The 54189-nt window shown below is 64.3% G+C and carries 59 protein-coding genes (2 of these 59 cut by a window edge); 29 read left to right on the forward strand and 30 right to left on the reverse strand.

Annotation, left to right across the window (positions count from 1 at the left end; translation table 11 throughout):
- The 5 genes from EWM63_RS04305 to EWM63_RS04325 all read right to left on the reverse strand — a co-directional run.
- On the reverse strand, nucleotides 1-531 hold the 5' portion of the coding sequence (locus EWM63_RS04305; protein ID WP_130185439.1) for a TetR/AcrR family transcriptional regulator. 138 nt of this gene lie to the left of the window's left edge; only the first 531 of its 669 coding nucleotides appear in the window; its start codon is at nucleotides 529-531; the stop codon falls past the left edge of the window.
- Nucleotides 532-604: 73 nt separating this feature from the next.
- Entirely contained in the window at nucleotides 605-871 is a 267-nt protein-coding gene (locus EWM63_RS04310) for a hypothetical protein (protein WP_130185440.1), read from the reverse strand.
- A 14-nt stretch (nucleotides 872-885) separates the two neighbouring features.
- Nucleotides 886-4509: an EAL domain-containing protein gene (locus EWM63_RS04315; RefSeq protein ID WP_130185441.1), complete on the reverse strand. Its 3624-nt coding sequence runs from the start codon at nucleotides 4507-4509 to the stop codon at nucleotides 886-888.
- 230 nt (nucleotides 4510-4739) lie between these two features.
- Nucleotides 4740-5702: an esterase/lipase family protein gene (locus tag EWM63_RS04320; protein WP_229487722.1), complete on the reverse strand. Its 963-nt coding sequence runs from the start codon at nucleotides 5700-5702 to the stop codon at nucleotides 4740-4742.
- Between the two features lie 81 nt (nucleotides 5703-5783).
- Nucleotides 5784-6596, reverse strand: a complete 813-nt coding sequence (locus EWM63_RS04325; protein WP_259772510.1) for an RNA methyltransferase — start codon at nucleotides 6594-6596, stop codon at nucleotides 5784-5786.
- Between the two features lie 227 nt (nucleotides 6597-6823).
- Here EWM63_RS04325 and EWM63_RS04330 point away from each other — a divergent pair, with 227 nt between their 5' ends.
- The 7 genes from EWM63_RS04330 to EWM63_RS04360 all read left to right on the forward strand — a co-directional run bounded on the left by EWM63_RS04330 (nucleotide 6824) and on the right by EWM63_RS04360 (nucleotide 13117).
- Complete coding sequence (locus EWM63_RS04330; protein ID WP_130190180.1) at nucleotides 6824-7606, forward strand: inositol monophosphatase family protein; 783 nt, start codon at nucleotides 6824-6826, stop codon at nucleotides 7604-7606.
- A 184-nt stretch (nucleotides 7607-7790) separates the two neighbouring features.
- On the forward strand, nucleotides 7791-9320 hold the full coding sequence (locus EWM63_RS04335; RefSeq protein WP_130185443.1) for a DEAD/DEAH box helicase: 1530 nt from the start codon (nucleotides 7791-7793) through the stop codon (nucleotides 9318-9320).
- 108 nt (nucleotides 9321-9428) lie between these two features.
- Nucleotides 9429-10247: a hydroxypyruvate isomerase gene (gene hyi, locus EWM63_RS04340; RefSeq protein ID WP_130185444.1), complete on the forward strand. Its 819-nt coding sequence runs from the start codon at nucleotides 9429-9431 to the stop codon at nucleotides 10245-10247.
- A 93-nt stretch (nucleotides 10248-10340) separates the two neighbouring features.
- On the forward strand, nucleotides 10341-11207 hold the full coding sequence (locus EWM63_RS04345) for a hypothetical protein (RefSeq protein WP_229487724.1): 867 nt from the start codon (nucleotides 10341-10343) through the stop codon (nucleotides 11205-11207).
- On the forward strand, nucleotides 11204-11737 hold the full coding sequence (locus EWM63_RS04350; protein WP_207221241.1) for a hypothetical protein: 534 nt from the start codon (nucleotides 11204-11206) through the stop codon (nucleotides 11735-11737). The genes EWM63_RS04345 and EWM63_RS04350 overlap by 4 nt, the downstream gene beginning before the upstream one ends.
- A complete protein-coding gene (locus EWM63_RS04355; RefSeq protein ID WP_130185445.1) occupies nucleotides 11734-12123 on the forward strand; it encodes a TraR/DksA family transcriptional regulator in 390 nt (129 codons plus the stop codon). The genes EWM63_RS04350 and EWM63_RS04355 overlap by 4 nt, the downstream gene beginning before the upstream one ends.
- An 85-nt stretch (nucleotides 12124-12208) precedes the next feature.
- Nucleotides 12209-13117 (forward strand): universal stress protein, encoded by a 909-nt coding sequence (locus EWM63_RS04360; RefSeq protein WP_130185446.1) that lies wholly within the window; start codon nucleotides 12209-12211, stop codon nucleotides 13115-13117.
- A 99-nt stretch (nucleotides 13118-13216) separates the two neighbouring features.
- On the opposite strand, the gene EWM63_RS04365 is transcribed toward EWM63_RS04360, so the two are convergent.
- The 5 genes from EWM63_RS04365 to EWM63_RS04385 form a co-directional block, all read right to left on the reverse strand.
- Nucleotides 13217-13570: a hypothetical protein gene (locus tag EWM63_RS04365; RefSeq protein WP_130185447.1), complete on the reverse strand. Its 354-nt coding sequence runs from the start codon at nucleotides 13568-13570 to the stop codon at nucleotides 13217-13219.
- Nucleotides 13571-13612: 42 nt separating this feature from the next.
- The gene (locus EWM63_RS04370; protein WP_130185448.1) at nucleotides 13613-14164 is read right to left on the reverse strand and encodes a glycine zipper domain-containing protein; all 552 of its coding nucleotides are present in this window, start codon (nucleotides 14162-14164) and stop codon (nucleotides 13613-13615) included.
- A 162-nt stretch (nucleotides 14165-14326) separates the two neighbouring features.
- Nucleotides 14327-15652 (reverse strand): ATP-binding protein, encoded by a 1326-nt coding sequence (locus EWM63_RS04375; protein ID WP_130185449.1) that lies wholly within the window; start codon nucleotides 15650-15652, stop codon nucleotides 14327-14329.
- A complete protein-coding gene (locus EWM63_RS04380; RefSeq protein WP_130185450.1) occupies nucleotides 15652-16560 on the reverse strand; it encodes a M90 family metallopeptidase in 909 nt (302 codons plus the stop codon). Before EWM63_RS04380 ends, EWM63_RS04375 begins: the two co-directional genes overlap by 1 nt.
- Before the next feature lie 116 nt (nucleotides 16561-16676).
- Nucleotides 16677-17249: a winged helix-turn-helix domain-containing protein gene (locus EWM63_RS04385; RefSeq protein ID WP_165391023.1), complete on the reverse strand. Its 573-nt coding sequence runs from the start codon at nucleotides 17247-17249 to the stop codon at nucleotides 16677-16679.
- A gap of 330 nt (nucleotides 17250-17579) precedes the next feature.
- Between EWM63_RS04385 and EWM63_RS31690 the strand changes: the two genes are divergently transcribed.
- The 3 genes from EWM63_RS31690 (at nucleotide 17580) to EWM63_RS04400 (ending at nucleotide 20211) form a co-directional block, all read left to right on the forward strand.
- A complete protein-coding gene (locus EWM63_RS31690; RefSeq protein ID WP_165390749.1) occupies nucleotides 17580-17855 on the forward strand; it encodes a hypothetical protein in 276 nt (91 codons plus the stop codon).
- A 338-nt stretch (nucleotides 17856-18193) separates the two neighbouring features.
- On the forward strand, nucleotides 18194-19228 hold the full coding sequence (locus EWM63_RS04395; protein ID WP_130185452.1) for an OmpA family protein: 1035 nt from the start codon (nucleotides 18194-18196) through the stop codon (nucleotides 19226-19228).
- A gap of 77 nt (nucleotides 19229-19305) precedes the next feature.
- Nucleotides 19306-20211 (forward strand): YihY/virulence factor BrkB family protein, encoded by a 906-nt coding sequence (locus tag EWM63_RS04400; protein WP_130185453.1) that lies wholly within the window; start codon nucleotides 19306-19308, stop codon nucleotides 20209-20211.
- 151 nt (nucleotides 20212-20362) lie between these two features.
- Here EWM63_RS04400 and EWM63_RS04405 read toward each other — a convergent pair whose 3' ends face one another.
- The 3 genes from EWM63_RS04405 to EWM63_RS04415 form a co-directional block, all read right to left on the reverse strand.
- Nucleotides 20363-21628 (reverse strand): AI-2E family transporter, encoded by a 1266-nt coding sequence (locus tag EWM63_RS04405; protein WP_371861190.1) that lies wholly within the window; start codon nucleotides 21626-21628, stop codon nucleotides 20363-20365.
- 130 nt (nucleotides 21629-21758) lie between these two features.
- Nucleotides 21759-22073, reverse strand: coding sequence for a BON domain-containing protein (locus tag EWM63_RS04410; RefSeq protein WP_130185454.1), 315 nt, complete (start codon nucleotides 22071-22073; stop codon nucleotides 21759-21761).
- Between the two features lie 66 nt (nucleotides 22074-22139).
- Nucleotides 22140-22733, reverse strand: a complete 594-nt coding sequence (locus EWM63_RS04415) for a hypothetical protein (RefSeq protein ID WP_229487725.1) — start codon at nucleotides 22731-22733, stop codon at nucleotides 22140-22142.
- A gap of 233 nt (nucleotides 22734-22966) precedes the next feature.
- Here EWM63_RS04415 and EWM63_RS04420 point away from each other — a divergent pair, with 233 nt between their 5' ends.
- From EWM63_RS04420 to EWM63_RS04430, 3 genes are all read left to right on the forward strand, one after another.
- Nucleotides 22967-23410 (forward strand): outer membrane lipoprotein, encoded by a 444-nt coding sequence (locus tag EWM63_RS04420; RefSeq protein ID WP_130185455.1) that lies wholly within the window; start codon nucleotides 22967-22969, stop codon nucleotides 23408-23410.
- A 122-nt stretch (nucleotides 23411-23532) separates the two neighbouring features.
- A complete protein-coding gene (locus EWM63_RS04425; RefSeq protein ID WP_130185456.1) occupies nucleotides 23533-23685 on the forward strand; it encodes a DUF3309 domain-containing protein in 153 nt (50 codons plus the stop codon).
- 49 nt (nucleotides 23686-23734) lie between these two features.
- Nucleotides 23735-24100: a hypothetical protein gene (locus EWM63_RS04430; RefSeq protein WP_130185457.1), complete on the forward strand. Its 366-nt coding sequence runs from the start codon at nucleotides 23735-23737 to the stop codon at nucleotides 24098-24100.
- Between the two features lie 28 nt (nucleotides 24101-24128).
- Here the strand turns inward: EWM63_RS04430 and EWM63_RS04435 are convergent, their stop codons facing one another.
- The 7 genes from EWM63_RS04435 to EWM63_RS04465 form a co-directional block, all read right to left on the reverse strand.
- Nucleotides 24129-25328, reverse strand: a complete 1200-nt coding sequence (locus EWM63_RS04435; protein WP_229487726.1) for a patatin-like phospholipase family protein — start codon at nucleotides 25326-25328, stop codon at nucleotides 24129-24131.
- Nucleotides 25329-25424: 96 nt separating this feature from the next.
- Nucleotides 25425-25808, reverse strand: coding sequence for a hypothetical protein (locus EWM63_RS04440; RefSeq protein WP_130185458.1), 384 nt, complete (start codon nucleotides 25806-25808; stop codon nucleotides 25425-25427).
- Nucleotides 25809-25818: 10 nt separating this feature from the next.
- Entirely contained in the window at nucleotides 25819-26208 is a 390-nt protein-coding gene (locus tag EWM63_RS04445) for a phage holin family protein (protein ID WP_130185459.1), read from the reverse strand.
- A gap of 22 nt (nucleotides 26209-26230) precedes the next feature.
- On the reverse strand, nucleotides 26231-26533 hold the full coding sequence (locus EWM63_RS04450) for an ElaB/YgaM/YqjD family protein (protein ID WP_130185460.1): 303 nt from the start codon (nucleotides 26531-26533) through the stop codon (nucleotides 26231-26233).
- 50 nt (nucleotides 26534-26583) lie between these two features.
- Nucleotides 26584-27120: a ferritin-like domain-containing protein gene (locus tag EWM63_RS04455; RefSeq protein ID WP_130185461.1), complete on the reverse strand. Its 537-nt coding sequence runs from the start codon at nucleotides 27118-27120 to the stop codon at nucleotides 26584-26586.
- 19 nt (nucleotides 27121-27139) lie between these two features.
- A complete protein-coding gene (locus EWM63_RS04460; protein ID WP_130185462.1) occupies nucleotides 27140-28069 on the reverse strand; it encodes an OmpA family protein in 930 nt (309 codons plus the stop codon).
- 12 nt (nucleotides 28070-28081) lie between these two features.
- Nucleotides 28082-28459 (reverse strand): DUF4398 domain-containing protein, encoded by a 378-nt coding sequence (locus EWM63_RS04465; RefSeq protein ID WP_165390750.1) that lies wholly within the window; start codon nucleotides 28457-28459, stop codon nucleotides 28082-28084.
- A 299-nt stretch (nucleotides 28460-28758) separates the two neighbouring features.
- Between EWM63_RS04465 and EWM63_RS04470 the strand changes: the two genes are divergently transcribed.
- Nucleotides 28759-29070 carry a BON domain-containing protein gene (locus tag EWM63_RS04470; protein ID WP_165390751.1) on the forward strand — a complete coding sequence of 104 codons (312 nt, stop codon included), beginning with the start codon at nucleotides 28759-28761 and terminating at the stop codon, nucleotides 29068-29070.
- 72 nt (nucleotides 29071-29142) lie between these two features.
- Entirely contained in the window at nucleotides 29143-29367 is a 225-nt protein-coding gene (locus tag EWM63_RS04475) for a YMGG-like glycine zipper-containing protein (RefSeq protein ID WP_207221310.1), read from the forward strand.
- Between the two features lie 249 nt (nucleotides 29368-29616).
- Here the strand turns inward: EWM63_RS04475 and EWM63_RS04480 are convergent, their stop codons facing one another.
- Nucleotides 29617-30384 carry a Crp/Fnr family transcriptional regulator gene (locus EWM63_RS04480; RefSeq protein ID WP_371861191.1) on the reverse strand — a complete coding sequence of 256 codons (768 nt, stop codon included), beginning with the start codon at nucleotides 30382-30384 and terminating at the stop codon, nucleotides 29617-29619.
- 135 nt (nucleotides 30385-30519) lie between these two features.
- Here EWM63_RS04480 and EWM63_RS04485 point away from each other — a divergent pair, with 135 nt between their 5' ends.
- The 5 genes from EWM63_RS04485 to EWM63_RS04505 all read left to right on the forward strand — a co-directional run bounded on the left by EWM63_RS04485 (nucleotide 30520) and on the right by EWM63_RS04505 (nucleotide 33088).
- Nucleotides 30520-31113, forward strand: coding sequence for a hypothetical protein (locus EWM63_RS04485; RefSeq protein ID WP_130185465.1), 594 nt, complete (start codon nucleotides 30520-30522; stop codon nucleotides 31111-31113).
- A gap of 140 nt (nucleotides 31114-31253) precedes the next feature.
- A complete protein-coding gene (locus EWM63_RS04490; RefSeq protein WP_130185466.1) occupies nucleotides 31254-31472 on the forward strand; it encodes a hypothetical protein in 219 nt (72 codons plus the stop codon).
- Between the two features lie 114 nt (nucleotides 31473-31586).
- The gene (locus tag EWM63_RS04495; RefSeq protein ID WP_121670992.1) at nucleotides 31587-31733 is read left to right on the forward strand and encodes a lmo0937 family membrane protein; all 147 of its coding nucleotides are present in this window, start codon (nucleotides 31587-31589) and stop codon (nucleotides 31731-31733) included.
- Between the two features lie 102 nt (nucleotides 31734-31835).
- Entirely contained in the window at nucleotides 31836-32531 is a 696-nt protein-coding gene (locus tag EWM63_RS04500) for a YiaD family glycine zipper/OmpA-like lipoprotein (RefSeq protein ID WP_130185467.1), read from the forward strand.
- Between the two features lie 14 nt (nucleotides 32532-32545).
- Nucleotides 32546-33088 carry a DUF3617 domain-containing protein gene (locus tag EWM63_RS04505; protein WP_130185468.1) on the forward strand — a complete coding sequence of 181 codons (543 nt, stop codon included), beginning with the start codon at nucleotides 32546-32548 and terminating at the stop codon, nucleotides 33086-33088.
- Between the two features lie 145 nt (nucleotides 33089-33233).
- Here the strand turns inward: EWM63_RS04505 and EWM63_RS04510 are convergent, their stop codons facing one another.
- On the reverse strand, nucleotides 33234-34316 hold the full coding sequence (locus EWM63_RS04510) for a porin (protein WP_130185469.1): 1083 nt from the start codon (nucleotides 34314-34316) through the stop codon (nucleotides 33234-33236).
- A gap of 308 nt (nucleotides 34317-34624) precedes the next feature.
- Between EWM63_RS04510 and EWM63_RS04515 the strand changes: the two genes are divergently transcribed.
- Together EWM63_RS04515 and cls are read left to right on the forward strand one after the other, a co-directional pair.
- The gene (locus EWM63_RS04515; protein ID WP_130185470.1) at nucleotides 34625-36664 is read left to right on the forward strand and encodes a site-specific recombinase; all 2040 of its coding nucleotides are present in this window, start codon (nucleotides 34625-34627) and stop codon (nucleotides 36662-36664) included.
- Nucleotides 36661-38064: a cardiolipin synthase gene (gene cls, locus EWM63_RS04520; RefSeq protein WP_130185471.1), complete on the forward strand. Its 1404-nt coding sequence runs from the start codon at nucleotides 36661-36663 to the stop codon at nucleotides 38062-38064. The genes EWM63_RS04515 and cls overlap by 4 nt, the downstream gene beginning before the upstream one ends.
- 243 nt (nucleotides 38065-38307) lie before the next feature.
- On the opposite strand, the gene EWM63_RS04525 is transcribed toward cls, so the two are convergent.
- From EWM63_RS04525 to EWM63_RS04535, 3 genes are read right to left on the reverse strand one after another with little or no spacing between them, the layout of a single operon-like run.
- Nucleotides 38308-39186, reverse strand: a complete 879-nt coding sequence (locus EWM63_RS04525; protein ID WP_130185472.1) for a metallophosphoesterase family protein — start codon at nucleotides 39184-39186, stop codon at nucleotides 38308-38310.
- An 8-nt stretch (nucleotides 39187-39194) separates the two neighbouring features.
- A complete protein-coding gene (locus tag EWM63_RS04530; RefSeq protein WP_130185473.1) occupies nucleotides 39195-40082 on the reverse strand; it encodes a diacylglycerol/lipid kinase family protein in 888 nt (295 codons plus the stop codon).
- Complete coding sequence (locus tag EWM63_RS04535; RefSeq protein ID WP_130185474.1) at nucleotides 40082-40798, reverse strand: phosphatase PAP2 family protein; 717 nt, start codon at nucleotides 40796-40798, stop codon at nucleotides 40082-40084. Before EWM63_RS04535 ends, EWM63_RS04530 begins: the two co-directional genes overlap by 1 nt.
- Before the next feature lie 204 nt (nucleotides 40799-41002).
- Here EWM63_RS04535 and EWM63_RS04540 point away from each other — a divergent pair, with 204 nt between their 5' ends.
- Nucleotides 41003-41248, forward strand: a complete 246-nt coding sequence (locus EWM63_RS04540) for a hypothetical protein (RefSeq protein WP_229487727.1) — start codon at nucleotides 41003-41005, stop codon at nucleotides 41246-41248.
- A gap of 362 nt (nucleotides 41249-41610) precedes the next feature.
- On the opposite strand, the gene EWM63_RS04545 is transcribed toward EWM63_RS04540, so the two are convergent.
- Entirely contained in the window at nucleotides 41611-42225 is a 615-nt protein-coding gene (locus EWM63_RS04545; RefSeq protein ID WP_130185475.1) for a hypothetical protein, read from the reverse strand.
- Nucleotides 42226-42476: 251 nt separating this feature from the next.
- Entirely contained in the window at nucleotides 42477-43097 is a 621-nt protein-coding gene (locus EWM63_RS04550) for a hypothetical protein (protein WP_130185476.1), read from the reverse strand.
- Between the two features lie 117 nt (nucleotides 43098-43214).
- Between EWM63_RS04550 and EWM63_RS04555 the strand changes: the two genes are divergently transcribed.
- The 3 genes from EWM63_RS04555 to EWM63_RS04565 all read left to right on the forward strand — a co-directional run bounded on the left by EWM63_RS04555 (nucleotide 43215) and on the right by EWM63_RS04565 (nucleotide 45583).
- Entirely contained in the window at nucleotides 43215-44606 is a 1392-nt protein-coding gene (locus tag EWM63_RS04555) for an MgtC/SapB family protein (protein ID WP_130185477.1), read from the forward strand.
- Nucleotides 44607-44710: 104 nt separating this feature from the next.
- Nucleotides 44711-45316 (forward strand): hypothetical protein, encoded by a 606-nt coding sequence (locus EWM63_RS04560; protein ID WP_130185478.1) that lies wholly within the window; start codon nucleotides 44711-44713, stop codon nucleotides 45314-45316.
- Between the two features lie 21 nt (nucleotides 45317-45337).
- Nucleotides 45338-45583: a hypothetical protein gene (locus EWM63_RS04565; RefSeq protein WP_130185479.1), complete on the forward strand. Its 246-nt coding sequence runs from the start codon at nucleotides 45338-45340 to the stop codon at nucleotides 45581-45583.
- A gap of 189 nt (nucleotides 45584-45772) precedes the next feature.
- Here EWM63_RS04565 and EWM63_RS04570 read toward each other — a convergent pair whose 3' ends face one another.
- Nucleotides 45773-48148: a calcium-binding protein gene (locus tag EWM63_RS04570; RefSeq protein WP_130185480.1), complete on the reverse strand. Its 2376-nt coding sequence runs from the start codon at nucleotides 48146-48148 to the stop codon at nucleotides 45773-45775.
- Between the two features lie 109 nt (nucleotides 48149-48257).
- Nucleotides 48258-48881 (reverse strand): exopolysaccharide biosynthesis protein, encoded by a 624-nt coding sequence (locus EWM63_RS04575; protein WP_130185481.1) that lies wholly within the window; start codon nucleotides 48879-48881, stop codon nucleotides 48258-48260.
- A 207-nt stretch (nucleotides 48882-49088) separates the two neighbouring features.
- Between EWM63_RS04575 and EWM63_RS04580 the strand changes: the two genes are divergently transcribed.
- The 3 genes from EWM63_RS04580 (at nucleotide 49089) to EWM63_RS04590 (ending at nucleotide 53037) form a co-directional block, all read left to right on the forward strand.
- On the forward strand, nucleotides 49089-49724 hold the full coding sequence (locus EWM63_RS04580) for a class I SAM-dependent rRNA methyltransferase (protein WP_130185482.1): 636 nt from the start codon (nucleotides 49089-49091) through the stop codon (nucleotides 49722-49724).
- 76 nt (nucleotides 49725-49800) lie between these two features.
- Nucleotides 49801-50439: a PEP-CTERM sorting domain-containing protein gene (locus tag EWM63_RS32265; RefSeq protein WP_229487728.1), complete on the forward strand. Its 639-nt coding sequence runs from the start codon at nucleotides 49801-49803 to the stop codon at nucleotides 50437-50439.
- 147 nt (nucleotides 50440-50586) lie between these two features.
- The gene (locus EWM63_RS04590; protein ID WP_165390752.1) at nucleotides 50587-53037 is read left to right on the forward strand and encodes a 3'-5' exonuclease; all 2451 of its coding nucleotides are present in this window, start codon (nucleotides 50587-50589) and stop codon (nucleotides 53035-53037) included.
- Nucleotides 53038-53091: 54 nt separating this feature from the next.
- Here the strand turns inward: EWM63_RS04590 and EWM63_RS04595 are convergent, their stop codons facing one another.
- A protein-coding gene (locus EWM63_RS04595; RefSeq protein WP_207221311.1) for an NCS2 family permease crosses the window boundary here: on the reverse strand, nucleotides 53092-54189 show its 3' portion. Its footprint extends 273 nt past the window's final position; 1098 of the gene's 1371 nt are visible here — the last part of the coding sequence; its start codon lies off the right edge, out of view; it ends in the stop codon at nucleotides 53092-53094.

Consider the following 54189-nt stretch of genomic DNA (forward strand, 5'->3'; position numbering starts at 1 on the left):
GGTGTACTTGCGCGGGTTGCGCACATATTCATACGACAGCCAGTACGTGGCCACCACCACCATGTTCGTTGCCATCGCATCGATCTTCAGGTCGTTCGCTTCCAGCGAGCCTTCGGTGCGCAAATCTTCGCACAGCTGCTTGGCCACCTTGATCTTGTGCGCCAGGATCTGCTTGAAGTGCAGTTCCAGCTTGCGGTTGCGTGACAGCAGGTCGTTCAGGTCGCGGTAGAAGAAGCGGTAGCGCCAGATGAGCTCGAACATCAGGTGCAGGTACTGCCACACGTCCTCGATATTGGAACGGCGGCCGGCGGGCACGTGCAGGATGCGCTCGATCTCCTGCTCGAACTCGATGAATATCGAGTTGACGATGTCATCCTTGTTGCGGAAGTGGTAGTACAGGTTTCCTGGCGAGATGTTCAGCTCTTCGGCGATCACGGTCGTCGTGATGTTCGGTTCACCGAACTCGTTGAACAGGCGCAGCGACAATTCCTGGATGCGTTCGCGCGTTCTTCTGGGAGCTTTCTGTAACATGGCCGGGGTGCTGTTGTTTTGGTCGCAAGCATAACACCGATGGAACGGCCGTGCGGAATCTGCTCGCGCGCGGCTACTTGCCCTTCTTCAGCCGGATCACCTGCCCCTTCAGTTCATTCACCTCGTGCTTCAGCGAGTCCACCTCCTGCCGCAGCGGCGCCGTGGCGGCGATCACGGCGCGCTGCACCTGCTCCTCCATCGCCCGGTCGCGCAGCTGCCGCTTTGGCGAGGCGGCCGATTCGTGCCGGACCACGGCGCGCAAGGCCTCGGCGCGCTCGCGGCGCACCGTGAAGTCTTCGAGGCCGGCCTGCCAGATCGCCTGGATGCGTTTTTTCACCATGGTGTTTTTCCTTCCTACGCGGCCTGGGCCCGCCGTGACTGCGCATACAGGCGGAAGCCTTCGCGGATGTTTTCGCGCAGTACCGCCCCCTTCCACGGTTTCGTGTAGAAGCGGTCGATCGCGCCCTGGTTGATCGCGGCCATGATCGGCGTGAGATCGGCGTAGGCCGACAGCATGATGCGGAACGTATCCGGCGCCAGGTTCTTCACCCGCTCCATGAATTCCGTGCCGCTCATCGACGGCATGCACTGGTCGCACAGGATCACCTGCACATTGTGGCGCGCCAGGATGTCGAAGCCTTCATGCGCCGTCTGCGCCGTCAGGATGCGGTAGCCGTCCTGGGCCAGGAAATCGGACAGCACGTCGAGCATGAACGCATCGTCGTCGACAATCAGCAGCGTGGGCTTGCCGTCGTCGCGCGCCTCATCGGCCGGCGCGGGCAGGTAGCGCTTCTCGCGCAGCATCGTCTCGAAGTCGGCGGCGGGCACGGGCCGCGAAAAAAAATAGCCCTGCATCTCGTCGCAGTCGTGCCGGCGCAGGTAAGCCAGCTGGGCATCCTTTTCCACGCCCTCGGCAATGACCTTCAGCTTCATGCTGTGCGCCATGTTGATAATGGCCAGCACGATGGCCGCGTCGTCCGGGTTCGACGTGACTTCGCGCACGAACGCGATGTCGATCTTCAGCTTGTCGATCGGGAAGCGCTTCAGGTAGGCCAGCGACGAATAGCCGGTGCCGAAGTCGTCGATCGAGATCTTGATGCCCAGTTCCTTCAGGTTCTGCAGCATCGTGATGGTTTCCTCGGCATTGCTCATCAGCGAGCTTTCCGTCAGCTCCAGTTCCAGCAGCTCGGGCGGAATGTCGTGTTCGCGCAGCGCGCGCAGCACTTCCTCTTCCAGCCCGCCGACGAAGAACTGGATGCCCGAGACGTTGACGGAAACCTGCACGGCGCCGGCACCCGAATTCTTCCAGTGCGCGATCTGGCGGCAGGCATCGTGGATCACCCAGGCGCCGACCCGCACGATCAGGCCGGTTTCTTCCAGCAGCGGCACGAAGAGTGCCGGCGACACCATGCCGTGGCCGGGCCGGTTCCAGCGGATCAGCGCCTCGGCACCGCTGATGCGGCCGGTGCCGATGTCGATCTTCGGCTGGAAGTGCAGCACGAATTCCTCGTTGTCGATGGCCCGGCGCAGCGCGTTCTCCATGTCCAGGCGCGCCAGCGACTGGGCGTTCATCTCGGCCGTGAAGAAGCGGAACGCGTCGCGCCCCGCTTCCTTGGCGCGGTACATGGCCGTGTCGGCATACTTGATCAGCGTATCGGCATCCTGGCCGTCATCGGGATAGACCGAGATGCCGATCGACGCGGTCACGGTGACTTCGTGCCCCTTCAGGTCGAATGGCTTGCGCATCGCCTCGCGGATCTTCTCAATGACCGGCAAGGCCCCCTGCATGCCCTCGGGCAGCATCAGGATCGCCGCGAATTCGTCGCCCCCGAAGCGGCCGATCGTGTCGCGCACGCGCAGGCAGTCGACCAGGCGGCTGGAGAACTCCTTCAGGAGTTCGTCGCCGATCGTGTGGCCCAGCGTGTCGTTGATGTTCTTGAAGCGGTCCATGTCGAGGAACAGCACGGCCAGTGCCCAGCGGTGCTCGGCGGCCTGCTTCAGCGAATGGGTCAGCGATTCATACAGCTGGCTGCGGTTCGGCAAGCCCGTCAGCGTGTCGAAGTGCGCCAGCTTCAGCAGGCGGCGCTCGGCTTCCTTGCGCTCCGTGATATCGCGGGCCACCGCCACCAGGATCCAGTTCTGCCCCGAGCGCAGCGTGCGGCGCTGCACCTCGACCGAGATCAGCGAACCGTCGCGCCGGTGCAGCAGCAGTTCGGCCATCGCGCCTCCCTGGTCGCCGGCCAGCAGCTTGTCGTACAAATCCACCAGTTGCATCGGCGCGTTGCCGCGATCGCCCACCAGCAGGAAATCCTCGCGTTCGAAGCCGAGCATGCGGCACGCCGTCACGTTGACGTCGACGAAGCACGTGTTGGCGCGGTCGACGAGGAAGATGGCGTCGGCCGTCGCGTCCATCGCCAGCCGGAAGCGGCGCAGGTCTTCCGTGAGCCGGCTGCGCGCGGCCATGTCCTGCTGCAGCTGCTCGTGGTTGCGGCGCACTTCCTCGTACAGCCTGAGGTTTTCATACGAGACGGCGATCTGCGAGGCGACGGTGACGGCGATCCGCTCGTCGATCTCGGAAAAACCGTTGTCCCCCAACTTGTCGGCCAGGTACAGCCAGCCATGCACCCGCGTGGCCGAAGCGATCGGCACACCGAGGAAGGAATGCACGGGCGGATGGTCGTCCGGCAGGCCAAGGTGCGCGGGGTCGCCCGGCAGCGCGTGCTCGCGCACCGGCTGGCGTTCCTGGAGAATGCGTTTCAGGATGCCCGCATCGGGCGCGCCGCACAGCACGCGCGCCGGTTCGGCGCTGCCGCAATGGCTGAACCAGCCGAGCGCGTCGCCTTCCTCGTTCAGCACGCCGATGCACGCATACTTCGCCACGCAGATGTTTTGCGCGACGTTGCAGCCGATGTCCACCAGCGCCTGCGGTTCCCGTTCGGCGGACAGGTCGATGCCCAGTTCGATCAGCGCCGTCAGCCGCAGGCTCACGGCCTGCAGGCTGGACAGGCTTTTCGACAGCCGCTGCGTCATCGAGCGCAGCCGCTCGGCTTCGCCATCGGGCGTTTCATGGTGCGCCAGCTCGGAGATGACCTGGCTGCTGGTTTCCACTTCATCGAGGTACTCGGCCATCTTGTGGCCGATGCCGCCCAGGTTCGTGTCGCCCTGCGGGGCCTCGGCCAGGCCCGTGGCGAAGTCCGGCACGCTGGCGTGCGCCGCGGGCACGCCCAGCGCTTCCTGCACGGTGGCCATGATCACATCGGGATCGGAGGGCTTCGGCAGCACCCAGCGCACGCCGCACGATTGCGCCACGGCGACCGCCTCGCGTTCGCGGTAGGTCGCCGTGTAGAAGATGATCGGCACGTCGGCCGTGTCCGGATTGTCGCGCACGCGGGCCACGAATTCGTAGCCATCCATGTTCGGCATGAGGATGTCCGAAATGATCAGGTCCGGCCGGTCGCGCTCCATCAGCTTCAGCGCCTCCGCGCCGCTGGCCGCTTCCATGAGACGGTGGCCGGAAAAGCCCAGCAGGGTCATCAGGAACTGCCGGTTCAGCACGTGATCGTCGACGATCAGGATCGTTGCGATGTCGTCATTCTGACGGGGCGACATCTCCCCTGGTAAAAAAGATTCGATTTGCGTGACGAAACTGTCCGGTTCGATCGGCTTGCCGATGTAGCCGTCGAATCCCGCGGCAAGCAGTCGTTCGCGATCGCCCACCATCGCCAGCGCCGTGACGGCCAGCGCGGGTATGCGCCGCGTGACAGGATCGGCCTTCAGCGCGGTAACGACGCCGTAGCCATCGAGCTTGGGCAGGTGCACGTCGCAGATGATCAGGTCCGGCTGTTCGCGCAGCGCGGCGGCCACGCCTTCCTCGCCATCACTCGCCGTGAGCGGGGTGTAGCCGAAGGCGCGCAGCAGATACACCATCAACTCCATGTTGGTGGGATTGTCTTCGATGATGAGGATGCGTGCAGACACGTCGTCCCTCCATTCTATTGTCACGAGCCGGTTTCCCCAGGCCAGGCCGGCCATGGGGCTTGTATCAGCGGCTCTAATTATCGTTGCCGGGCAACAGCCCTCCCCGTGGTGTCAGTATCCCTTATTCCGTACGGAGGCGAAGCACGGCAGGCGTGCACGTCGGCCGTGCCGGAAATGCTGCCGGCACGCTGGACAGAGAATGAACGAAAATTAATCTCTATTGCCGTACGTCAACTAATTGTAGCGGCTGGAAGCGGCCGCGTCAAAGGGCCGGCGCCAAGGATCTCATCGAGGATGCGGCACAGCACGCGCGGATCGCTGCCCAGGGCGACATGGCCGATACCGGAAAAGGCCACGTTCCGGGCGCCGGCCAGACGGGAGGAAGTTTGCGGGGCAACAATATTGTCGTGCCACGACCACACCGACGTGATCAGCGCGCGATGCGCGGCATCGTCCTGCGCCAGCTGGGAGAGCCATTCGGCATCCTGGCGCATCTGCCGGGCGTTCTCGCCGAAGCCCAGGGACGCGAGCCCGGTGCCCTGGTGCGGTGTGCCGATGGTGACGATGCGCGCCACGCGGGCCGCGCCGTGGCGCCGCAGCCAGGCGCGCGCCACCAGGCCGCCCATGCTGTGGCCGACGATGACGATGCGTGGCGCGCCGGTGGCGGCCAGCAGGCGCTGGGCCGCGCACTCGACCTGTTCCACGTAATCGTCCAGCGGCGCGGCGACCGGTTCGAGGTCGACGGTGGCGTGGCTGATGCGCTCGCGCCGCAGCAGCGCGCGCAGCGGTGTCCAGTAGCCGCCATTGCAACCGTAGCCATGCACCAGCAGGACAGGCAGCGCATGGGCATCGGGCGCGAAATACGGCTCGGGCCGATGGCGCAGCATGAACCAGGAAGAGGCCAGCATCGAGGCGCGGAACTCGCCGCAGAACAGGCAGATGCGGCCGCCCAGGTCGAGCCGGTGCTCGGCCGGCACGTCGCAGGCGAACTTGCGCGCCATCCTGAAATTGTTGGCATTGATCGCGCCGCGCACCAGCACCACGGCCAGCAGCGCCAGCAGCAGGGCCAGGTCGAGCGGCACATAGCGGGCGGCCGCATACCAGATCGCCAGCGCCGCCGCGATTTGTACCGCCATGATTGCCAGCAGGATGCGCACCACCATGTTGTCGCCCTTATCGTGAAGACCCGGCATATCGGAGCAACCGGTATCCTGCACATTCTCCTTCAAATCGGCTTCGGCAGCGAAATTCCGGCGCGAATCCGGAGCGAAAATTCACTTCTCCGGTTTGCGGCCCTGCGCCATCATCTGCCGGGCGATGCCGCGCAGGATGTTCACCTCTTCCGTCTCCAGGCCGGTGCGGGCGAACAGGCGCTTCAGGCGCGGCATCAGCTTGCGCGGGTTGTCCGCATCGAGGAAGCCGATCGCCACCAGCGCTTCCTCGATGTGCGTGTACATGCCCTCGATCTGCGCCTGGCTGGCGGCATCGCCATGGAAACCGATGGGCGTGGCGGCCGGCGCGGCGGGGTCGAGCGCCGCCATGCGGCATTCGTACAGCAGCACCTGCGCAGCCTGCGCCAGGTTCAGCGAGGAATAATCAGGATTGGCCGGGATATTGATCAGCACGTTGCAGCGCTCGACGATCTCGTTGGGCAGGCCGAAGCGCTCGTTGCCGAACACCAGGGCGGGATACAGGTCCTGCCCTGCCGCCGCGTGTGCCGCTGCCGCCGCCACGTGCGTGGCCACTTCGCGCGGCGTTTGCACCGGCGGCGAGAATTCGCGCAGCCGGGCCGATACGGCGGCGGCATGGTTGATGCCATCGAGCGCCTCGGCCATCGTGGCGACGATGCGCGCCCCGGCGAGGATATCCTGCGCGCCACTGGCGAAGGCCACGGCTTCCTCGTGCTGCAGCGCACCCTCGAAGCGGGGATTGACGAGTACCAGCTCGGAAAAACCCATGGTCTTCATGGCGCGAGCGACGGACCCGATGTTGCCCGGACGACTCGTCTCCACCAGGATGACCCGCAGGGGGAAAATCGGCAGTCGACCGAAAAGAGCCGGTGTGTTCAGTGTTTTTTCCGTCGGCATCATTTAAAATAGCGGTTTTCGCGAAACGGCAGATTTTACAACGCCCTGCGTTGATCCAGTGCCTGCCCTGCATTTGCCATGGATTTGCCAGGGAGTTGCCAGGATTGCCATTGATCCGCCACTTCGCGCCGCTCTTTTACTTTACTAATTCGCTCCTGTTTACACGGCCCCGGCACCATGCGTCCGGCAGGCTGTTCATTTTTTATTACGGAATCGCCATGCATCCAATGCTCAACACGGCCGTGAAGGCCGCACGCCGCGCCGCCGCCGTCATCAACCGCGCCTCGTTCGACCTCGACCGGGTCAGCTTCGCCGAGAAAAACCCGAACGATTTCGTTACCGACGTGGACCGCGCCGCCGAGGAAGCCGTCATCGAGGTGCTGCAGAAGGCCTACCCCACCCACGCGTTCCTCGGCGAGGAATCCGGTACCACGGGCAACGTGAACGACGAGAGCGAATTCGTGTGGATCATCGATCCGCTGGACGGCACCACCAACTTCATCCACGGTTTTCCGCAGTATGCGGTCTCGATCGCGCTGCAGCAGCGCGGCGTGATCACGCTGGGCGTGGTGTACGACCCGGTGCGCAACGAACTGTTCACGGCCGAAAAAGGCGCCGGTGCGTTCATGAACGACAAGCGCATCCGCGTGCGCAAGCTGGACCGCATCAGCGGCGCGCTGCTGGGCACCGGCTACAAGAACGGCAGTCCGAAGGCGCTGGAAGAGTACCTCAAGATGTACGGCATCATGGGCGAGCGTTGCCACGGCGTGCGCCGCGTCGGCTCCGCCGCGCTGGACCTGGCCTATGTGGCTTGCGGCCGCCTGGACGGTTACTATGAAAAGAGCCTGCAACCCTGGGATATCGCCGCCGGCACACTGCTGGTGACGGAAGCGGGCGGCATCGCGGGCGAATTCAATGGCGAATCCGGCTACATGCGGACCGGCCATGTGATCGCCGGCAGCCCGCGGGTTTTCGGCCAAATGGTCGGTTTACTGGCAGAATTTGCCTGATATCAACACTTAGTGTAGCTTTGATACAAAAAAAGGCCCATTTGGGCCTTTTTTATTGCCTTGACGAAATTTAGTTTACGTGGATACTGATATACTTCCTGAGAGAAATTGCCGACCAGTCCGGCCTCGCTAAATTTTGACCCTGCCTGTGACTGGCGTGGGGCCGTTTTCTTTCAGAGCAACTATGTCCTTCACTCAACTTGGCTTGTCCGACGCTATCATCCGCGCCGTGACCGAAGCGGGCTATACCACGCCCACGCCCATCCAGACCCAGGCGATCCCTGCCGTACTGAACGGCGGCGACCTGCTGGCCGGCGCCCAGACCGGCACGGGCAAGACGGCAGGGTTCACCCTGCCGCTGCTGCACCGCCTGTCCACCGATGCCGCCGGCAGCAAGCTGGCCAACAATACCTCGGCGCGCCCGATCCGCGCCCTGATCCTCACGCCGACCCGCGAACTGGCTGCCCAGGTCGAGGAAAGCGTGCGCGTCTACGGCAAATATACAAAGCTCAACTCGGCCGTGATCTTCGGCGGCGTGTCGATCAATCCGCAGATCAAGCAGCTCAAGCATGGCGTCGACATCCTTGTCGCCACGCCGGGCCGCCTGCTCGACCACATGCAGCAGGGTACCGTCAGTCTCGACAAGATCGAGATCCTGGTGCTGGACGAAGCGGACCGCATGCTCGACATGGGCTTCATCCGCGATATCCGCAAGGTGCTGGCCGCCCTGCCGGCGAAGCGGCAGAACCTGCTGTTCTCGGCCACGTTCTCCGACGAGATCAAGGCGCTGGCCGATGGCCTGCTGGACAAGCCCGCCACGATCGAAGTGGCACGTCGCAATTCGACGGTGGAAATCATCGCGCAAAAGATCCACCCGGTCGACCGCGACAAGAAGCACCCGATGCTGTCGCACTTGATCCGCACGCACAAGTGGACGCAGGTGCTGGTGTTCACCCGCACCAAGCACGGCGCCAACAAGCTCGTCGAACAACTGGGTTCGGATGGCATCAAGGCCATGGCGATCCATGGCAACAAGAGCCAGTCGGCACGCACCCGCGCGCTGGCCGAGTTCAAGGACAACACGCTGCAGGTACTGGTGGCCACCGACATCGCGGCACGCGGGATCGACATCGACCAGCTGCCGCACGTGGTCAACTATGACCTGCCGAACGTGCCGGAGGATTACGTGCACCGGATCGGCCGCACCGGCCGCGCCGGCGCGACGGGCGAAGCCGTATCGCTGGTCTGCGTGGACGAGCACGACATGCTGAAAGACATCGAAAAGCTGATCAAGCAGACGTTGCCGCGTGAAGTCATTGCCGGCTTCGAGCCGGACCCGACCGCCCGCCCGCAGCCGATCCAGCTGCGCAGCGGCAATGGCCAGCACCGCAATCCCCGCGCGGGAGGCAATGGCGGCAATGGCGGCGGCCGCGGCAAGCCCAACGCGCCGCGCAGCGGCAGCAGTGCCGGCGCGGGTGCCGGTGGTGCCGGTGGTGGACGTTCCGGCGGTGCCGGCAATACGGGTGGTGGACGTTCCGGCGGTGCCGGCAATGCGGGTGGTGGACGTCCCGCCGCTACCGGCAACGCAGGCGGCAGCCGCCCGGCCGGTGCCCAGCCGGCGCGCAATGGCAATTCGCGCGGCGGCCAGCGCCCGGCCGGCACGGCTCCGGCACGTTCCGGCGGCAACGGTGGCAATGGCGGCCGCGGCCGCTGATCAATCCTCCGCCTGGCCGCCGCGTTGGCGGCCAGGCGCAAAATCGTGCATAATTGCTAACCCCGCCCGCAGTTGTTACCATAGTGGCTTTCAACCGAGTAGCCGCACATGCCCAAGTTCGCCGCCAACCTGACCCTGCTGTTCACGGAATTACCGTTCCTGGACCGGTTTGCCGCTGCCCGCGCAGCCGGCTTCGATGCCGTCGAATGCCAGTTCCCCTACGATCACAACGCCGCTGACATCCGCCGCAGGCTCGATGACAACGATTTGCGCATGGTGCTGCTCAACCTGCCCGCGGGCGACTGGCAAGCCGGCGACCGTGGCCTGGCGTGCGATCCGCGCCGCCATCGCGAATTCCGCGACAGCGTGCACATGGCGCTGGAATATGCCACGCTGCTCGACGTGCCGCGGGTGCACTGCCTGGCCGGCATCATGCCGCCGGGCATGGATCTGCGCCGCGCCCGTGAAACCTACCTCTTCAATGTGGAGCATGCGGCCAGGCTATGCGGTCCGCGTGGCATCCGCCTGTTGATCGAGCCGATCAACACGATCGACATGCCGGGCTATTTCCTGTCGCGCACCGAGCAGGCGCTGGATATCATCGCGGCCTGCGACAACGACAACGTGTTCCTGCAAGCCGATATTTACCACATGCATTGCATGGGCGAAGACGTGCCGGCCATGCTGCGGCGCGCGCTGCCCCGCATCGGCCACGTGCAGCTGGCCGACGCGCCCGGCCGCCACGAGCCCGGCACCGGCGTCATCGACTATCCCGGCATATTCGCGCTGCTCGATGAACTGGATTACCAGGGCTGGATCGGTTGCGAATACCGGCCGCGCGGCGATACCGCGGCTGGCCTGCGGTGGCGCGATGGGCCATCCATGGCCGCCATGCCGGACATCGCCTGCCTGGACCCGGCCGCCTGACATTCCCCGCCGTAGTCGGCGGTTTGCGTTGCCGCAAACAGCCGCATTTTTGCAAGCGCAAGATGTTAATTCCGATCACGACACGGGAACATCATGCGCCCTTCTTTCCTGCCCCATCCCTGGTCACGGCGCCTGCCGCCAGCCGGCCGCTGTCTCCTTCACGCCCTGATGCTCCTGTTCCTGGCCGCGGTGCTGGCCGGGTGCGCCGGCAATGCCCGCCTGAAAGAAGTGCGCGCACTGGCCGCCGAGGCGCCGAAACTGAACGGTTATATCGAACTGAGCCAGCGTTACCGCGACACCTATGAGCGCGAGAAACCCTATCTGGCCCCGGCTGCGGACAAGCGCGAGCAAGCCATCGACGCCGAGCGCCGCGCCGCCTATCCCGACCTGGTAGCGATCCACGAGGCCGTTACCGCCTACCTGCGCACGCTGGGCAAGCTTGCCGGCGGCGACCAGTTCGACCCGGGCGACGCAATCAAGGATGTGGCGAAAGGCATCAAGGCCTGGCCGGACACCGGCCTGACCGACCGCCATGTGAATGCCGTGTCCGGCCTGGCGCGGGCGATCGCCCGGGTGGCGACGGGGCGGGCGCAGGACCAGGCGGTGCAGGAAATGCTGCGCGACGGCGACGAGCCGCTGCGCGATTCCCTCGACGCGATGAGCACGGTGCTGCGCTATTACGACAAGCACCATGACAACGAACAGGCCATCGTGATCGGCATGCTGGAAACGGAAATCCCGTTTGCCGACAAGCCGCAGGACCGCCTGCTGGCGGCGCTGGCGAAAGCGCACCGTCATGAAAAACTCAATGAGTACCGGCTGCTGGGCCGGCGCCACACGCTGGTCCGGCAGAACGTGCAGGCGATCCGCGAACGCCACGAGGCGCTGGTGCGCAGCCTCGAGCCCGCCAGTCCGCAACCCGCGGCGCGCGTCGCCGCCAACCAGGGAGCCCAGCCATGAAGCCGACCACCAGTGCCGATACCGCCGTTACCTCCGCTGCCGCGCTGTCGCCCGCCGACATCGAGGCGCTGGCCGACAGCCTGTCCGACAACGCCGATGCGCTGCACAAACGCATCATGGCGGCGATCCGCAAGAACGCATCCACTGCCGGCGCAGCGATTTCCCATGCCGAGGCGCAGGAATTGTTCGAGCAGGAAATCGCGCTGCGCCAGCAGGCAAACAGCCTGTATGCGGATGCGACCGGTTTTGCCGCCCGGGGCGCGGCGTTGCCGGTACGGGAACTGCTCGACCTGGCGGTGCGCGCCCGCGAACGGATCCGGCGCATCGACCGTGCAAAGGAACTGGCCGGTATCGCCTCGGCATTGTTCAATGCCGCCGCCGCCATTGCGGCGCTGAAGCCCGAGGCCCTGGTGCCCGCGCTGGAAGACCTGAAGGAGCATGTCCAGGCCCTGCCCGATACCGACGCCGCCAGCGACACCGACAAGTTGACCACCCCCTCTTCCGGCAGCGGGCATAGAATGGAGACATGAACATCCTGACACCCGACCAGCGCGCGGCGCTGCAAGCTTCGCTCGAGCAGCGCAAGTTCGCGCTGCTGCGGCAGTTCGCCACCCGGCCGAACAGCGAGTTCAACCGCACGCCAGCTGTCGAGGAAGTGGAAACCTCCCCGGCCGACAGCGCCAGCAACCGCACGCTGAACCAGCTCGAGGCGGAAGCGGACGAGCTGCGGATCGCGCAACTGTCGTCGATCCGCCACGCACTGGCCAAGTTCGACGGCGCCGACAATGGCGACAGCGGCGACTACGGCGACTGCGAGAATTGTGGCGAGCCGATCGGCTATTCGCGCCTGGAGGCGCGCCCCGAGGCGCGCTTCTGCATCGCCTGCCAGACCCGGCTAGAGCAACAGCGGCGCTGATCGCCGCTGCGCGTGCCCTTCATTTAGTTGCAACCCGATCCATCCTGTGCGCGGCGCTGCGCGCGCACCGGCCTATAATTCCCGCATGGGCTACAAGACGATACTGGTACACGTGGATGAGGCACCGCACTCGGCTGCGCGGGTGCTGATGGCGGCCGAACTGGCGCTCCAGCATGGCGCGCACGTGATCGGCGTGGCGCTGACGGGCGTGTCCCGCTTCCTGTACCAGAACGAAATGGTCGACGACGAGGATCCGAACCTCGCGCAGCACCTCGACGTGCTGCGTGAACGGGCAAGCCGCGCGCTGGCCGACTTTGCGCCGCAGTTGCGCGCACTGGGCGTGCACGGCTTCGAGGAACGCGTGCTGGACGACGAACCGGGCACCGGCCTGGCGCTCGTGGCGCGGCATGCCGACCTGGTGATCGTCGGGCAGGCGCTGCCGGACGCGCGCAGCTCCAGCCCGGCGGCGTTCCCCGCCGAGGTGCTGACCGAATCGGGTTGCCCGGTGCTGGTGGTGCCCAACACGGCGCGACCGCGCGGGTCGATTTCGGTCACCCCGGCCGGCGTGGCGAGCGCGGGATCCCCGACGCCGGGCCGGCACGTGCTGGTGGCCTGGAATGCCAGCAAGGAAGCGGCGCGCGCGGTGCGCGAGGCATTGCCGCTGCTGGCCGGGGCTGAAAAGGTGACGGTGGCGATCATCGATGCCGACCTGAGGCCCGCGGCGTTTGGCGACACGCCGGGTGCGGAAGTGCTGGCATGGCTGGCCCGCCACGGCATCGCGGCCGACGTGCAGGTGCGGCAAGCTGCCCGCCAGGGTTTGCTGAAGCGCCCTGGCGACGTGGGCGAGGTCCTCATGGGGCTGGCAGGCGAAACAGGCTGCGATCTCGTCGTGCTGGGCGCCTACGGCCATTCGCGCTTCCGCGAAACGCTGCTGGGCGGCGTCACGCGCACGGTGCTGGAATCGATGACGGTGCCGGTGCTGATGGCGCATTGAAAAGGAAGAGCGTGCGAGCTGGCTGGCTCGCACTGTTCGGCAGGCGCGGAGCGGTGCTCCACGCAGGCGCAGCCTCGCTCCCGGCCTTGCCCTTTGCTATCACTCCTGCCAGTCCTGGTCGCGGATTTTTGCCACCTGGCGCAGCGTCATCCATTTGCACAATTGCAGCGCGTCTTCCTTGCCGGCGGACATCTGGCGCGGGCTGGCCAGGGCGATCTCGCAATCGCGATCGGACCATTCCTCGAACCGGATCGCGCCACCGCGCGCCACTTCCAGCTGGTACATCAAACCGTCGTCGTAGCCAAAGCGCAGCACGGCCGATGGCGCGATCCCGTCCAGCGCGGCCCCGTTGCCCTCGTAGATTTCCGACAGCGCGGCCGCCAGTTGCGCCTCGGTTGGCGCCTGCACATTGTGGCCGTCCGGCCCGGTGAGCTCTACCCATGCGTGTGTCATGCACGCCTCCAGAAATGTGGCGCGACGGGGCCGGCGGCGCCGTCAGCCGATTCGTCGCGGCAGCGACAGCGGATCGAAATCCTTCCAGTCGCCCCCGGCGATCGTGCCCTCGGCGCGCTCGATATCGTTGGCGCCGAGCTTGCGCAGCAGTTGCACGGCGCGGTCCTCGTCACCGTCCGGAAGCGCAACGGCGATCAGCATGCCGGACTTGCGCGGCGCGATGGCGTTCTCGCCGCCCGCTTCTGGCTCGCCCTTTTCCTTCATGTGCGAGAAGCTGTACAGCGAGCCCACGTGCGCACCGACGAGGCCGCCAACCACCGGGCCGACGGGCCCGGTCAGCGGCACCGTTGCGGCACCGATGGCCGCGCCGATCGCGCCGCCCGTGGCGGCGCCTTTTGCCAAGCCCTCCGGCGAATCCTTCGCACCGGGGGACAGGGTGCGGTCGCCGCCGAGCGCATGCATGTCATGCTGGCCGGGCTGGTTGACATAGAACGTGCTGATGCGGTCGTCGGGATACCCTTCGGCCTGCAGCGCCTGGCGGGCGCCGTCGACTTGTTCCTGCAACTGGAAATGACCGGCGATGATGGTTGTCATGATTTTTATCTCCTGCATGAATTGGACGCACTCAGCTTGCCGCGCCCCCCGCCGTGTTTCCGTACGTTGACGCACATAGCCTGGCGCAAGCATCCCGGCAGCGGGCATGGTAGCGAAATCACCGACGGTGGCCAGTCAAAAGAGACGAAAAGTGCTGCCTTATCAGGCAGCGGCGGCGCCGCCTGCCGGGTGCGGCGAACGCTGTGGCAGCCAGACGGTGAATGTGGTGGTGAACGTGCTGCCCTCGCCCTGCAGCGAGCGCACGTCGATGCGCCCGCCATGGCGGGTGACGATGCCATAGGACAGCGAAAGCCCGAGACCGGTACCGCTGCCGACTGGCTTGGTGGTGAAGAATGGCTCGAAGATGCGCGTCAGGTGCTCCGGCGCGATGCCGCCGCCGGTATCGGCGATCTCGATCCACACCCAGCCGTCCTGGGCGCCGGTACGGAGTCGGATTTTCCCCTTGCCGGCGATGGCTTGGCTGGCATTGACGATCAGGTTCATGAACACCTGGTTCAGCTGCGAGGCCCGGCATTCGACAAGCGGCAGGTTGCCATACTCCGTGATCACCGACACCTTGTACCTCAGCTCGTTGGCAACGATGTTCAACGTACTGTCCAGCCCCCGGTGCAGGTCGGCCAGTTGCCATTCCGTTTCTCCCACGTGCGAGAACTCGCGCAGTGAGTGCACGATTTCCTTTACCCGCCGCAGGCCTTCGATCGACTCGTGGATCAGGGAGATCACGTCGCCGCGCACGAACGCCAGGTCGGCGACCTGGCGCATCGGCGCCATCCGCTCCACCAGGCTGGCGTCACCGGCGATCGCGCGGTCGTATGCATCGATCAGGTCAAGCAGCGCGCCGACATAGCCTTGCAGCGTGCCCATGTTGGAATTGACGAAACCGATCGGATTGTTGATCTCGTGGGCGATCCCGGCCGCCAGTTGCCCGATCGACGCCATCTTTTCCGATTGCAGCAACTGTTCATGGGCCTCGCGCAACTTGCCGATCAGCTGCTGCTGTTCGACACCCTTGGCCGTCAGCGCTTCCTCCATGGCCTTCCGGTCCGTGATGTCGGTCAGCGCGCCGATGACTTCCAGCGGCCGGCCCGTTTCATCGCGGATCAGCCGCAGTGTGTCGTGCATCCACAGGTAGCGGCCATCGGCCGCACGGAACCGGTACTCGTACACGCGCTGGCCTTCGGTGAAGACTTCCGCCAGGCTGGCCACGATGCGCGGCTTGTCTTCCGGGTGGATGTGATCGAACCAGAAATTCGGATCGGCCAGCATTTCGTCCGGCCGGTAACCCAGCATGTTGAACGCGTTATTGCTGACGAACGTCATCTTGAAGTCGCCGCTGGGTACCGTGCAGTAGATCAGCGCCGGCGTGTTGTCGATCAAATATTGCAGGCGGGTGGATCGCACGGGACCGGACGACGCGGCGCCGGCTGGCGCAGCGGCCGGGGAAGCATCGAAATCCTCGAAATGCATTACCAGCTGGCCCAGGCAAACGAACGATTCGACGGCAATGCCGGCATGACGACGGGTTCCGGTGCGGATTCCGGTGAATCCGCGGCTGGCGGCTCGTCGAGCCACAGGCGCGGGTCGACCCGATAATACTTCGACAGCTCGTCATACAGTGCCGGGTGGCGCTGCGCCAGTTGCCACGGCTTGCCGAAAAAGGCCTCGGTCGCCACGGCAAAGAATTCGGCGGGGCTGGTGGCGCCATAGTGATCGAGCACGCTGTCGGCGTTGCCCAGCCAGGCCGCACGCTGCAGGTGCGCGTAATCGCGCGACAGCACTTCGGACCAGTTGCGGTAGTTTTCCTGGCTGCCCAGGTAAGGCGCGCCATTGGTCTGGCCCGATTCGCTGTCGAGCTGGTGGGCAAACTCGTGCAGCACCACATTGTGCCCGTCCCAGGCCAACGCGCCGCGCTCGGTATCATCCCAGGACAGCACGACGCGCCCGTCCTGCCAGGATTCGCCCAGCATCGTCTGGCGGAAATGGGTGACGACACCGCCCGGCCCCACGTCCTGCCGCGCCGCCGCGAACGCGCCCGGATACACGAGGATCGTACGCAGCGATGGATAGACACCGGTGGCGCGATTCAGCAGCAGCAGGCACGCCTGGCCGGCAATCGCGACGCGCATGGTATCGGTCACCTCGAGGCCGGCACAGCCGACGAACTTCTTTTCGTGGAGGAATTGCTTCACGCGCCGCTGCAACTGCTCCTGCAAGGCGGGGTCGAGGCGGTCAAGGATGGGAACGTAACGGCGCAGCGCATCGAGCGCAGCCGGGGCCAGCGGCCGGGACAGGGCCCGGCGCAATGTCAGGCGGGGATACAGGAATGGCGCGGCGACTGCCAGCGCCAGGAGCGTCAAACCAAGCAATGCGTCCATATTGGCCGTCCATAACGATATATGTCGCCACAGATGGGGAGCGTTGCCGACAATTCAATGAAGCGGGCGCCGTTGCCGGCGCCCTGTCTGCATACTTGCCTGCGCAGTGGCCAGTTTTACTGCTGTGCCTTCTGCAGCGATTGCGGGGCGCCGAACAACGCTGCCACCAGCGGGTCGCGGGTCACCGGACCGCGGTTGACGCGGATCGCATAATGCGTGTCGTCGGCGAGGATATGGAAGTGGCGGCCGCTGCCGGCCATGCTCTGCTCGCGCAGGCTCGGGCGCTCCTTGCGCGGCGGCGTGCCTTCGCGCTTCGGCTGGGCGATCGCCGCCAGGAAGGCCTGCACGCGTTCCGCATCCGGGGTAAGGCGATACACAGCCTTGCCCAGGTACGTGGCGGTGCCTTCGATATAGCGGGCCAGTTCGATCACGCCCGCTTCGCGCAGGTCGCGGATATATTTGCGGGCACCGGACGGCGAGAATTTCAGGAACCAGGCGATTTCGTCGGCCAGCATCTCGTGCTGCTGCAACTCGCCGATCAGTTTTTGCATGTTCTCGATGCGGCGCAGGGTTGCCGAAGTGGACCGTACGCGCTCGATCGGCGCCAGCGACAATGCCTTGCGCTCGGTCCCCGGACCCGGGCGCTCCACCAGCGCCAGGCGCGGCTTCGCGGCGGGCTGGGAGGCCATCACATCGCTGTTCGACAGGTCGTGAGAATCTCTGATTGCGTGCATTTGAACACTCCTTATAACGGTAGCCGGTTTGCGCGGTGCGGGGTCACTGCGCATTCATTCATTCATTGGGTTCCAGATTGCCGTTATGCGTTGTACAAGTCTGTGCGGCAACGAACACAAAATGGTTCAAAGCTTAAAGTTACGTTGTTGCTACGAAGAACTGTTTTCTGTGGCTGCCGTTGTCTTACATCCACCACTTCGCCGCTGAATGTGCGCTCGCGAACAGATCGGCGATGACCTGTTGTTTAAAGTGCATGCAGGACCAACCCTTAGAGAGGACACACCATGAAATACTCCATCCTGCTGGCAGCCATCACGGCCCTGAGCCTTTCCGCTTGCAACAAGACCGAGAACACGGTGCCTGCAACCGATACCACGACGGCGCCGGCCACGGCACCGGCAACGACCGAACCGGCAGCGCCGGCTGCGGCACCTGCCGATACCATGACGCCGCCACCGGCCGATACGACGACGCCGCCAGCCGACGCCACGGCACCTGCAGGCACGGGCACCACGCCGGCCGGCACCACCCCGCCTGCTGGCGGCACGACCACGCAATAAGCGCGGTAACGAGTGCGGCAGGAAGCGACGCGCAATGCGCAGCTCTTACCGCACCGCTGTACCGAACGCGCCGGCTAACGGCGCGTTTTTTCATTCTTCCCTCCCGTTGGACGGAAAGACGAGTGTTCAATTCCTGTTGTAAGATCACCACACATTTGATATAACGCAAGCTCATTGTGCGCTAGCGCACCGATGTTTTCGTTGCTTGCGCCATAAACTTGACGTAACAGCAATGCAAAAGCTGCAAAATTGAAAGAAGAGCGGGGAGTTTATAAACGTCCGCTCCGTCAATATTGCTGTAGTTACAAACATTTCTTCCAACGCATCAGGAGTTATCCGTGAATAAATCCAAGAAGATCGCAATTGCCGCAGCCCTGCTGTGTGCTTCCGTCGCCGCTTCGGCGCAGGATGCCGTCATCAATCCGAACTGGTACATCCAGCCAAGCGTAAACGCGATGAAGCCTGACTCCGACTGGGCCACCGACAAGACCGGCTATGGCGGCGGCTTGAAGTTCGGTAAGCCGATCTCGGAAAACTGGGATATCCAGTTGGGTTACACGTATGCCCGCTCGAGCGAGAACGGCGCACGCTACCAGCAGGAAACGCTGGGTGTCGACTTCCTGTACCTGTTCTCGCGCAAGACCTTCCGTCCGTTCGTGCTGGTGGGCCTGGGTGCCCAGCGTGACAAGGAAAATCCATTCCGCAGCCTGGCCGAACCGCACCGCACGTCGCCTTACATCTCGGCCGGCCTGGGCTTCCAGTCCGTCATCAACGACCGCTGGTCGTTCCAGGCTGACGTGCGCAGCGTCTATGGCTTCATCGGCAGCGATGACTTCCGCCATGACCGTTCCAATAACGTCTACGCCACCGTGGGCTTCAACTATGCCCTGGGCCCGGCACCGCAGCCGCCGGCACCACCTGCGCCGCCGGCACCGGTCGCAGAGCCGCCAGCACCGGTAGCTCCGCCGCCGCCGCCGCCACCACCGGCACGCTTCGAGAAAGTGACGATGTCGGCCACCGAACTGTTCGAGTTCAACAGCGCCAAGCTGCGTGGCGACCAGGCCAAGCTGGATGACGTGGCACGCGTGCTGAACGAAAACCCGAGCCTGACGGGCATCACGATCACCGGTCACACCGACCGCATCGGTTCCGACAAGTACAACCAGACGCTGTCCGAAAAGCGTGCCGCCGCCGCCAAGGAATACCTGGTGAGCAAGGGTATCGCCGCGGACCGCCTGACCACCGAGGGCAAGGGCGAGTCCCAGCCGCTGGTGCAGTGCAACGACAAGAAGCGTTCGGACCTGATCAAGTGCCTGGAGCCGAACCGTCGCGTCGAAGTGGAACAGATCACGATCGAACGTAAAGTGAACTAATCGCCCGAAGGCATTTGCCTTCAGGTGCATTACGCAGAAAGGGGCTTAGGCCCCTTTTTGTTTATACGGAGCTGAAAATGAACTGGAGAAAGTTTCCCCATATCGCCAAGAAAATTCCCAACCTGCTGTACTGCGCCGTGATGGAATGGTTCGACCACCGGGGCAGCAGCAAGGGTGCGGCGCTGGCCTTCTACACACTGTTCTCGCTCGCTCCGATCCTGGTGCTCGTCATCGCGATCGCCGGCATTTTCTACGGCAAGGAAGCGGCACAGGGCGAACTGTTTACGCAGCTGCGCGGCATGGTCGGCGCGCAAGGGGCGGAAGCGATCCAGCTGATCCTGGCCGGTGCGCGCAATGAAGAGGAAGGCAAGATCGCCACGGTGATCGCCGGCGCCCTGCTGCTGTTCGGTGCCACCAGCGTGTTCGCCGAGCTGAAGGCGAGCCTGGATGAAATCTGGCAGCTGCCGCCCGTTACGGAGAACACGGTGTGGGACACGATCCGCACCCGCCTGCTGTCGTTCGGGCTCGTGCTGGCACTGGGCTTCCTGCTGATGACGTCGCTCGTGGTCAGCGCCGCGCTGGAACTCTTCCAGCGTTTCTGGAACCGCTACTGGCCGGACGCGACCGTGTTCATCACGGTGCTGAACCACACGATCAGCTTCCTCGTGATCGCCGCCATGTTCGGCGTGATCTACAAGCTGCTGCCGCGCATCAAGCTGGATTGGCCCGATGTGATCATCGGTGCGATCGGCACCGCCATCCTGTTCATGATCGGCAAGTTCGGCATCGGCGCCTATATCGGCAACAGCGGCGTGGCCAGCAGCTTCGGCGCCGCCGGCTCCACGATCGCGCTGCTGCTGTGGGTGTACTACTCGGCCCAGATCTTCTTCCTGGGTGCCGAATTCGCCCGTCAGTACGCGCTGCGGATCGGCAGCCTGAAGCATCATCCGCGCGATGAGCAAGGCAAGCTGAAGATGAAGTAGCAAAATGGCTGAAAACCGGTGACAGACACCGGTTCTTTTGGAACGAATGTTCTGGGAAAAACGGTGACAGACACCGGTTCTTTGGAACGAATGTTCGAGGAGAACCGGTGACAGACACCGGTTTTACTTCAGCGGCTGTTTGCCAGGCGCCCTACTCCCCCAGCAGCTCGGCAACGATCTCCATGCCTTCCACGCGCTCGGCCACGACCTTGACGATCACGATCACCGGCACGCCGAGCAGCAGGCCCCACACACCCCACAACCAGCCCCAGAACAGCAGGCTGACGAACACGGCGGCCGCGTTCATGCGGGCGATGCGGCCCGTCATCCACGTGGTGACGAAGGTGCCGACCAGCGTGGCGATGCCGAGCGAGGCGCCGGTGACGAGCAGCACCATCTGCAGCGATTCGAACTGGAGAAAGGCGACGAGCCCGGTCGCGCTGGTGATCAGCAGCGGGCCGAAATACGGCATGATGTGCAGCAGGCCGGCCACGATGGCCCACGCCCCCGCATTTTCCAGCCCGATGGCGCGCAGCGCGATCCACATCAGCAGCGCCAGCAGCACGTTGGTCACCAGCAGCATGAACATGTAGGCCTGGATCGACGTGTTGATGTCTTCCAGGATGTGCACGGTGATCTTCTTTTTCGACAGCGACGGGCCGGTCAGCTTGACGAGCTTGCGCTTGAACGTATCGCCCGACAGCAGCAGGAAGAACACGAGGAAGATCACCATCGTGGCCTGCGAGAGGAACCCCATCAGGCCACGCGCGCTGACCCACACCCAGTCCATCACCCGGATGCCGCCGGTGGCGGCGCTGGCGGTGCTGGCAGGCGGCGGGCTTGTCGCCTCCTGCTGGCGCTTCGCCGCACGGCGCGCACTGCTGCCGGCGGTGGCCTGCTCGATCTCGTTGGCGACGGCCTGGATGCGTGAAATGGTGCTGGTGCTGGAACCGGTGGTGGAGGCGAGCAGCCGGGAAAGCTTGTGGGTGATCGTCGGCAGTTCCTCGACGATGTTCTGGAATTCGCCATGCACCTTGTCGATGACGACGACGGAGCCGCCAAAGATGGCGCCCGTTACAAGCGTGGCACCGATGATGCGCTTGATGCGCAGCCGTTCGAGCCAGTTGACGAGGGGATTGAGTGTATAGGCAATGAAGATGCCCAATAACAGGGGAACGAGGAAATTCCTGCCCCACTGCAGCGCATACAGGAAGGCGACAGTGGCAATGACACCCAGTGCGAGACCTTTCGCATGCACATGCAGTGGCAATTGCAGCTTCGACGCATCGTCGCCCCCTTCCGGAGGCGGCTCGTCGGGAATGATATGCGGACGGTCCATCCATGCATCGCGGCCGGAGCCGCCCTGGTCGGCCGCCTGGCAACTGATCGTGGATTGAAAGCGTGTATTCGGCGCCATTCAGCGTTGAAATTCCCCGGGATAGCCAGCTATCCCGGGGAATTCACGCCTGGCCTGGCACGCAAATCGCGTTTCTACCACGCCCATGCCAAGTAACCCACTTGTGCTGGACGGTCCGGCCGCGTTCCGATTACTTGACGCGGATGTCGTTCTTCACCGACTTCACGCCCTTGACGCCGCGGGCGATCTCGCCGGCTTTGGTGATGTCGCCAGGCTGGGCCACGAAGCCGGACAGCTGCACGGTGCCCTTGAAGGTTTCCACGTTGATCTCGGTGGTCTTCAGGGTCGGCTCGTTGAAGATGGACGACTTCACCTTGGTGGTGATCACGGCGTCGTCGACGTATTCGCCAGTGCCTTCCTTCGTGGCCGAACCGGCGCAGCCAACCACGGTGAATACGGTGGCGGCGGTGAATACTGCGGTTGCGATTTTCTGAGCGATTTTCATGATGTGACTCCTTCTTGGTGTTGTAAAAATGCCCGGGAACGAGCTTGTATCCAGTAGCGACCGACTTCAATAGCCGAACTGGGATTTCGCAGCCGCGACACACTGGTCTTTGGCCGTGCCGGCCAGGGCGTCGCATTTTTCCGCGGCGACCTTGTACTCGGCGATTCTTTTGTCCTCGCGCGCATCGCTGCGCGCCTCGATTACTTTCTTGTCCGCCCGCGCATCGGCCAGCGCCGCGGTGCGGCTGGCCTTGGCTCTTTCCACGCACACGTCGCGCTCGTTGCCGGCCAGCGCGGCGCAACGCGTGCGGTCCAGCGCGAAATCGGCATTGGCGATATCGATGCGCGCCTTCGTGTAGGCCCGCAGCGTGTTGCGGTAATGGGCCGTGGCATCGGCTTCGGCACGAACCCGCGCAGCCTTCGCCTCGGCGATACAGACATCCTTCGGGTTGCCCTCGCTGGCGTTACACTGGTCGCGGGCTGCCTTGTATTGCGCCGCTGCGGCGGCCTTGGCCTGCTCGAACAGTGCTTTCGCTTCCGGCGTTGCCGCGCTGGCGGCGCCGGCACACAGGAGCAGTGCGGCGGCCTGGCCCGCAAGCGCCATCAGCTTCATCGCCTGCGCCATCGTCCGACTGACACTCCGCTTTACAGCCCAGTCCATGCTAAGGGCTCCATGCTTGTTTCCATGGATGACAGTGTCTCTTTATCACGCCCATCCTTCTGTACGCTGGCGTACAGAAGGTGCAAGTTTTACAACAATCGTTCGCCGAGTGGTACACCATCCACCTGCGACACGATGATCGGCCCCTGCTCGGCAGGACAGGGTGCGGCATCGCACAGACCTCCACGGCGCGACAGGACTAATCTGGCGCCACATCATCAAGGAGGACGAACATGAAACCTACTCACGCCTTGAGCGCGGCGATGGTCGCGGTCTCCCTGCTGGCCGCTGGCTGCGCCAGCAATGCTCCGACCAGCACCAATTACTCGACGCAGGCCGACGCTTCCACCTACGGCACGATCGAGAATATCCAGGTCGTACGTGTGGATCCCGCCACCAGTGGTGCAGGGGCGGTCGCGGGCGGCCTGGTCGGCGCACTGGTCGGCAACCAGATCGGATCGGGCGGTGGTCGCACCGCGGCCACGGCTGCGGGCGCCATCGGTGGTGCGGTCGTCGGCAACCAGATCGAATCGAACCGCAACGCCCCGCACGACATGTACCAGATCAGTATCCGCCTGGATAACGGCGACTACCGCACCGTGAACCAGGACAGCGCCTACGACCTGCGCGCTGGCAGCCGCGTGCGCCTGGTGGACGGCCGGGTCTATCGCTACTGATGCCGATGAGCGCCATCGTGGAGGTCACGATGGCGGAGCGCGCGCCCGACCCGGCGCGCGCGACAAGCCCGGATCATCCGACATACATAAGACATAACTACACAGACACATAAGGAGCAAGCATGGGCACCATTCTCTTGATCATCCTCGTACTCGTCCTGATCGGCGCACTGCCGACCTGGCCACACAGCAGGAACTGGGGCTATGCCCCGAGCGGCATCGCCGGCCTGATCGTCGTGGTCCTGCTGATCATGCTGTTGACAGGCAGGTTGTAACGCAAACGCGGGGCGCGGCAAGCGCCCCGCTGCATCGATGGAGGTCGTCATGAAACGAATCATCGTGGGTGCCGCGCTGGCCACCGGTCTTGCCGGACTGTGCGGCGCCGCATGGGCGCAGAGCACACCGGCTGCCGTGGCGCAGCATCAGCAAAGAGAACTCGCGCGCGGCGAACCGGCGCGCTGGATGAAAGGCGATGGGACCATGCAGGCCCAGGTCGCCACGAAGCGCAAGGAAATCGCCGCGGCACTGAACGAAGCGCTCAACGATTGCAAGCAGGCCGGCGGCGAGCGCCAGGCCTGCGTGCGGGAGGCGCGTGAAACCTACCGGCGCGACATGGCCAACGTGAAAGAACTCGTGGCGCAATCCAACACGATGGGCGGCGTGTACGACACGGCCGGGCCGTCGGAGTAGCCGTGCACCGGGCGCGGGCGCGGCACCTTCAGCGTGCCGGCGCCTTGTCGCCAAGGGGAAGCTGGCGCGTGCCGGTGGCCGGCGAGTCCGGCAGCGGCGGCAGCTCGTGCACGACGAGCGGCGTGTCTTCGGAGACGAACGCGAGCCAGCCGGCCGCACCGATCGCACGCTGGGCATCGGCATAGCCCTGGTTCCAGCGCCACTCCACGGAGCCCCGTGAAAAATTGATGTCCTTCAGCGGCATGTGCCAGTCGTGACCCGCATACGGAATGCGGACCACGTGCAGGGTCGTATCGCAGCCGAGTTCAGCAAGGTCACGTCCGTGCTGCGCACTGCGCTGTTGCGGCGGCATCGTTGCATACAGCTCGCGCAGCTTTTGCTGCAGGCGGCGCGTCTTCACGTAATCCTCGAGGTGGCGCTGCGAGCGGGAAGCAAACGTCACATCCTTCAAGCGGGTCTGCACTTCCTCGAGCGTATCGGGTTCCGGACCTTGCGCACTCCACAGGTCGACCATGAAGCACAGCGTGTCGACCGGGCGGTGCGTATCGTCGAGCACGGTTTGCAGCGGCGTGTTCGAGTACAGGCCGCCATCCCAGTACAGCTCCCCGTCGATGCGCACGGCCGCGAAACCGGGCGGCAAGGCACCGCTGGCGCGGATGTGGTCGGCCGTGATGCGGCCCGTGTCCAGGCTGTCGAAACTGACCAGGCTGCCCGTCGACACGCGCAGCGCATTCACGGTCAGGCGCATGCCTTCCGGGCTGTTCAGCACGTCGAAATCAACGAGTTCCTCGAGCGTGGCGCCCAGTTCCGCCGTGTCGTAGAAGCTGGCCTGCTCGGCCGGCACCTGCAGCCCCAGGCTGAACGGGCTGAATGGTCGCGGCCGGAAGAAGCCGCGCACGCCCGCCACCATCGCCTGCATCGTCGACAGCCGGATGTTCTGGCGGCGCTGCGCCTCGCTCATCCACATCGGGTCGTAGGGATCGCGCTGTGACATGCGGTCCCAGAACTGCCTGATCCGCTGCAGCCGGTGTTCGTGGTGATTCCCCGCCAGCAGCGCGGCGTTGATCGCACCGATCGATGTGCCGACCACCCAGTCCGGCGCCAGCCCGTGCTCGTGCAGCGCCTGGTACACGCCGGCCTGGTAGGCACCGAGTGCCCCGCCACCTTGCAGCACGAGCACCACGCGCATGCCGTTCGGGTTCAGTGGATGGGGATCCGCATCGCTCATGCCTTACCTCCGGGAGTTGAAAGCATCGGTGGGCATTGTAGCGCCCAAAAAGAAACGCCGCGGAAGTCCGCGGCGTTTCGGGAAAGCATGCGTGCCTTACAGCGCGCCGCTCTGCTTGCGCTTGTAGATATACGCACCGATCGCGGCCAGCACGGCACCGACACCGATGGCTGGTTTCACCATGCGCTTGCGCGAGATAAAGGAGCCCACCGACATGGCGATCGGCATGATCGTCTTGTAGTTGGCCAGCAGCCCGCCGGCACCGGCGGCAGCGGCGGTGCCGCCGATGACGCCGGCCAGCCGCGTTTGCACCGTGCCGACGGCCAGGTCGACCGCCCCGTGCAGCAGCACTTCGGGATGCAGCGCTTGCGCCACGTTGTGCTTGCCTGCCAGCACGCCGATGCGGTACATCTCACCTTCCTTGATCAGCCGCGCCTTCGTGGCGTCGAGCGCGGCCTTGCGTTGTTCCTTGTCGCTCATCGCTTTCCTTTCACAACAGCATGTCGCGGTCGGCCTTCAGTTCCGCCATCGTGGCCGGCAGGGCCAGCGATCCGCTGCGTATCCTGCCCATGACCGCCTGCACCAGCAGGTAGGCAACCACGGCAAAGACGACCGCAAGGATCAGCAGGATCTTCCAGCCCAGCGCGTCCCACAGCAGGACCACCAGCGTCGCGGTGCCGAAACCGATCGCGAACAGCGCCGCCAGGATCGACAGTGCGAACAGCACCGCCAGCTTGACGAGATGATCGCGAACGTCCGACAGTTCCGCCAGCGCGAGTTCCAGCCGGGACAGGACGAGGCGCAGCGTGGTCTTGACGAGCCCGGAAACCGAGCCTATCAGGCCGGGCGCACGTGGCTCGGTATGCTCGGAGTGCTCCATGACGTCTCCCAGAGCCGCGCGTTTATTTGCGACCCAGGATCACGCCGGCCAGCAGGCCGATGCCGGCCGCGACGGCGATCGAACGCCAAGGATTTTCCTTGACGTACACATCCGTGGTTGCGGCGACCTGCTTGCCGGTTTCAACTGCCTTGACTTGTGCATCCTGGGCTTTGGCCAGTGCCGAATCCAGCGCGCGCATACCGCGGCCGCGCAGTTCTTCCGCCTTTTCGCCAGTCAGTGCGGTGGCGGCAGTGAACAGGGCTTGTGCGTCTTTGACCAGGGTTTTCACGTCGTTGTTGACGGTACTGATGTTATTTTCCAGCATGATTAAAGCTCCTTTTCACAGTGTTGAGTATCAACTTTACAACGGCATGCTCATTCGAGCAAATCGCGCATATCGTCCGCGTGCTCTTCTTCCTCGGCCATGATCTTGACGAGCAACTGCTTCGTCACGGGATCGGTGTCGCCGATCTGTTCGATCATCTGCCGGTAGGCTTCGATCGCCACGCGCTCGGCAATCAGGTTGGCGCGCACCATCGATTGCACTTCCAGCGATTCATCGTATTCGGCATGGCTGCGTTCGTGCAGCGTGGCCGGGTTGTAGTCGGGGGCGCCGTTCAGTTGCACGATGCGCTCGGCCAGCCAGTCGGCATGCTTTTCTTCTTCACCGGCGTGCTCGAGGAACTCGGCCTTGACGGCCGCGTTGTTCTTGCCGCTGACGGTGTAGTAATGCCGCTTGTAGCGGTTGATGCAGACGAGCTCGGTTGCGAGCGCGTCGTTCAGCATCTTCAGCACGGCTTCTCGGTCGCCCTTGTAGCCTGCCGTGACCGGGCCGTCCGACAGGTTCTGTGCGGCGGCGCGGATGGCCGCGGTATCGATACCGCTGGCCTGGGTGGGGGTCGTTTCGGACATGGTGTTCCTTCCTGTGTAATCAGCGACGCGCCTGGATCGGCTTGCCCGGTTCGGACAGCACGATCTCGACGCGGCGGTTCAACTGGCGGTCGCCAGCCGATTCATTGCCGGCGACCGGATAGGCTTCGCCGTAGCCCCGCACTTCGACGCGCGAGCGGTCGATGCCCGCCTGCGACAGCGCGCTGCGCACCGCTTCGGCGCGGCGCTGCGACAGTTCCAGGTTGTGGGCCGTGGAACCGGTGCTGTCGGTGAAACCTTCGATCAGCACGGTGCGATCCATGTTCTCGCGCAGCACGGTGGCCAGCTTCTGCACGGTGGCTTGTCCGCCCGACGTGAGCACGGCCTGGTCGACGTTGAACAGCACGTCGCCCAGCGTGATGATGGTGCCGCGCTCGGTCTGCTTGGCCTGCAGTTCGGCCAGTTGCGCAGCCAGCGCCTGGTTCTGCTGCTGCGCATTCTGCGTGGCGGCGTTGGCCTGCTCGGCGCGGGCACGGGCCGCTTCGGCCTCGGCCTGCGCCTTCTCGGCGGAGCGCTTGGCAGCCTCGGCTTCGACGGTACGGGCTTCCAGGCGCACCTGGTCGCGCTGCTGCGCCGCCTGCTTCAGGTCCACTTCCGCCTTGCGGGCACGCGCCACTTCCTGGGCGGTGGCGATCTTCTGCTTGGCGACATAGGCCAGCTGGTCGACCTTCTCGATTTTCTCGCGTTCGCTGGCCGCGTTGTTGGCCGCGTTCAGCGCCGCGGTCGCTTCATTGAATTCGCGCACCGCATACTGCGACACGGCGCTATTGCTCTGTGCCGCCGAGTAATCGCTGCGGGCCTGGTCCAGCGTGCTCGTGGTCAGCGGCGCGGAGCTGCACGCGGACAGTGCGATCGCCAGCGACAGCACGATGGGCGTCAGCTTGCTTTTCAGTGGGCTGTAGATGGCGCTATGGGTTGAGCTATTACGCATGTTGCTCCTCCTTTACTGGTTGGCGCTGTTGGCGCGGTCGAGCTCTTCGCGCAGCACGCGCACGTTATCCTGTACCGCGGTGGCTGCGCTGGTCGCCTTGGCGGAGGTTGCCTTGCTCTGGGCCAGCTTTGCATCGGCTTCAGCCTGCTGCGCGAGGTCGCGCGCCAGCTTGTAGTCCTTGTCGGCCAGGGCGCGGCTGGCTTGCTGCATCTTTTCACGGGCAGCCAGCAGTTCCGCCGGGGCCAGGTCGGCAGCGCCAGCCTGTGCGGCGTTTTCCACGGCGGCGCGCGAAACGGCGACTTCCGCAGTGGCGGGGGTTTTCTGGCTGGCGCATGCCGACAGCAGCGCTGCGGCGGCAAGCAACATCGGGGCGGTGTAACGAGGGCTCATTCTTTTTCTCCTCTGGTTGAGAGTATCCGTGTGAATGCACGGAACATAGTGACTTTATAGCCGAACGGACAACATCTTCTCGGTACGCTGCCGCACATAAGTCCTTATCACCGAAGCAATTGGGCGCATGTGACAACAATAAACAGACAACGTTGCGGAAGTGACAAGGTTAAACACTCATGCAACAACGTAACAAATCGTTACTGCGTGCGTTCGCGAACAGTTCGGTTTATACGGTTTTCTTAAGCTGGCCCCATCGGTGCGGAAACACGCCGCGCCTTTCAAACGAGGAGCGAGCCATGAACAACCTGACTTCCCCGACGACTGTCCTGTCCGGCATGGTGCTGGCAATGCTGGTGGCCTGCGCATCGGTCGATGTGTCGCCCCCGGCCAGTGTGGAAATGAGCGACAGCACGTTGACCACGAATGTGCGGTCCAGCCTGGCAAGCCAGCCCGGCCTGAACCCGGCGGACATCATGGTCGAGGCCTATGACGGCGAAGTTCGCCTGTCGGGCTTTGCCGCCAGCGCCGACGAGGCGGAAAAGGCGGTGGCCGCAGCACGCAGCATCACGGGCGTGAAAGTCGTCAGGAACGACCTGAAGGTCAAGTAAAGGCAGTCCAGGCCACCGCTGCGAAGTGGCGGGCCGCTCCGGCAACCCGCTGGACAACTTATGAAGGAGTGCATCATGAACATCAAGCAAATCGCCATGCGCGCCACCATCGTGGCTTCGGTACTGGGCCTGTCGGCCTGCGCCAATATGTCCGCACAGGACCGTAACACCGCGATCGGCGCCGGCGTCGGCGCAGTGGCGGGCTCCGCCCTGTCCGGCGGTTCCGCGCTGGGCACCGTGGGTGGTGCCGCCGTGGGTGGCGTGATCGGCAACCAGGTCAGCAAGCCTACCCGCTGATCCCGTCATCGTTTTGGCCAACAGGAACGGAGCCATGTGCTCCGTTTTTTTATGGGCGCTGTTCGCGTAAAGTGGTCATTGTGGCGGGCAGCGTGGGGCCGTCCGGACCGGGTTCGCAGAGCAATACGCACGGCGGCTTCGACAACGATCCGGTGACGGTGAACGCGGTCATGCAGGTGATCCTCGGCGACGTGCCGGCGCCTGGTCACGACGCGGGATCTGGAGTTCCAAGCCGCGGCAGGCGACCCGCTAGACGAACACCGTGCCCATGCCGATCGCGCCGTTTTCCTTCACCAGCTCGTAGCACCGGCAGGAGACGGCTTCCAGCCCGGCCGAATCGAGGATCTCGATATTGCCGCGGCTGTACGTGATCAGCTTCTGGTTCTGCAGCGCGCTGGCGGCCTTCGTGACGCCGACGCGCCGCACCCCGAGGGCATGCGCGAGGAATTCATGCGTGAGGTGGAATTTCTCGGACTGGAGCCGGTCGCGCGTGATCAGCAGCGAGCGCGCGAGCCGCGCTTCCAGCACGTGGAAGCGGCTGCACACGGCGATCTGGATGGCCTGCGACAGCAACGTATCGGTATAGCGGTGCAGCAGGTGCTGCAACGACTCCATGCGGGCGAATTCGGTGCGGAAGGCTTCGGCGCGCATGCGCTGCACGGTACCGGCGCGCTGCACCACGGCGCGCACCTGCGCCTGCCGGTGGCCCAGCGCGGCCGAGGCGCCGATCATGCCTTCGCGGCCGACGGATCCCACCTCGAGCGTCATCCTGCCTTCCGCCACGGCCAGCAGCGACACGAGCGCGTCGATGGGAAAGTAGATATACGTGATCGGCTGGCCGGGTTCATACAGCACCTCGCCCACGTCGGCTTCGACCGTCTCGCACAAGGCCTCGATCTGGGCGAAGTCTTCTTCCGGCAAGCTCGCCATCAGGCGATTGCTCACCTGCGGCGGCGGCGCGGGATTGCTGTGCGCGGTGTCGAAATACAGGTTCATATTGGTCTGATGGGTTGGCATGTGCACATCTGGTAAAGAGGTTAACGATTCATTACAGAGGTGTATGTACGGTGACGCACGGAATACCCTCCGGCACGGCGGGACAATCGATTCACCGTGCCAGCTTTGGCCGTCACACACAAAAAAGGACTCGACATGAATCACCCCAGCACTCCTCCCACCAAGCAGAACAAGCCTGCGTTCGCCATCATCGTGGCCATCGTGCTGATCCTCTTTGCCGGCGTCGGCCTTGCTGCCTTGATGGGCTGGCTGCCTTCCACGTCGCAGGCCGGCCGGCCAAGCGATATGGTGACGCCGCCCACCGAACAACTGGTCAAGGCAACGGATGCCGCGCCAACGGGCGCCACGCAATCGAGCCAGTACACGGCCGATGCCGGCACCGTGGGCAACCAGCCGGTCACGTCCGGCACTGCCGCTGCCGGCAGCACCGGCGGCTCCAATGACGCGAAGGCGCCCCCCGGCCAGGAACCGGGCAAGCCCGTCTGCGCGAACTGCGGTGTCGTGGAAACCGTCAACGGCCAGTCCAGGTTTGCCAACGACAACAAGGACGGCACGACGCCAGGCGCCGCGGTGGACAACAAGATCGAAAGCAACAAGAAGGATTCGAAGCGCTACGACATCGTCGTGCGCATGCACGACGGCCAGCTGCGCACCGTGCAGACCAACCAGGTCATCTGGCGCCCCGGCGACCAGGTCAAGATCGAGGGCGACAAGCTGCTCTCGCGCTGATCCGCAGCCGTTGTTGTTTCGTTACAGCCCCGCCGCCGTGCGGGGCTTTTCTTTGGCTCTGTCTGCCAGCGAACAGAATCTGCCGATGAGCGACCCCGACAATGAATACAAGCGCCACCGGGGCGCACGGGGAGAACGACATGAACAGATTGCTGTGGGGCTGGCTGATCGCCGCGGGCTTGCTGCTGGCGCGGATCGCGCACATCGAACTCGGTTCCGGGGAACCGGCAGCGGCCGGCACGGCCGGGCCGCAACTGACGGTACTGGTCATGCTGACGGGCGGGCTGCTGATCGGCCTGATCGGCATCACGGGCCTGCTTGGCTTGCTGGGATGGGTGCCGCGGCCCGGGCGTAAATGAAAAAATGACAAACTTCGTACGGCACCGTACAGAAGACCGCGATGGTCAATCGCATAATGTAATCCATGACGGCGCGAGCCCGAATACATAAACTTGAGACGAGAGGACACGATCATGCTCTATACCATTGCGGTAGTACTTATCATTCTTTGGCTGCTTGGCCTGGTGACCTCCTACACCATCGGCGGCTTCATCCACATCCTGCTGGTCGTTGCCGTCATCATGATCCTGCTGCGTCTGATCAGTGGACGAGGCCTGTAGCGTTGACGGGCACCGAGGCGGCGCTGCATAGCTTGCAGCGCCGTTTTGTTTTGAGGCGTCAGTCTCGACGCACTAGAATGCGAATACAAGGAGGATAAAACCATGAATATTTCCCTGAACATTTCCGGTGTGGCACGCAAGGCCGTGGCTGTTACCGTCGCCGCGGCGATGACCGTGGGCGCCACCGGTTGCGCCAATATGGATTCAACGGACCGCGGCACCGCCACCGGTGCCGGCGTCGGCGCCGGCCTGGGCGCCATCCTGGGCGCGACCACGGGTGGTGGCGGTGGCGGCCGTGCCGCCGGCGGTGCCGTGCTGGGCGCGGCTGCCGGCGCGGTGGTCGGCAATATCTGGTCGAAGCGCATGGAAAGCCAGAAGCAGGCGATGGAACAAGCGACCAAGGGCACCGGCGTGCAGGTCTCGCAGACCGCCGACAACCGGCTGCGCATGGAGATCCCGAGCGATATCTCGTTCGACACGAACCGCGCCGACATCAAGGACAACTTCCGCCCGATCCTGGACCGCTTCGCCACCACGCTGAAGGAAAATCCGGCAACGACCGTGACGATCATCGGCCACACGGACAGCACGGGTTCCGATTCGGTCAACCAGCCGCTGTCGGTGGAGCGCGCTTCGCACACGCGCGACTACCTGGCTTCGCGCGGCGTATCGCCGACCCGCGTGGTCGTGGAAGGCCGCGGTGCGCGCGAGCCGATCGCGTCGAACGACGACAACAGCGGCCGTGCCCGCAACCGCCGCGTGGAAATCTACGTGGCCGAGCCCGCACCCCGTTCCTGATCCGCGAGGCCGCCATGCACACGTCACGCCTGCTTGCCGTGGTCATCTCCGCCGCCTGCGCGCAGGCGGCCCACGGCGCCGCGCTGAAACCGGGGCTGTGGGAAATGACCAGCAAGGTTGCCTCCGCCACGCCTGAAACGATGCAGGCGCTGGCACTGGCCCAGCAGCAGATGGCCACGCTGCCGGCCGAGCAACGCCGCGCCATCGACCAGATGCTGGCCCGGCATGGCGTGACGATGCAGCTGGCCGAGGGTGGCGGCGTCAAGGTCAATTTCTGCCTGACGAAGGAACAGGCGGCCAATCCACGGCTGCCATCCGGCCAGCCCGGCCAGTGCGACACGACGCAGACGCCGGTACCCGGCGGCCTGAACATCACGTTCAAGTGCAACAAGCCCCCATCGTCCGGAAAAGGCCAGGTGATCTTCGAAGGCGACAGCGGCTATTCGATGCGCATGGATGTCGACAGCACCGTGCAGGGGCAAGCCCAGCAGATGACAGTGGAAAGCGCCGGGCGGTGGGTGACTGCGGACTGCGGCAGCACGTTGCCGGTGCAGTAGCCTTCGCGGCGTCAACGAGCCGCTACGCTTCACCGTTGGCCTATGCACACCGGTGTCCGACACTATTTTCCGGGCGCTTTATCCGGAAAATAGTGTCGGACACCGGTTTTCGCATGAGGCGCCCGAAAACCGTCCGACAACCGGTTCAAAATGCGTGCCGCAGCCCCAGGTTGAACGCGCTGCGCCCTTTCCCCTGCTCGCTGAAGTTCCCTACCCTGTACGGCGCGTTGTTTTCGTCGCGGATCTTTGCATACGCGGCATAGAACGCGGTGCGCTTCGACATCGCGTACGTCATGCCGACAGCCACCTGGTTGGCATCCTGGTTGGCCAGCGTGCGGTCGTCCTTGCGGATGTACGACACCATGAAGGTGGCTGCGCCAGCCGAATACGAGACGCCGGCCAGCGCATCGTTGCTGCGCGTGGAAGGCGATGCCAGCACCAGCGCGCCATAGGGATTGTCCTGGTCCCACGGCGAGCTGCCGACGCCCTTGTTGACGGCGTAGGCCGTGTACAGCGTGGCAGCCTTGGACACGTGCATGTTGGCAGCGATGATCGAATTGCGGGACGACAGGTCGACGGGCGTGGTAGCGCCCGCGCCCTGCAGGAAGTTGTTCTTGCGCTGGTGCGCCGCGCGCAGCGTGAACAGGCCGCCTTCGTAGCCGATCGTGGCGCCGTAGGCGCGGTTGCGCGAGGTGCTGAACGCCGATTCGCCGAAGCTGTAGATCGCGCCGGCGGAGAAGCCGCGGAACTTGCTGGAACGGTACTTGATGGAATTGTCCGACCGTTTCGTGCCGTTGCCGATCAGGTTCGTTGCCGTGCCGGCGGTACCGGTGCGGAACGGGTCGGCCACCTCGACGAGCGTTTCATAGCCCACGTCGTATTGCCGGCCCACCGTGAGCGCACCCCACCGGTTGGCCAGGCCCACGTAGGCCTGACTGCCGAACAGTCGGCCATTCTGGTCGGACTGGCCGGTATCGTTGCGCACGCCCGCTTCGAGCGTGAAGATGGCGCGGGTATCGTTGCCAAGGTTTTCCTGTCCGGTGAAGCCAAGCACCGAACCGGTGGAAACACCGGGCGAGATCTTCGTGCTGGGGCAATCGCCGTTCGGGCAATCGTGCTCGGACACCGCTCCGGCATCGACCACGCCATACACGCGGATCGAGGAGGAGTCCTGGGCCAGCGCCGCCATTGGGAGCAGGCAGGCCAATGCGATCAACTTGGTATTCATGATTCGTCTCTAGGTCAAGTCCAACGACCGATTGGCTCGGTCCCGCCACCTTGCGTGCTTATCCCTAAAGCTTGACGCAAGCATAACGCCCGCTTGCGCCGCCCTTCTGTGCGCAGGCTCACAAACCGGAACCCGTCGTTCAACCATATACCTGATCGGCGCGGATGTGAACAAAAAACTGCAGAGCACGTAACATTTACCCAGGGAATCAATCCATGGCGACGATGGCGGCAAAACCTATAGTTCGCTAGCGAACAGACGCTGTATGGCTGAGCGGTATACTGCGGACTTTCCTTACGAAGTACTTCATGCTCGCCATCCTCGACAGCATCGACGAACACACGACGGGGGTGGCCGCGCTGGTCGACCTCGTCGGCCAGTTGCGCCCGCGCCGCCGTGGCAACACGATCCGCGCGGCAGCCAATGTGCGCACGCTGACCCAGTTGCTTCGCGGCAATCCCGACCATGCACGCCAGTTGCGCGCCTATGTGCTGCGCCTGCTGGCGGCGCGCCGCCATGCCAGCCTGTACACGGAGGTGGGCGTACTGTCGAACGACGGCTTCTTTACCGAACTCAAGCGCCGCATCGCCTATCGCATCCTGCCGCCCGCGCTGGGCGACGAATATCTGGCCGACCTGCTCGACCAGGTGTTCTACAAGCAGAGCGACTGGCAATGGATCAGCGCGGTGCCGGCGCTCGACTGGCTCGACCTGTTCGACACGCTGTTCCATCGCCGCGACCGCATGGTGATGCTGCCTGGCATGCTCGAAGCGATCCGCACCCTCTCCTACCGCGTGGCGGCCGTTGGCCTGGAGCCGAAGCTGACCAATTTCCACCCGGAGATGGAACAGTTCGAATCGCCGTTCCTCGTGCAAAACCGTGAAGTCGTGCACTACCTCGACGGCTACAAGCGCGTGATGGCGGGCGAAGACGTGGCACTGGACGACCCGAAGCACCTGCTGGTGATGCTCGACCAGTGCGAAGCCGTGATCGCCCGCATCCGCCGCAAGGCGCTCGTGCAGGGCACCACCATCGCGCTGACCTACCTGCTGGTGACGCTGACGCAGAGCATCGACCGCATGCGCAAGCTGCTGTTCCTGGTCGACATATCGGGCGAATTGCGGGCCGCGCCGTCGGTCAACCTCGTGAACGGCACGGTCGGCACGCAGCCGCAGCGGGTGCCCGCCACCCGGCAGGCACAGCGCCGCGCGGCCACGCTGGCGCTGACGCTCGAACTGATCGAGGCGCACAACAACAAATACACGGTCAGGGACCTGCTCGCTGACAACATCCACCTGCTGGCCCGCAACGTGACGGAGAATGCCAGCCGCACCGGCGAGCACTACATCGCGGAAAACCGGCGCCAGCTGGTGGGCATGTTCCTGTCGGCGGCCGGGGCCGGCTTCATCGTCGGCTTCATGGCGCTGTTCAAGATCCTGCTTGGCACGCTGCGGGCCGCGCCGCTGGTGGAAGCGTTCCTGTTCTCGATGAACTACTCGCTGGGCTTCGTGCTGATCCACCTGCTGCACTTCACGGTGGCGACGAAGCAGCCGGCCATGACGGCATCGCACATCGCAGCCAGCCTGCAAAGCCCCGATGGCCGCCACGTCGACCTGGACAGCCTGGCCGAACTCATCAACAAGGTATTCCGCACGCAGGTCACCGCAGTACTGGGCAATATCGCCACCGTCCTGCCGACGGCCTGGGCCATCGCCTGGGGGTGGCTGCAGGTGACCGGCCATCACCTGGTGTCCGAAGGCAAGGCCATGCACCTGCTGAGCGACATCGACCCGCTTCACACGCCCGCGCTGTTCTATGCGGCGATCGCCGGCGTGTGCCTGTTCCTGGCTGGCCTGGTCTCGGGTTATTACGACAACCAGGCCCTCTACTCGCGCTGGGGCCGGCGGGTGGAGCAACTGCGCGGATTGAACGCCGTGCTGGGGCCCGAGCGCACGCAGCGCCTCGGCCGCTACCTGGAGCACAACCTGGGCAGCCTGATGGGCAATTTCATCTTCGGCATCATGCTCGGCATGGCCAGCGCACTGGGGGTGCTGCTGGGACTGCCCATCGATATCCGCCATGTAACGTTCTCTTCCGCAAACTTTGCGACAGCAATGGTCGCGTTGGACTATAAAGTCAGCTGGCAACTGGTCGTAACATCCATCACGGGTTTCCTGGCAATCGGGGCCGTGAATCTGCTGGTCAGTTTCGGCCTTGCGCTATGGGTGGCGCTGCGCGCGCGCCGCATTCCGTTCGAGCACGGTTTCCTGCTGCTTCGGGCATTGGGCAACCGGTTGCGTAAATCGCCGGTGGACTTTTTCATCGGGTCCAAGGAGAGCAAATCATGAAATGCTGGAATCCACGATGCTGGACGGGCCACAAGCCCGTGGCAGTGATCCTGGCCGGATGGTGCCTGGTGGCGTGCGCGTCGCTGCCGGCTGTCGATCCGGACAAGACAAAGGAAGCCGCTGCCGAGACACCGGTCGTGAAATCGGTCAATGGCGCGCTGCCGGCCAGCCGCGCCAAGGCGTTGCTGGCCAAGCGCTGGTCGAAGAACACGCTCGACCTGAAGGCCCAGGCTGCCCTCGAGGAAGCCGCGACGGGTGTACCGCTGATCGCCGGCAACCAGGTCAAGCTGTTGTTCGACGGTCCCGTGACGATGGCCGAGATGATGAAAGCCATCGAAGGGGCAAAGAACAACATCAACTTCGAGACCTATATCTTCGACGAGGATGAACTGGGCGACAAGTTCGCCGAGCTGCTGATCGCCAAGCAGAAGGCTGGCGTGACCGTCAACATCATCTACGACAGCGTGGGCACGCTGATGGTGCCGCAGGCGTTCTTCGACCGCATGCGCGCAGCCGGCATCCACCTGGTTGCCTATAACCCCGTAAACCCGGCCAAGGTGCGTGGCAACGGCTGGAAAGTGAACAACCGCGACCACCGCAAGATGCTGATTGTCGACGGCAAGATCGGCTTCACGGGCGGCATCAACATCAGCGATACGTATTCGAAGAGCTCGCCGTTCCGCTCCAAGAGCCGGCCGAGCAACGCCAAGGACGTGGGCTGGCGCGATACGCACGTGCGCATCGAGGGCCCGGCCGTGCAGGCGATGCAATGGCTGTTCATCCAACACTGGACGGGCCAGGATGCGGACGACCTGCGCGAGGCCGACTACTTCCCCACCCCGATCATCGCCGGCGACAAGCTGATGCGCGTACTCGGCAGCGAACCGGGCGGGCAGTACGAAATCTACAAGGCGATTCTTCTGGCGATGCGGGAATCAAAAAAATCGATCCACATCACGTGCGCCTACTTCGTGCCGGATGAACAGACGGTGCAAGCCCTGATCGATGCCGCCAGGCGGGGCGTGGAAGTGCGCATCGTGCTGCCCAGCGTTTCCGACAGCGGCATGGTGTTCCACGCCGGTCGCGCGTTCTACGACCGGCTGCTGTCGGCCGGCGTGCAGATCTATGAGTTGAAGCTGGCCGTGCTGCACGCCAAGACGATGGTCATCGACGGCGTGTGGTCCACCGTGGGCTCGGCCAATCTCGACCGCCGCAGCTTCCAGCACAATGCCGAGGTCAACGTGATCGTGCTGGGCGATGCGTTCGGCAAGGAAATGGAAGCCGCGTTCCGCGACGACGTGAAGAACTCGCGCCAGGTCCTGCTGACGCCCTGGCGCGCCCGGCCGCTGCTGGACCGGATGAAGGAGTACGCTTCGAAGGTGTGGGATTACTGGCTGTAGCCTGCGGCGTTCGCTTGGCTGGTGTCAGACACTATTTTGCTTGCAAAATGGTGTCTGACACCGGTTTTCCCATGGGGCATCAGTGCACGCGGGAAAACCGGTGTCCGACACATTTTCCGGATAAAGCGCCCGGAAAAAATGTCCGACACCAGGCACATAACCTAAGCCAGGGTCTGGGGTCAGACCCGCTGGGTCTGACCCCGGCCTCTGCCTCCGGGTTTGGCTGAAAATGTCCGACCTACGTCACCCGCTGACCGTCTGCGGGGCCACGGTCTCGTCGCTCGTAATGGCTTCGGGCATGTCCGGTGCCGTGCCCAGCGGTTGCCACAGGTTGCCATCGCGGCGGAACACCTCGATCGTGGCGACGTCGAACGAGCCCGTCGCCTCGTTCCAGCCATAGCGCTCGACCTGGATCTCGTCGCCATCGATGCGCAGCACATTGAACGAGTTCGTTTCTCCCCTCCCCCGCGTGGACGTCGCCGTGCCGGCCTGCACCACCAGCGCCGCGTAGCCGGCGATCTTGTAGCGCCGCGCGCTGCTGCCGGAATGGCTGGCGTGCAGGTGCCCGGCCAGCAGCAGGTCGACGCCGCATTTCGAGAACGCTTCCATCGCCATCGGCGCGCGGTCGACCAGGTCGTCCTCGTCGAATGCCTCCGGCAGGTCGAACGGGTGGTGCGTGACGACGATGCGCGTCAGGCGCTCGTCGACCTTCGCCATCCTTTCCTGCAGGCGCTGCACCTGCTCGCGGTTGACGCGGCCATCCTTGATCGTCAGCGAGCGCGCCGTGTTCAGGCCCATCACGGCGATCTCGTCGTCCACGAATTCGGGCGCCAGGTTTTCCGTGATGTAGCGCCGGTATTTCGTCAAGGGCGCGAGGAAACGGGCAGCCACGTTGTACAGCGGGATGTCATGGTTGCCGGGTACCACGATCTGCGGGCCGGGCAGCGTGTCGAGCCATGCCCGGGCGGCCTTGAACTGTTCGCTTCGGGCACGCTGCGTGAGGTCGCCGGACACGACCACGACGTGCGGCTGTACCGCTTCGACCGTGGCGCGCAGCGGCGCGAGCAGCCGCTCGTCGACGCGGCCGAAGTGGATGTCGGACAGGTGCACGATGGTTCGCATGCTTTCTCCTAGGGTACGATGACCGTCAGCGCGCCGGGGCGCGAACGGTAGTTGAGCGGCGGCGCCATCAGTGACACCTCGCCATCGGTGGCGACGCGCACCAGCTTGCGCCGGGTATGGATCGTCAGGTCTTCAGCCAGCAACATGTCGAAATCGCGGGCCTGCGCCAGCCGCCCGGCCAGCGCATGGCAGGCCAGCCGCACGAGGCCGAAGCGTGTCGGCCGTTGCGCCATATAGAGGCTCAGCTGCCCGCAGTCGAGCCGCGTGCGTTCGCCGATATTGAATCCCTCCATCGTGTAGGCATTATTGCCGATGAAGACGAAAGGGGTGCGCCGCGCATGCTCGCTACCGTGCACATGCAGCCGCAAGCTGAGGAATGGAAAGCGGTGCAGTGCCGACAGACTGGCCCAGCAGAATGCCAGCCACTTGCCGCGGCCCAGGCGGCGCTGCTGCTTCACGCGATCGCGCACGATGTCCGGATACAGGCCCAGGCTCGAATTGTTCAGGAAGATGCGCCCGTTGACTTCGCCCACGTCCACGGCCATGGGCCGGCCATGCGCGATCGTGGCGATGGCATCGTCGAGCGCCAGCGGAACGCCCAGGTCCCTGGCGAAATGGTTCAGCGTACCCAGCGGCAGCACACCGAACGCGGCCGGGCTGTCCACGACCACCGAAGCCACGGCATTCAGCGTGCCATCGCCACCGCCCGCCACCACGACCTTTGCGCCATCGTCGACGGCCTCGCGCGCCACGTCGATCATTTCCTGGCCGCTGCCGGCCAGTGTCACATCCGCCTCGAGGCCCACTGCCGCGAACCTGTCGCGCAGCATGGCGGCCCACTCGCCCCGATAGCCCTGCCCCGCACCCGCGTTGACGATCACCGTCACCGGCGTCATTACTGATCCCGGCGCCCGGCGCGGCGGCGCCGCAGCGTCGACACGGCCGCGATGCAGACCGCCAGCCAGCCGGTACTGTAGGCCATTGCCGCGATCACGTCGGAGACGTAATGCGCGCCGAGATAGACGCGGCTGAACGCCACCAGCAGCACCATCACGGTGGCGAACAGCGCGGCGCCGACACGACGGCGCCAGCTGGGCGACGTGGCGATGATGTAGCAGGCGATCAGGCCATAGAACAGCGTGGAGGCGGCCGTGTGACCACTGGGGAAGCTGTAGGTTGCCAGCGTGAGAAGCGGTTCATCGAACATGGGCCGGGGCCGCGCGTACGTGTTCTTCAACAGCACATTGATGAGCATGCCGCCGGGTGCCACGATCAGCACGGACAACAGCCAGTAGGGCGCCTCCTTGCGCCAGAACCATGCGGCCAGCAGCGTGGATGCCACCGACATGCCGACGATGCCATGCAGATGGGTAATGCCCAGCATGACGGTCGTCAGCGGCTCGAATGCATGGGTATTGAACCACTGCGCCACCTGCACGTCGAACACGGCGATATCGTCCTGCTCGCCTACCGCCTCGGCGATTTCGCGGAACATGGACACGGTCGCCACCAGCAGCGCCAGCCCGGCGGTGAGGTGCAATCCAAATTCTCCGCCCGGTGTCAGGCGGGCCCCGATGAAGCGCAGCAGCTTCGAAAAGTGGGTCTCGTTCATCGGATTCGCGTGCTTGCAACGGTTGATGGAAAAACCTGTTTTTTCATACAGCCCTGTGTTTTTGTACAGTAGTTATGTTAAGCTTGTATCCAGTAGGCAGCACCGGGCAGCACCAGATCGTCGTACCCGACCATCGATGGCGCCAGGCAGGAATCCCGTTGCAAGCCATTGTTTATTCGATCCTTTTTTCGTTAAGGAAACCTCATGGCAATCATGGACATCGACCCTCGCCGCCTCCCATCGCGTTTCGAATCGCGTTTCGGACTCGAGTACGCCCCAACGTCTTTCCTGGTGCGTTTCGGCAGGCGCGAGATGCTGGTTTGCCGCGACTTCCGCAAGCGTTTCTATCCGGTCAATCCTGTGATTGAATGCGACACCGGCGTGCAACCCGGCCATATCGAGATCCTGCTGTTCGGGCGCTGGCTGTTGATCTTGTCCAAAGCACAGTAATTCTTCTGTGCAGTGTCGCACAATCGCCACGACTCCTTGAGTACGGTTTAACGCGCCCGGTGCACCGTGCATGGTTTGCTGGTGCGATCAAGTACGATCAGGCGCTCTCGGGAGCGGTCGAAAGCGATCCGATGCGACGCAATTTGATGGAAGGCGATTGAGTACGATTTACCGCAATTTCGTGCGTCCGGAGCGATCGGTACCAATCGGTACCAATCGGTAGCGATCAGTACGATACGTGCGCAAGTGCGCGAAAGATCACGGCGGACGTGACCGGCATGCCGCGGCAGGCGCGATGGCCCCTCTTCACCCATCGCGCAAGTTGATGGCCGCAGGCATGCAACCGGCAGCCGTGCCGGTGGTCACGTCCCGGCGTGATTCAGGCGCTCAAGCCTTGGCTCCCTGTACGCCCGATCGTCATCGCCCCGATCGTCATCAACCCCACCGACATCCGCCCTCGCTGAGTGGGCCCGGTCGGCATCCGCCATCTCGCGCAGCAGGGCCAGCGCGCGCACGTCATGCATTTCCAGCGCGCGCTGCAACGTGGCGGCGGTGATGCAGGACTCATCGACGACGGCCAGGAAGTTTTCCTGCGTGGTCTCGAGCATGGCGGATTCGAAGCCGATGCTGTGGAACATGCCACCCACATCCACGCACAGCTCGCGCAACTGCAGGAGCGTACGCTTGGTCGACTCGATATCGTTGCGCATGCCGCTGTCGATGTCGATCAGCTCGGTGCAGGCCTGTTCGTCCTGCGAGAGCCGGGTGATCGTTTGCAGCCAGCCCACGATGCGTTCGGCAATGCGGGAAATGCGCACCGTTTTGCCGCGCATCATCATGCAGTATTGCAGGCACAGCAGCCATATAGGCACGCGTGCCAGGAACACTGGCAGGCCGGCCCTGCACAGCCATGCTTCGGCGCACTTGAACCGGCGCAGCATGCCGCCGATACTGGCTAAAAGCGGATCCTGGCGCATGGAATTCTCCCTGACGTAAGGCAACACACGATGCGTTGCGCAATACTCCGCAGTATAGGCAGAGCCGGCAGGGTAATGCTCAGCAGGAGATTTGACGCATCTTAAAAGTCACGGGAAAAAGTCTGCGCGTTTGCTCCCGCGCGAGGCACATGCCGCAAAAGTGTTATCGGCAGTGCAAAATCGCGCATGTGCCGAGGGATGGACCGGCGATCCGACAGGGCCGGCATCGCGCCGGCCCGCCGTTCAACGGCTTACGACTTGCCGCTGTCCTTGCCCAGCGAGCGCGATACCGCGTCCGCCAGCTGGTCGCCATGCGGTCCCTTGGCCGCTTCTTCCATGCTGCCGACGCGCCGCGCGCTGTCGGACTGCTGGTCGAGGCTGACTTCTTCCGCCACGGCGTAGCGGCCATCTTCCTCACCCTGGCTTGGCAGAAGGCCTTCGGAGCGCGCACTGTCGTCGCGCTGCGTGTTACCAGACGACGCCGACTGCTTGCCGCCGGCCGGCGCCCCGCCCGCGTTGCCTGCCGACTGCGCGTTGCCTGCCGACTCGCCCGCCGACTGCGCATTGCCGCCATTTCCTTGCTGCATAGAGCCCATGTGCTCGTCGACAGCGCGGCTGTCCTGGTCGCGCCGGGTGGCACCGACACCTTGCGGCACGGGCGCGGCGCCCAGGCCGGGGCCGCCCACCGCATCATCAATGCTGCCCCCCAGGGATTTGCCGGCCCCTTGCGGCGGTGGCGAATTGTAGTCGGCGCCGTGCGGCACCGGGTCGCCCACGATCTTCTTCACATCCTCGGGCGGCACCGTGTCCGGCAGGTGCGTGTGGATCGGTGGCTGCGCGAGCCTTTCGCTGTTGTCCTTGTCGTTCTGCATGATGCCTCCTGTGTTATACGAAAGTTCATCTTAGCCCAATGGATTTTTTCGCCGCACAGGATTGCCGCGCTCCAAAATGTGTGGGCGGTGCGGGGCGATCGGCGTTAGAGTCGGCTCATGAGTTTGATTTCCGCCCTGCCGGCCGTGCCAGCGGTAATCCACCCTGTCACGGACTGGCCCTACCTTGAAATGCTGACCCGCTTTGCGCTGGCGCTGGCGCTCGGGCTGCTGATCGGCCTGGAACGGGAACGGCGCAAGAAGGAAGCGGGCCTGCGCACCTTCGGCTTCATCGCGGTACTCGGTGCCGTCGGCGCGTCGCTGGGCGATACCTATGCCTATATCGTGCTGTGCCTGACCGGGCTGCTGACCATCTTCCTCAACCTGCAGGACATGCGCACCCACGAGGGCACGGAGCTGACCACGTCCGCCGCCATGCTGGTCACCTGCGTGGCCGGCATCATGTGCGGCAAGGGCCACACGCTGACGCCGGCCGCGATCATGGTGTCATCGACCGCGCTGCTCGCATGGAAGGACATCCTGCAAGGCTTCTCGATCGGCCTCACCGAGCGCGAGCTGCGCTCCGCGCTGCTGCTGGCGATCCTGGCGATCGTCATCTATCCCGCCCTGCCCACCGGGAGCATCGGGCCGATGGGCCTGATCCAGCCGCGCGCGGCCTGGGCCACGGTGATCCTCATCGCCGGCATCGGCTTCGTCAACTACGTGCTGTGGAAGGCATTCGGCGCGCGCGGCGTGACGATCGCCGGTTTCCTCGGCGGCCTGGTCAACAGCAGCGTGACGGTCAACGAACTGGCCTCGCGCGTCAGCGCGAGCGCGGTGGGCGCGGTCGCGGCGGCGGCCTATCGCGGCATCCTGCTGGCCACCGTGGCCATGGTGATGCGCAACGCCGTGATCCTGGCGCTGCTGGCCCCCGCCGTGGCGGTGGCCGGGATCGGCGCGTTCGCCGCGATGCTGGCGGCCACGGCTTTCTTCGTGTTCGTGCGGCGCCACCCGTCCGAATCCGCAACGCAGGCGGCCGACACGGAAGAAAACCAGATCGTGCTGCCGTTCTCGTTGTGGAGCGCGCTGAAATACGGCCTGATCTTCCTGGTGCTGCACATCGTTGGCGTGCTCACGCAAAAGTACTTCGGCAACGTGGGCTTCTACGTGGTGAGCGTGATCGGCGGCACCGTGTCGAGCGCCAGCGCCGTGGCCGCGGCGGCCAGCCTGGCGGCCGAGGGCAAGCTCGCCCTCGACGTGGCGGCCACGGGCGCGATTCTCGCATCGCTGGCCAGCGTGGCGATCAACCTGCCGTTCGTGCTGCGCGTGCCGAACCGCCGCTTCGTGCTGTCGATTGCCGTGGCGATGGGCGTGATTGCCACCGTGGGCCTGGCCGGGCTCCTGCTGGGCGAGCCGCTCGCCCGCTTCGTGACGGAGCACTTGCCCGAACTGACCACGCTCCAGCCTGCGCCGTTTGCCACCCGCCGCACGGCCGGCCTCGCCCTGCCGTGAAGCAGGACGGCATTGACTGCCGACAAGTCTGTTAAATCGCTGCTCGCGGTCGCCGCAAAGCCGTCCTAGACTGAAAATCTCATGCCACGTTCGCGGAGGTTGCCATGCTGTCGAGACCGATCCTGGGACAGTTTCTCTGTGCTGCCACGCTGGTCGCATGCGCCCTTCCCGGCCATGCCGCGACCTGGACCTTCGCGTACCAGGGCTTCCACCATTCGGTCACGGGCGCGTTCATCCCGGACCGCAAGCTGACCGGCAGCTTTGCCGCCCACGACAGCGATGGCGACGGCGCCATCGTCAGGGCCGAGGTCCTCTCCTTCATGCTGGAAGGCTATGATTTCGTGGCCTGCGAAAGCCAGAGCAACGCGTACTGGCACTGCGGCATGGAGTCTTTTTCCTACGCGGCCGGCGTGCTGTCCTTTTCCGCCGGCCAGGGCGGCAGCGACCCGGAAGGATGGGTGGGCGGCGGCCACTACTATATTTCCGGCGACCGCGAGTTCGGTTTCAGCTACCGGCCGGGCAGTTTCGACGAGTGGGCGTATTCGTGGACGCCCGAAACGACGTTCACGATTTCAGCCGTGCCGGCGCCGGCCGCGTGGGCGCTCTTCCTGGCCGGCCTGCCCGTCTCGGCGGGCGCCGCATGCATGGCCCGGCGTGCACAACGGCGCGCGGCGACGTTCCGGTTGTCCGGTGCGGGGGCGTCCGTGTAAGCTGGCGGCTGGAGGTGAGCCATGCAGAATGAACGTCGAACCCAGCCGAACGAACCGGTGGCCGAAGCCGTCGACGCCACCGTGGAACTGATGCCGAACATCAGCCGCTACCAGGCCGCGCTGGTGATGGCGCGCGACGGCGTGCCGAAGCAGGTCATCCGCCGGGTGCTCGACGAGCCCGAACAGCGCCGCGCGACCGACCGGCGTGAGGCGCACGAGGCCCACGATTGCGAGAGCGAACCCACGGGCGACAAGCCCGCTTCCTGATCGCTGCCTGATCGCTACCTTTCGCGCCGCTGCTGCTCGTAGCGGCACGCTCCCAGGCACCTGCTGCCGTGACCATCAATGGCGCGTTTTGCCAGTGCCGGCGCGTTCCCGTTCGATTACGCCGGCATGTGCGCCGGCGCGGAACGTGATGGAGGCAGCGGGCACGGCCAGCGCCGTGCCCGCCTTTGCTTACGCGATGTCGGCGCTGCCGAAGCTGAAATCGCCCAGCGTCGTTTCCTTCACGCCCGTCAGGGTTGCCAGCAGCACCAGTTCACCCGCGGACACGGTGGCATCCGTGTCGGCCGACTCGAACAGGAACACGCCGGTCGAGGTGCCGTTATCCACCACGAACAGCCTGGTATCGCCTTCGGCATAAGCGGCTTTCGCAGTACCGATCACGGCGGCGGCGTCCGCGGCGGTCAATGTCTTGGCATTGTCGGACACGATCATCACGTCACCAGCCTCGACGATCATGTCGCCATCGCCCACGGGCTTGCCGTGCACATTCACCACCACGCGATCGACACCCGACTTGAAGTCGGCAATGGTGTCCGCCCCGTCTTGCCAGATGAAGAAATCATCGCTGCCGGTACCACCGGTGAGCGTATCGGCACCGCCCCAGCCGTTCAGCGAGTCGTCGCCGCCGCCACCGAGCAGCTTGTCGTTGCCCGTCCAGCCGCCGATGTCGTTGTCCAGGTCATTGCCCGTGCCCTGAAAGTCACCCGTGCCACGGAAGCCAAGCGCTTCGATACCGGTACCGAGACGGTAGATTGCCGTCGACGTGAAGACCCAATCGTAGCCTGCCGTGTCCACGACCTTGTCGCCGGCGTTGTCGACCTGGTAGGTGTCGTCGCCGGCGCCGCCGATCATCGTGTCCGCACCTTCGAGTCCATTGAGGAAGTTATCCCCGGCATTGCCGGTCAGCGTGTTGTTCAGGCCATTGCCCCGGCCTTCCAGCGCGTCGCCCGTCAGTTCCAGTTTCTCGATGTTGGCGCCCAGCGTGAAGTCGACGGCGGCCCGCACGGTATCGGTGCCGCCCTTCGCCACTTCGGTGATCGAAACGGCATCATGCGCGACCAGGTAGACATCGTCGCCGGCACCGCCGGCCAGGATGTCGCCGTCCTTCGTACTGGCAAGCGTGTCCTTGCCGGACGAGACCATGTTGAATTGCACGTCCGCCAGCGACTGGTATTTGCCATCGAACCAGAACGATTCCACATTGCGCACCAGCACGGTATCGCCCGTGATCTTGCTGGTCAGGCGCAGGTCGGTGGCGTTGACGCGGACTTTTTCGTAATCGGCCAGCGTGCCGTCCAGGTGAAGGTGGTCATTGCCGGCGCCGCCGTCCACCGTGTCGCTGCCGCTCCCGGGCATCAGGTGATCGTCGCCCAGGCCACCCGACAGGCTGTCATTGCCGGCACGGCCATTCAGCGAATCGCTGCCGTCATTGCCGCTCAGCTTGTCATTGCCATCCGCGCCCTGCAGGAAGTTGTCGAGGGCATTGCCGATGCCGGTGAAATTGCCCTTGAAACCATCGGGCCCGGACGCGATCACCTGCTCCACCCCGGCCCCGAGCGTGTAGCTGGACAGCGACGTATACACGGTATCGACGCCCTTGTCCGCGACATTCTCGACGACCACGTCGCCCTTGTCGTCGACGACATAGGCGTCGTCGCCCGCGCCGCCGGCCATCGCGTCCTTGCCGGCACGGCCATCGAGCAGGTTGGCGCCGGCGTTGCCGGTCAAAACATTGTCCAGCGCATTGCCGTAGCCGTTCGTATTGCCGGTGCCGGTCAGGATGAGGTTTTCGATGTTGTTGCCAAGGGTGTACGTGCGATCGGCCTCGACAATATCCTTGCCTCCCTTGGCGGTCTCGATGATGGCAACGTCATCGTGGCGCACCACGTAGAGATCGTCGCCAGTGCCCGCTTCCAGCGTCGTATTGTGCGCGGATGAATTGACCTTGTCGTTCCACGGGGAAGGCGTGCCAGGCAGTACGTCGGCCAGCGAATAAACCACCTTGTTGAACGAAATGAATTCGACATCCTGCGCCTCGATCACGGCGCCGGTAACGGTGCTGGTCAGCCGCACGCTCGTGGCGCCGGTGCGCACGCGCGTGTAGTTTCCGAACGCTTCGGAAACGAGCAACGAGTCTTCGCCCGCCCCGCCCTGCACCATGGCGCTGCCAGCGACCATGATGAGCCGGTCGTCCCCCGAGCCGCCCAGCAGGGTGTCGTTGCCATTGATGCCCCACAGCGTGTCATTGCCATTGCCGCCATCGAGCTTGTCGTTGCCGATACCGCCCACGATCTGGTTTGCGGATGCGTTACCGACAAGCGTGGCGCCGTCCGTGCCCTGGTAATACAGGTTCTCCACGTTGGCCGCCAGGGTGTAGCTGACCAGCGCGGTGAGCACCGAGTCGTTGCCTTCGCCTGCCTTTTCCCTGATCGTCACGCCTTTGGCGGAGACATCGTAGAGATCGTCGCCGTTGCGGCCGACGAGAATATCGCCCGGCTTGTCGCCCGCCAGCCGGTTAGCGCCATTGGTACCCTGTTTGATTGCCATCTTTTCCCTAAGTTATGGATATTATAAGGATATAGATGATAGCAACTTTTGTTATTCAAAGATAACTATTTAATGGCAATTTTCCAGGGTATCTCCGGATTTCGGTTTCTCAGGAGGTGAGGCGGGTAAAAGCCTCGCGGGCTGCCAGACCGCCGCCCGTGATGAGCACACCGAAATACACGATGGTGGCAACATTGCTGATATAGCCCAGCAATACGCACACGCCATCGCGTTGAAGAAGGCCGATCGCCAGGAACAGGACCGCGACGGCGGGAATGGTGTTACTGAACGGAATCATGCCGAACGGCATCATCAACAGCACGGCACCCAGGATCAGCGACGCATCGTTCATGCGCTCGACAGGCCCTTTTGCCACCAGCCAGCTGATACGGTTCGGGCGGCTCACGCGTTCGATCTTCTGCAGCCAGGGCAAGGCCTTGCGCAGCACCGGCCGCAGCTTTCTCGTGCCGATCGTCTTGTGCTTCAACCGGGCGGGAATCCACAGCTCGCGCTGGAACAGACGGCTCAGGCCGATCAACAGGATCGCCGCGCCGAACACGGTGCTGACACCGGGAATCGACACGGGAATCAGGAACACGAGCGTGAGCAGCGCGGTCAGGAGCAGCAGACCGTCGTCGCCGACACGGTGTATCAGTTCGCTCAGCGTGATGCCGGTGGGCGGCAGGGAGCGGACCAGCGCGCGGATTCGCTGTGAGATGGAGTCACTTTGCATTGCGTATTCTTCATTTGGTTGGTGGATTCCGGCGGATGCCGATCGGGGCTCGCGCACCGCTGGCGCGGCGCTGCGACAGTATAGCGACCGGACTGCGCAGTGGACACCCGTCAGTCGGTGAATAACGGTATCTTTTGATGCCGGTACGGGCCGCCGGCACCGTACCGGCTTGCTGTATCATCCCGACCCTGTTCAAGAAAGCCCCATATGCTCATCATCACCATCAAACAGGGTAAGGAAAAAGGCCTGCTGGCCGGCGACCCATGGATCTACGCCTCCGCCGTCGAAAAAGTCGACGGCAAGCCGCAGGAGCGCAACAAACCCGGCGCCACGGCGATCGTGCAGTCGTCATCGCGCCAGTTCCTGGCCCGGGCGGCCTACAACGCCAAGTCGCAGATCGTGGCCCGCGTGTGGACACTGCGCGAAGACGAGCCGGTCGACCACGCCATGATGAAGCGGCGCGTGCAGGCCGCCGTGGAACGCCGTGCCCAGGCGCTGCGTGGCGCCGATCCGCTGGCACTGGTGCAACTGGTCGATGGCGAGAAGGACGGCCTGCCGGGCTTGCTGGTGCACAGTTATGGCGGCCCCACCGGATACCTGGTGTGCCAGTTCAATGCCGGGGCGGTCGACCTGTGGAAGGTGGCCGTGGTACAGGCGCTGCTGAAGGTAACGGAATGCCCCAACGTGTATGAACGGTGCGACGCGCTCGTGCGCAAGGGGGAAGGATTGCCTGTCTTCGCCCGCGCGCTGGCCGGGGTGGAACCGCCGCAACGCCTGATGGTCAAGGATGGAAACCGGGTCGTCCCGATGGATATCCGGACTGGTTTCATCTACCCGCGGTAACGACCGGTCGCTTTGCCACGGCACGAAAAAGTTTCAAAAAAATATTTTCATTTTGTTACCGTTCGTGAGAATCCGGATGAATCTCGCGCGCTATATTCCCGCCGGGTGTGGCGGCCTGCGCTGCCCGCCGGCACAGGAGCCGGCAAGCATCCACGACATCTTGCCTTCAAACTCCAGGACAATCGGGAATAAAATGATCAAGCATCGACTTTTCAACCGTATCGCCGCTGTTTTCGCCGGACTCGTCGTGGCTTCCGCCAGCCATGCAGGAACATTCTCGGACTCCTTGCCGGAATTTAGTGGAACCGGTGCCAATGGCGTCGAAACCGTCGGTATGTTCACCTTCAGCGTTCCAGCCAACGAAACAATCCTCTCCGCCCGGATCGACGGCACATTCGGTAACAGCGAGATCACTTCGACATCCGTGCATTCGGTCTATGCGGATGGCATCCTGATCGCCAGCTGCGCGGATATGGCATCGTTCTGCTGGTCCACGGGGCCCGAGGCCTGGAGCTACAGCTTCAGCGGTGCGGAACTGGGCATCTTTGCCGACGGCCAGGTCGTGATCACCACCGACCAGACCGATTGCTGCACGGTCCGCCTTGGCGCAATGACCTTGACGGGCGTTACCGCGGCAGTGCCGGAACCAGGCACCTATGCGATGCTGCTTGCGGGCCTCGGCCTGCTGACCGCCGTGAAGCGCCGCAAGGCTTGATGACGCGGCGTTGAATCGACGCCCCGCATGCCGGGCCAGGCTTGCGGGGCGATCTTTTCCGGACCGGCGCGGGGAAACGATAGAATCCCTTCCCCGGCTTCAGGAAACAAGGTGCCGGCGACGATCAATTCTCATCGCAGGCATGTCATGACCCAGGAAGCCCCCCGTTTCGCCCCCCAGACCATCCGCCCCACCGACGAGCAGGTCGCGATCCAGCTGTCGCGGGACAAGACCGTCGTCATCCGGGCCAATGCCGGGGCCGCGAAGACCACGACCCTCGCGCTGCGCATCGGTGAAGCGATCGCTCGTGGCCTGCCGCCGGAGCATATCCTCACGCTCACGTTCACGCAGGAAGCCCGCGATGTGCTGCAACGCCGGCTGGTGGAAGTCGGCATCCCGGCCGCCACGGCGGCACGGCTGCGTGTGGCCACGTTCGAGCAGTTCTCGATCGACGCGCTGGAAACGCTTGAACAGCGCCCGGTGCCGCAGATCCGCCACATCAAGGAACTGAAGCCGTATGTGGATGAAGCGCTCCAGAATGCCAGCGACAAGTACGCCGGAAAGATCGACTACCTGGTGTCCGACACGTCGACCGCGGGGCTGAGCCAGTTCTTCCACACGCAGCTGGAACTGAAGGCAACGTTGCGCCTGCAGGCCGATCTCGACGGCCTTGGCGAGGACGAGATCAGCGATGCGCTGAGCGTGGGCATCTCCACCGCGCTGACGATCACGGAGTACGAGCACCTGCGCCTGCGCTCACGGGACCGCGTGCAATTTCGCGGCCCGTTCGATGCGACCTATGACCTGGCGTGCATGCTCGACGGCGATCCCGAACTGCGCCAGGAATTGCCGCGCCCGCGCATCATCCTGTGCGACGAGCTGCATGATCTCAACGAAGCATCGTTCCACCTGCTGCTGCACATGATCGTGCCGGACTACACGTATTTCATCGGTGCCGGCGACATCGACCAGGTGATCCACTCGCGCCTGGGCGCCAGCGACGAATTCATGCGCAGCCGCTTCGTGGCCGCGTTCCCGGCAACCGCGACCTATTCGCTGACGTACAGTTTCCGCCACGGCCCCCACCTGGCGTATGCGGCGGGCGCGTTCAAGAACAAGGCGGCCGACTCGGTGCTCGACCTGCGCACCGACATTCGCGAGGTCGACTACGGTCCCGGCGGCGCGAGCTGCGCGGAACGGGTCGTGGAAACCGTGCGGCTGTGGACGAAAGCGGGCAAGGCGGCGGAAGACTGCACGATCCTCGTTCGCGAACCGTACCAGGCGATCGACATCGAAAACTCCCTGATGCAGGCCGGCCTCGCCTACCGCACGCTGGAGATGCCGCGCTACCTCGATCGTGAAGAGATCCTGTTCTTGCGGGGCATGATCGCCATTGCGCTCGACGACTTCGCCGCCACGGACAAGGCCAGGCGGGGCCCCATCTTCGACGCCGTGGCAACCTTCGCCGAAGTAAGCTTCACGCGCGACGACAACGTTGACCAGATGCGGCAGGCCGTGATCGACGAACCGGTAGCCCTGACCTGGCTGTTCACCGGCCGCGTCGACCAGCGGGGGTCGAAGGACGTGCGGGATCGCGTTGCGCGCGTAATCGATGCGCTCATCGACGCGTCGCGCAGCCAGGCGCCCGACCTGGTGCTGGGCGCCATGCGCCAGCAGCTCGGCAGCCTGCTGGAATTCATCCGATCGGAAGAAGAAAGCCACGGTGACACGGCCCTCATGCGCGCGCTGGCGCACGTCGACGAGGACGTGAATACGCTCATCGGCTACCTGGAACGCAGTGTCCTGGTCGTCGATGCGCAGACCTTGCTGAACATGCTGCGCAATCATCTGCTGACCTTGCTATCCAAGCTCGACCAGGTTGTGGCGGGCGACGTTAAACAGCGCATGGCCAGGGTGATCGCCTACATGCGCGATGCGGGGCCCGACGCGCCCGCCCACGACGTGCTGCGCCACATCTGCGTGCTGATGGATATCGAGGCGCTGGCCAAGCGCCTGTACGTGCACGCGCACGAGGCCCGCGTGGTGCGCAGGTCGATTGCCGGGTTCATCAAGGCTGCCGAAGACTTGCGGCTGAACCTGCGCGAGTTTTCGGAATGGATCGCCACGGCGGACCGCTATGGATCGCGCGCGCGCCAGAAGAACTGCGTGCAGCTCGACTGCGTTCGCAACGCCAAGGGCAAGGAGTTCGGTCACGTGATCCTGCCCTTCCTCGAGGTGGACGAGTTCCCGTTTGCGCGGGCCGACCGCGCCGAGGAAGAGAACCTGTTCTATGTGGCGATCACACGCGCCATCTCGGCGCTCACACTCGTTTGTCCAAGCGATGCCACCCTGCGCAGTCCCTTCGTGGACCGCATGCAGATCGACCGCAACCGGTCGCGCGCCGAGCTGGCGCTCACGCGCAACGGCCAGCGCCAGGCGGCGCCGGCGCGTATCGAATTCAGGGCCAATGGCGATGACTGGGCCAGGGCCAGGAAGCTGGGGGCGCACTGGGATGGCACGCGGAAGGTGTTCTTCCTGGTGCCGGGGCAATCGCCGGAGCCGTTCAAGGAGTGGATCGAAGGTGGGCGGCCGGTGTAAAAACAAAAAAGGGCAGCGCAAAGCGCTGCCCTTTTTGCAGGAATCCGACTGGAATCAGATCGCCCAGCCACCCGCGTAGAACACGGCCAGTGCGACGGCGATGCTGACGGTACCAACGTTCAGCTTGCGCCATTCGCCGGCAACCACGCGGCCGATCACCAGGGTGCAGAAGCCCAGCATGATGCCGGTGGCGATATTGCAGCTCAGCAGGATAAACACGGCGCATACCAGGCCAGCCAGCGTATCCATCTTGTCGTCCATGCTCATGTGGGCCACGCCGCCCAGCATCAGCAGGCCGACATACATCAGCGCCGGTGCCGTGGCATACGACGGCACCAGGCCAGCCAGCGGCGAGAAGAAGATCAGCGCCAGGAACAGCAGGCCGACGACCACCGCGGTCAGGCCCGTCTTGGCGCCGGCGGCGGTGCCGACACCGGATTCGATGTAGGCCGCGGCAGGCGCGCCGCCGACCAGGCCGGAGAAGATCGAGCTCACGGAATCGGCCGTCAGGGCCTTGCCGCCGTTATGGATGTAGCCTTTCGAATCCACCTGGCCAGCCTGGCCGGCCACGGCACGGATGGTACCGGTGGCATCGAACACGGCGGTCATGACCAGCGCCAGGATGCTGGGCAGCACAGCCATGCTGAGCGCGCCCTGCAGATCCATCGAGCCGATCAGGGAAGCCTGGCCCGGAGCGCTCAGCTGCGGCCACGAGAAGACACCCGTGAAGCGCACATTCGGATCGAAGGCGAGGCCGACGCCGGAAATGGCGATCACGACCAGCAGGATACCGCCGGGTACGCGGCGCTGCTCGATGCCGAAGATGGCGGCCAGGCCGATGATGGTCATGACGACCGGGAACGACGTGATATTGCCCAGCGCAACCGGCAGGCCGGCATGCGCATTCTTGACCACGAGGCCCACGTCGTTCGACGCGATCATCAGCAGGAACAGGCCGATGCCCACGCCAGTACCGTGCGCCACGCCGGCCGGCAGGTTCTGCAGGATCCACGAGCGCACACCGGTCACGGAAATCGCCGTGAAGATCAGCCCCATCAGGAAGACGGCGCCCAGGGCGATGGCCGGCGACAGGCCTTTGCCCAGCACCAGGTCGAACGCGGTAAAGGCAGTCAGGGAAATGGCGCAACCCAC

Source organism: Pseudoduganella lutea, assembly GCF_004209755.1.
Taxonomy (GTDB): Bacteria; Pseudomonadota; Gammaproteobacteria; order Burkholderiales; family Burkholderiaceae_D; genus Rugamonas; species Rugamonas lutea.

What these genes read in the sequence shown, in the direction of transcription:
- EWM63_RS04490 (WP_130185466.1), top strand. Translation starts at nt 31,254, where the DNA reads ATGAACAGATTGCTGTGGGGCTGGCTGATCGCCGCGGGCTTGCTGCTG.
- EWM63_RS04460 (WP_130185462.1), bottom strand. Translation starts at nt 28,069, where the DNA reads ATGCGTAATAGCTCAACCCATAGCGCCATCTACAGCCCACTGAAAAGC.
- EWM63_RS04485 (WP_130185465.1), top strand. Translation starts at nt 30,520, where the DNA reads ATGAATCACCCCAGCACTCCTCCCACCAAGCAGAACAAGCCTGCGTTC.
- EWM63_RS04380 (WP_130185450.1), bottom strand. Translation starts at nt 16,560, where the DNA reads ATGGACGCATTGCTTGGTTTGACGCTCCTGGCGCTGGCAGTCGCCGCG.
- EWM63_RS04435 (WP_229487726.1), bottom strand. Translation starts at nt 25,328, where the DNA reads ATGAGCGATGCGGATCCCCATCCACTGAACCCGAACGGCATGCGCGTG.
- EWM63_RS04400 (WP_130185453.1), top strand. Translation starts at nt 19,306, where the DNA reads ATGAACTGGAGAAAGTTTCCCCATATCGCCAAGAAAATTCCCAACCTG.
- EWM63_RS04355 (WP_130185445.1), top strand. Translation starts at nt 11,734, where the DNA reads ATGAACATCCTGACACCCGACCAGCGCGCGGCGCTGCAAGCTTCGCTC.
- EWM63_RS04320 (WP_229487722.1), bottom strand. Translation starts at nt 5,702, where the DNA reads ATGCCGGGTCTTCACGATAAGGGCGACAACATGGTGGTGCGCATCCTG.
- EWM63_RS04530 (WP_130185473.1), bottom strand. Translation starts at nt 40,082, where the DNA reads ATGACGCCGGTGACGGTGATCGTCAACGCGGGTGCGGGGCAGGGCTAT.
- EWM63_RS04330 (WP_130190180.1), top strand. Translation starts at nt 6,824, where the DNA reads ATGCTCAACACGGCCGTGAAGGCCGCACGCCGCGCCGCCGCCGTCATC.
- EWM63_RS04420 (WP_130185455.1), top strand. Translation starts at nt 22,967, where the DNA reads ATGAAACCTACTCACGCCTTGAGCGCGGCGATGGTCGCGGTCTCCCTG.
- EWM63_RS04570 (WP_130185480.1), bottom strand. Translation starts at nt 48,148, where the DNA reads ATGGCAATCAAACAGGGTACCAATGGCGCTAACCGGCTGGCGGGCGAC.
- EWM63_RS31690 (WP_165390749.1), top strand. Translation starts at nt 17,580, where the DNA reads ATGAAATACTCCATCCTGCTGGCAGCCATCACGGCCCTGAGCCTTTCC.
- EWM63_RS04325 (WP_259772510.1), bottom strand. Translation starts at nt 6,596, where the DNA reads ATGCCGACGGAAAAAACACTGAACACACCGGCTCTTTTCGGTCGACTG.
- EWM63_RS04510 (WP_130185469.1), bottom strand. Translation starts at nt 34,316, where the DNA reads ATGAATACCAAGTTGATCGCATTGGCCTGCCTGCTCCCAATGGCGGCG.
- EWM63_RS04515 (WP_130185470.1), top strand. Translation starts at nt 34,625, where the DNA reads ATGCTCGCCATCCTCGACAGCATCGACGAACACACGACGGGGGTGGCC.
- EWM63_RS04450 (WP_130185460.1), bottom strand. Translation starts at nt 26,533, where the DNA reads ATGCTGGAAAATAACATCAGTACCGTCAACAACGACGTGAAAACCCTG.
- EWM63_RS04500 (WP_130185467.1), top strand. Translation starts at nt 31,836, where the DNA reads ATGAATATTTCCCTGAACATTTCCGGTGTGGCACGCAAGGCCGTGGCT.
- EWM63_RS04365 (WP_130185447.1), bottom strand. Translation starts at nt 13,570, where the DNA reads ATGACACACGCATGGGTAGAGCTCACCGGGCCGGACGGCCACAATGTG.
- EWM63_RS04455 (WP_130185461.1), bottom strand. Translation starts at nt 27,120, where the DNA reads ATGTCCGAAACGACCCCCACCCAGGCCAGCGGTATCGATACCGCGGCC.
- EWM63_RS04415 (WP_229487725.1), bottom strand. Translation starts at nt 22,733, where the DNA reads ATGGACTGGGCTGTAAAGCGGAGTGTCAGTCGGACGATGGCGCAGGCG.
- EWM63_RS04480 (WP_371861191.1), bottom strand. Translation starts at nt 30,384, where the DNA reads ATGCCAACCCATCAGACCAATATGAACCTGTATTTCGACACCGCGCAC.
- EWM63_RS04525 (WP_130185472.1), bottom strand. Translation starts at nt 39,186, where the DNA reads ATGCGAACCATCGTGCACCTGTCCGACATCCACTTCGGCCGCGTCGAC.
- EWM63_RS04370 (WP_130185448.1), bottom strand. Translation starts at nt 14,164, where the DNA reads ATGACAACCATCATCGCCGGTCATTTCCAGTTGCAGGAACAAGTCGAC.
- EWM63_RS04545 (WP_130185475.1), bottom strand. Translation starts at nt 42,225, where the DNA reads ATGCGCCAGGATCCGCTTTTAGCCAGTATCGGCGGCATGCTGCGCCGG.
- EWM63_RS04310 (WP_130185440.1), bottom strand. Translation starts at nt 871, where the DNA reads ATGGTGAAAAAACGCATCCAGGCGATCTGGCAGGCCGGCCTCGAAGAC.
- EWM63_RS04345 (WP_229487724.1), top strand. Translation starts at nt 10,341, where the DNA reads ATGCGCCCTTCTTTCCTGCCCCATCCCTGGTCACGGCGCCTGCCGCCA.
- EWM63_RS04375 (WP_130185449.1), bottom strand. Translation starts at nt 15,652, where the DNA reads ATGCATTTCGAGGATTTCGATGCTTCCCCGGCCGCTGCGCCAGCCGGC.
- EWM63_RS04555 (WP_130185477.1), top strand. Translation starts at nt 43,215, where the DNA reads ATGAGTTTGATTTCCGCCCTGCCGGCCGTGCCAGCGGTAATCCACCCT.
- EWM63_RS04465 (WP_165390750.1), bottom strand. Translation starts at nt 28,459, where the DNA reads ATGAGCCCTCGTTACACCGCCCCGATGTTGCTTGCCGCCGCAGCGCTG.
- EWM63_RS04590 (WP_165390752.1), top strand. Translation starts at nt 50,587, where the DNA reads ATGACCCAGGAAGCCCCCCGTTTCGCCCCCCAGACCATCCGCCCCACC.
- EWM63_RS04495 (WP_121670992.1), top strand. Translation starts at nt 31,587, where the DNA reads ATGCTCTATACCATTGCGGTAGTACTTATCATTCTTTGGCTGCTTGGC.
- hyi (WP_130185444.1), top strand. Translation starts at nt 9,429, where the DNA reads ATGCCCAAGTTCGCCGCCAACCTGACCCTGCTGTTCACGGAATTACCG.
- EWM63_RS04440 (WP_130185458.1), bottom strand. Translation starts at nt 25,808, where the DNA reads ATGAGCGACAAGGAACAACGCAAGGCCGCGCTCGACGCCACGAAGGCG.
- EWM63_RS04350 (WP_207221241.1), top strand. Translation starts at nt 11,204, where the DNA reads ATGAAGCCGACCACCAGTGCCGATACCGCCGTTACCTCCGCTGCCGCG.
- cls (WP_130185471.1), top strand. Translation starts at nt 36,661, where the DNA reads ATGAAATGCTGGAATCCACGATGCTGGACGGGCCACAAGCCCGTGGCA.
- EWM63_RS04580 (WP_130185482.1), top strand. Translation starts at nt 49,089, where the DNA reads ATGCTCATCATCACCATCAAACAGGGTAAGGAAAAAGGCCTGCTGGCC.
- EWM63_RS04550 (WP_130185476.1), bottom strand. Translation starts at nt 43,097, where the DNA reads ATGCAGAACGACAAGGACAACAGCGAAAGGCTCGCGCAGCCACCGATC.
- EWM63_RS04575 (WP_130185481.1), bottom strand. Translation starts at nt 48,881, where the DNA reads ATGCAAAGTGACTCCATCTCACAGCGAATCCGCGCGCTGGTCCGCTCC.
- EWM63_RS04410 (WP_130185454.1), bottom strand. Translation starts at nt 22,073, where the DNA reads ATGAAAATCGCTCAGAAAATCGCAACCGCAGTATTCACCGCCGCCACC.
- EWM63_RS04405 (WP_371861190.1), bottom strand. Translation starts at nt 21,628, where the DNA reads ATGGCGCCGAATACACGCTTTCAATCCACGATCAGTTGCCAGGCGGCC.
- EWM63_RS04430 (WP_130185457.1), top strand. Translation starts at nt 23,735, where the DNA reads ATGAAACGAATCATCGTGGGTGCCGCGCTGGCCACCGGTCTTGCCGGA.
- EWM63_RS04540 (WP_229487727.1), top strand. Translation starts at nt 41,003, where the DNA reads ATGGCAATCATGGACATCGACCCTCGCCGCCTCCCATCGCGTTTCGAA.
- EWM63_RS04445 (WP_130185459.1), bottom strand. Translation starts at nt 26,208, where the DNA reads ATGGAGCACTCCGAGCATACCGAGCCACGTGCGCCCGGCCTGATAGGC.
- EWM63_RS04385 (WP_165391023.1), bottom strand. Translation starts at nt 17,249, where the DNA reads ATGGCCTCCCAGCCCGCCGCGAAGCCGCGCCTGGCGCTGGTGGAGCGC.
- EWM63_RS04560 (WP_130185478.1), top strand. Translation starts at nt 44,711, where the DNA reads ATGCTGTCGAGACCGATCCTGGGACAGTTTCTCTGTGCTGCCACGCTG.
- EWM63_RS04425 (WP_130185456.1), top strand. Translation starts at nt 23,533, where the DNA reads ATGGGCACCATTCTCTTGATCATCCTCGTACTCGTCCTGATCGGCGCA.
- EWM63_RS04335 (WP_130185443.1), top strand. Translation starts at nt 7,791, where the DNA reads ATGTCCTTCACTCAACTTGGCTTGTCCGACGCTATCATCCGCGCCGTG.
- EWM63_RS04470 (WP_165390751.1), top strand. Translation starts at nt 28,759, where the DNA reads ATGAACAACCTGACTTCCCCGACGACTGTCCTGTCCGGCATGGTGCTG.
- EWM63_RS04505 (WP_130185468.1), top strand. Translation starts at nt 32,546, where the DNA reads ATGCACACGTCACGCCTGCTTGCCGTGGTCATCTCCGCCGCCTGCGCG.
- EWM63_RS04535 (WP_130185474.1), bottom strand. Translation starts at nt 40,798, where the DNA reads ATGAACGAGACCCACTTTTCGAAGCTGCTGCGCTTCATCGGGGCCCGC.
- EWM63_RS04360 (WP_130185446.1), top strand. Translation starts at nt 12,209, where the DNA reads ATGGGCTACAAGACGATACTGGTACACGTGGATGAGGCACCGCACTCG.
- EWM63_RS04565 (WP_130185479.1), top strand. Translation starts at nt 45,338, where the DNA reads ATGCAGAATGAACGTCGAACCCAGCCGAACGAACCGGTGGCCGAAGCC.
- EWM63_RS32265 (WP_229487728.1), top strand. Translation starts at nt 49,801, where the DNA reads ATGAATCTCGCGCGCTATATTCCCGCCGGGTGTGGCGGCCTGCGCTGC.